The 57671-nt window shown below is 70.7% G+C and carries 51 protein-coding genes and 1 pseudogene (2 of these 52 only partly in view); 16 read left to right on the forward strand and 36 right to left on the reverse strand.

Annotation, left to right across the window (positions count from 1 at the left end; all coding sequences use genetic code 11):
* The 5 genes from ACTOQ3_RS15925 to ACTOQ3_RS15945 all read left to right on the forward strand — a co-directional run.
* Positions 1–870 carry the 3' portion of a hypothetical protein gene (locus tag ACTOQ3_RS15925; protein WP_440084145.1) on the forward strand. Its footprint begins 588 nt before the window's first position, so only the last 870 of its 1458 coding nucleotides appear in the window; its start codon lies beyond the left edge, outside the window; it ends in the stop codon at positions 868–870.
* Positions 871–1027: 157 nt separating this feature from the next.
* Positions 1028–2647: an LCP family protein gene (locus tag ACTOQ3_RS15930; protein ID WP_440084146.1), complete on the forward strand. Its 1620-nt coding sequence runs from the start codon at positions 1028–1030 to the stop codon at positions 2645–2647.
* A gap of 465 nt (positions 2648–3112) precedes the next feature.
* On the forward strand, positions 3113–5182 hold the full coding sequence (locus tag ACTOQ3_RS15935) for an acyltransferase family protein (protein ID WP_440084147.1): 2070 nt from the start codon (positions 3113–3115) through the stop codon (positions 5180–5182).
* 100 nt (positions 5183–5282) lie between these two features.
* Positions 5283–6368 (forward strand): glycosyltransferase, encoded by a 1086-nt coding sequence (locus tag ACTOQ3_RS15940; protein WP_440084148.1) that lies wholly within the window; start codon positions 5283–5285, stop codon positions 6366–6368.
* A complete protein-coding gene (locus ACTOQ3_RS15945) occupies positions 6353–7090 on the forward strand; it encodes an acetoacetate decarboxylase family protein (RefSeq protein WP_440084149.1) in 738 nt (245 codons plus the stop codon). Before ACTOQ3_RS15940 ends, ACTOQ3_RS15945 begins: the two co-directional genes overlap by 16 nt.
* Positions 7091–7126: 36 nt before the next feature.
* Here ACTOQ3_RS15945 and ACTOQ3_RS15950 read toward each other — a convergent pair whose 3' ends face one another.
* The 7 genes from ACTOQ3_RS15950 to ACTOQ3_RS15980 all read right to left on the reverse strand — a co-directional run bounded on the left by ACTOQ3_RS15950 (position 7127) and on the right by ACTOQ3_RS15980 (position 14044).
* Complete coding sequence (locus tag ACTOQ3_RS15950) at positions 7127–8002, reverse strand: sugar kinase (RefSeq protein ID WP_362839252.1); 876 nt, start codon at positions 8000–8002, stop codon at positions 7127–7129.
* 13 nt (positions 8003–8015) lie between these two features.
* Entirely contained in the window at positions 8016–8897 is an 882-nt protein-coding gene (locus ACTOQ3_RS15955) for a glycosyltransferase family 2 protein (protein WP_440084212.1), read from the reverse strand.
* Positions 8898–9092: 195 nt separating this feature from the next.
* Entirely contained in the window at positions 9093–9860 is a 768-nt protein-coding gene (locus ACTOQ3_RS15960; protein ID WP_440067511.1) for a CDP-alcohol phosphatidyltransferase family protein, read from the reverse strand.
* On the reverse strand, positions 9838–10878 hold the full coding sequence (locus tag ACTOQ3_RS15965; protein WP_440084150.1) for an iron-containing alcohol dehydrogenase family protein: 1041 nt from the start codon (positions 10876–10878) through the stop codon (positions 9838–9840). The genes ACTOQ3_RS15960 and ACTOQ3_RS15965 overlap by 23 nt, the downstream gene beginning before the upstream one ends.
* A 5-nt stretch (positions 10879–10883) precedes the next feature.
* Positions 10884–11618 (reverse strand): sugar phosphate nucleotidyltransferase, encoded by a 735-nt coding sequence (locus ACTOQ3_RS15970; protein WP_440084151.1) that lies wholly within the window; start codon positions 11616–11618, stop codon positions 10884–10886.
* A 106-nt stretch (positions 11619–11724) separates the two neighbouring features.
* A complete protein-coding gene (locus ACTOQ3_RS15975; RefSeq protein WP_440084152.1) occupies positions 11725–12372 on the reverse strand; it encodes a DUF5941 domain-containing protein in 648 nt (215 codons plus the stop codon).
* 70 nt (positions 12373–12442) lie between these two features.
* Positions 12443–14044: a CDP-alcohol phosphatidyltransferase family protein gene (locus tag ACTOQ3_RS15980; RefSeq protein ID WP_440084153.1), complete on the reverse strand. Its 1602-nt coding sequence runs from the start codon at positions 14042–14044 to the stop codon at positions 12443–12445.
* 155 nt (positions 14045–14199) lie between these two features.
* On the opposite strand from ACTOQ3_RS15980, the gene ACTOQ3_RS15985 reads away from it, so the two are divergent.
* A complete protein-coding gene (locus ACTOQ3_RS15985; RefSeq protein ID WP_440084154.1) occupies positions 14200–15588 on the forward strand; it encodes an SDR family NAD(P)-dependent oxidoreductase in 1389 nt (462 codons plus the stop codon).
* Between the two features lie 20 nt (positions 15589–15608).
* On the opposite strand, the gene ACTOQ3_RS15990 is transcribed toward ACTOQ3_RS15985, so the two are convergent.
* Positions 15609–16640: an ExoA family glycosyltransferase gene (locus ACTOQ3_RS15990; RefSeq protein ID WP_440084213.1), complete on the reverse strand. Its 1032-nt coding sequence runs from the start codon at positions 16638–16640 to the stop codon at positions 15609–15611.
* Positions 16641–16733: 93 nt separating this feature from the next.
* Here ACTOQ3_RS15990 and ACTOQ3_RS15995 point away from each other — a divergent pair, with 93 nt between their 5' ends.
* From ACTOQ3_RS15995 to ACTOQ3_RS16005, 3 genes are all read left to right on the forward strand, one after another.
* Positions 16734–18203, forward strand: coding sequence for an LCP family protein (locus ACTOQ3_RS15995; RefSeq protein WP_440084155.1), 1470 nt, complete (start codon positions 16734–16736; stop codon positions 18201–18203).
* Between the two features lie 57 nt (positions 18204–18260).
* Positions 18261–18629, forward strand: coding sequence for an STAS domain-containing protein (locus tag ACTOQ3_RS16000; RefSeq protein WP_440084156.1), 369 nt, complete (start codon positions 18261–18263; stop codon positions 18627–18629).
* Positions 18630–18972: 343 nt separating this feature from the next.
* Complete coding sequence (locus tag ACTOQ3_RS16005; protein WP_440084157.1) at positions 18973–19368, forward strand: STAS domain-containing protein; 396 nt, start codon at positions 18973–18975, stop codon at positions 19366–19368.
* A gap of 249 nt (positions 19369–19617) precedes the next feature.
* Here ACTOQ3_RS16005 and ACTOQ3_RS16010 read toward each other — a convergent pair whose 3' ends face one another.
* From ACTOQ3_RS16010 to ACTOQ3_RS16020, 3 genes are all read right to left on the reverse strand, one after another.
* Positions 19618–20667 (reverse strand): LacI family DNA-binding transcriptional regulator, encoded by a 1050-nt coding sequence (locus tag ACTOQ3_RS16010; RefSeq protein WP_440084158.1) that lies wholly within the window; start codon positions 20665–20667, stop codon positions 19618–19620.
* A gap of 7 nt (positions 20668–20674) precedes the next feature.
* On the reverse strand, positions 20675–23182 hold the full coding sequence (locus ACTOQ3_RS16015; RefSeq protein ID WP_440084159.1) for a glycoside hydrolase family 3 C-terminal domain-containing protein: 2508 nt from the start codon (positions 23180–23182) through the stop codon (positions 20675–20677).
* Between the two features lie 232 nt (positions 23183–23414).
* On the reverse strand, positions 23415–24764 hold the full coding sequence (locus ACTOQ3_RS16020) for a DUF1996 domain-containing protein (RefSeq protein ID WP_440084160.1): 1350 nt from the start codon (positions 24762–24764) through the stop codon (positions 23415–23417).
* Positions 24765–25130: 366 nt separating this feature from the next.
* Here ACTOQ3_RS16020 and ACTOQ3_RS16025 point away from each other — a divergent pair, with 366 nt between their 5' ends.
* Positions 25131–28130, forward strand: coding sequence for a discoidin domain-containing protein (locus ACTOQ3_RS16025; protein WP_440084161.1), 3000 nt, complete (start codon positions 25131–25133; stop codon positions 28128–28130).
* A 218-nt stretch (positions 28131–28348) separates the two neighbouring features.
* Here the strand turns inward: ACTOQ3_RS16025 and ACTOQ3_RS16030 are convergent, their stop codons facing one another.
* From ACTOQ3_RS16030 to ACTOQ3_RS16050, 5 genes are all read right to left on the reverse strand, one after another.
* A complete protein-coding gene (locus tag ACTOQ3_RS16030; protein ID WP_440084162.1) occupies positions 28349–29575 on the reverse strand; it encodes a glycosyltransferase in 1227 nt (408 codons plus the stop codon).
* A 330-nt stretch (positions 29576–29905) separates the two neighbouring features.
* Positions 29906–30319, reverse strand: a complete 414-nt coding sequence (locus ACTOQ3_RS16035) for a YchJ family protein (protein WP_440084163.1) — start codon at positions 30317–30319, stop codon at positions 29906–29908.
* Positions 30320–30511: 192 nt separating this feature from the next.
* On the reverse strand, positions 30512–31075 hold the full coding sequence (locus ACTOQ3_RS16040) for a hypothetical protein (protein WP_440084164.1): 564 nt from the start codon (positions 31073–31075) through the stop codon (positions 30512–30514).
* 369 nt (positions 31076–31444) lie between these two features.
* Positions 31445–31924, reverse strand: coding sequence for a TIGR00725 family protein (locus ACTOQ3_RS16045; protein ID WP_440084165.1), 480 nt, complete (start codon positions 31922–31924; stop codon positions 31445–31447).
* A gap of 145 nt (positions 31925–32069) precedes the next feature.
* Positions 32070–32414, reverse strand: a complete 345-nt coding sequence (locus ACTOQ3_RS16050) for a hypothetical protein (protein WP_440084166.1) — start codon at positions 32412–32414, stop codon at positions 32070–32072.
* A 530-nt stretch (positions 32415–32944) separates the two neighbouring features.
* On the opposite strand from ACTOQ3_RS16050, the gene ACTOQ3_RS16055 reads away from it, so the two are divergent.
* Entirely contained in the window at positions 32945–33424 is a 480-nt protein-coding gene (locus ACTOQ3_RS16055) for a hypothetical protein (protein WP_440084167.1), read from the forward strand.
* 1 nt (position 33425) lies between these two features.
* On the forward strand, positions 33426–34904 hold the full coding sequence (locus tag ACTOQ3_RS16060; protein WP_440084168.1) for a multicopper oxidase family protein: 1479 nt from the start codon (positions 33426–33428) through the stop codon (positions 34902–34904).
* A 406-nt stretch (positions 34905–35310) separates the two neighbouring features.
* Here ACTOQ3_RS16060 and ACTOQ3_RS16065 read toward each other — a convergent pair whose 3' ends face one another.
* Positions 35311–35832: an ATP-binding protein gene (locus ACTOQ3_RS16065; RefSeq protein ID WP_440084169.1), complete on the reverse strand. Its 522-nt coding sequence runs from the start codon at positions 35830–35832 to the stop codon at positions 35311–35313.
* A gap of 163 nt (positions 35833–35995) precedes the next feature.
* Here ACTOQ3_RS16065 and ACTOQ3_RS16070 point away from each other — a divergent pair, with 163 nt between their 5' ends.
* Entirely contained in the window at positions 35996–36286 is a 291-nt protein-coding gene (locus ACTOQ3_RS16070) for a hypothetical protein (protein ID WP_440084170.1), read from the forward strand.
* Here ACTOQ3_RS16070 and ACTOQ3_RS16075 read toward each other — a convergent pair.
* The gene (locus ACTOQ3_RS16075; protein WP_440084171.1) at positions 36229–37392 is read right to left on the reverse strand and encodes an acyl-CoA dehydrogenase family protein; all 1164 of its coding nucleotides are present in this window, start codon (positions 37390–37392) and stop codon (positions 36229–36231) included. The two genes, ACTOQ3_RS16070 and ACTOQ3_RS16075, sit on opposite strands and share 58 nt — an antisense overlap.
* Positions 37393–37555: 163 nt before the next feature.
* Between ACTOQ3_RS16075 and ACTOQ3_RS16080 the strand changes: the two genes are divergently transcribed.
* Entirely contained in the window at positions 37556–38857 is a 1302-nt protein-coding gene (locus ACTOQ3_RS16080) for a UDP-glucose dehydrogenase family protein (protein ID WP_440084214.1), read from the forward strand.
* Positions 38858–39523: 666 nt separating this feature from the next.
* On the opposite strand, the gene ACTOQ3_RS16085 is transcribed toward ACTOQ3_RS16080, so the two are convergent.
* From ACTOQ3_RS16085 to ACTOQ3_RS16105, 5 genes are all read right to left on the reverse strand, one after another.
* Positions 39524–39760, reverse strand: coding sequence for a DUF397 domain-containing protein (locus ACTOQ3_RS16085; RefSeq protein WP_440067540.1), 237 nt, complete (start codon positions 39758–39760; stop codon positions 39524–39526).
* 421 nt (positions 39761–40181) lie between these two features.
* Positions 40182–40307, reverse strand: a complete 126-nt coding sequence (locus ACTOQ3_RS16090) for a hypothetical protein (RefSeq protein WP_440084172.1) — start codon at positions 40305–40307, stop codon at positions 40182–40184.
* 96 nt (positions 40308–40403) lie between these two features.
* Positions 40404–40907, reverse strand: a complete 504-nt coding sequence (gene purE, locus ACTOQ3_RS16095) for a 5-(carboxyamino)imidazole ribonucleotide mutase (protein WP_440084173.1) — start codon at positions 40905–40907, stop codon at positions 40404–40406.
* A 131-nt stretch (positions 40908–41038) separates the two neighbouring features.
* The gene (locus tag ACTOQ3_RS16100; protein WP_440084215.1) at positions 41039–42124 is read right to left on the reverse strand and encodes a 5-(carboxyamino)imidazole ribonucleotide synthase; all 1086 of its coding nucleotides are present in this window, start codon (positions 42122–42124) and stop codon (positions 41039–41041) included.
* A 286-nt stretch (positions 42125–42410) separates the two neighbouring features.
* A complete protein-coding gene (locus ACTOQ3_RS16105; RefSeq protein WP_440084174.1) occupies positions 42411–43355 on the reverse strand; it encodes a hypothetical protein in 945 nt (314 codons plus the stop codon).
* 295 nt (positions 43356–43650) lie between these two features.
* On the opposite strand from ACTOQ3_RS16105, the gene ACTOQ3_RS16110 reads away from it, so the two are divergent.
* Positions 43651–44220 (forward strand): GtrA family protein, encoded by a 570-nt coding sequence (locus ACTOQ3_RS16110; RefSeq protein WP_440084175.1) that lies wholly within the window; start codon positions 43651–43653, stop codon positions 44218–44220.
* Between the two features lie 119 nt (positions 44221–44339).
* On the opposite strand, the gene ACTOQ3_RS16115 is transcribed toward ACTOQ3_RS16110, so the two are convergent.
* The 10 genes and pseudogenes from ACTOQ3_RS16115 to ACTOQ3_RS16160 all read right to left on the reverse strand — a co-directional run.
* On the reverse strand, positions 44340–45617 hold the full coding sequence (locus tag ACTOQ3_RS16115) for an ATP-binding protein (RefSeq protein ID WP_440084176.1): 1278 nt from the start codon (positions 45615–45617) through the stop codon (positions 44340–44342).
* A 3-nt stretch (positions 45618–45620) separates the two neighbouring features.
* Positions 45621–46289, reverse strand: coding sequence for a response regulator transcription factor (locus ACTOQ3_RS16120; RefSeq protein ID WP_012888073.1), 669 nt, complete (start codon positions 46287–46289; stop codon positions 45621–45623).
* Positions 46290–46540: 251 nt separating this feature from the next.
* Positions 46541–47023, reverse strand: a complete 483-nt coding sequence (gene bfr / locus ACTOQ3_RS16125; protein ID WP_362679010.1) for a bacterioferritin — start codon at positions 47021–47023, stop codon at positions 46541–46543.
* A gap of 15 nt (positions 47024–47038) precedes the next feature.
* Positions 47039–47260, reverse strand: coding sequence for a (2Fe-2S)-binding protein (locus ACTOQ3_RS16130; RefSeq protein ID WP_440084177.1), 222 nt, complete (start codon positions 47258–47260; stop codon positions 47039–47041).
* 268 nt (positions 47261–47528) lie between these two features.
* Entirely contained in the window at positions 47529–48146 is a 618-nt protein-coding gene (locus ACTOQ3_RS16135) for an MBL fold metallo-hydrolase (RefSeq protein ID WP_440084178.1), read from the reverse strand.
* A complete protein-coding gene (locus ACTOQ3_RS16140) occupies positions 48143–49228 on the reverse strand; it encodes an S-(hydroxymethyl)mycothiol dehydrogenase (RefSeq protein ID WP_440084216.1) in 1086 nt (361 codons plus the stop codon). Before ACTOQ3_RS16140 ends, ACTOQ3_RS16135 begins: the two co-directional genes overlap by 4 nt.
* 76 nt (positions 49229–49304) lie before the next feature.
* Complete coding sequence (locus ACTOQ3_RS16145) at positions 49305–50342, reverse strand: adenylate/guanylate cyclase domain-containing protein (RefSeq protein ID WP_440084179.1); 1038 nt, start codon at positions 50340–50342, stop codon at positions 49305–49307.
* 3 nt (positions 50343–50345) lie between these two features.
* On the reverse strand, positions 50346–50864 hold the full coding sequence (locus ACTOQ3_RS16150; RefSeq protein WP_440084180.1) for a PH domain-containing protein: 519 nt from the start codon (positions 50862–50864) through the stop codon (positions 50346–50348).
* A 33-nt stretch (positions 50865–50897) separates the two neighbouring features.
* Positions 50898–51722 carry a biotin--[acetyl-CoA-carboxylase] ligase gene (locus ACTOQ3_RS16155; RefSeq protein ID WP_440084181.1) on the reverse strand — a complete coding sequence of 275 codons (825 nt, stop codon included), beginning with the start codon at positions 51720–51722 and terminating at the stop codon, positions 50898–50900.
* Between the two features lie 183 nt (positions 51723–51905).
* Positions 51906–53098, reverse strand: a pseudogene (locus ACTOQ3_RS16160) (RNA-guided endonuclease InsQ/TnpB family protein); the annotation flags it as partial.
* A gap of 148 nt (positions 53099–53246) precedes the next feature.
* Between ACTOQ3_RS16160 and fdhD the strand changes: the two are divergent.
* A complete protein-coding gene (gene fdhD, locus ACTOQ3_RS16165; protein WP_440084182.1) occupies positions 53247–54179 on the forward strand; it encodes a formate dehydrogenase accessory sulfurtransferase FdhD in 933 nt (310 codons plus the stop codon).
* Between the two features lie 164 nt (positions 54180–54343).
* Here fdhD and ACTOQ3_RS16170 read toward each other — a convergent pair whose 3' ends face one another.
* From ACTOQ3_RS16170 to ACTOQ3_RS16180, 3 genes are all read right to left on the reverse strand, one after another.
* Positions 54344–54817: a GNAT family N-acetyltransferase gene (locus ACTOQ3_RS16170; RefSeq protein WP_440084183.1), complete on the reverse strand. Its 474-nt coding sequence runs from the start codon at positions 54815–54817 to the stop codon at positions 54344–54346.
* Positions 54814–57450, reverse strand: a complete 2637-nt coding sequence (locus ACTOQ3_RS16175) for a phosphoenolpyruvate carboxylase (protein WP_440084184.1) — start codon at positions 57448–57450, stop codon at positions 54814–54816. The genes ACTOQ3_RS16170 and ACTOQ3_RS16175 overlap by 4 nt, the downstream gene beginning before the upstream one ends.
* Before the next feature lie 134 nt (positions 57451–57584).
* On the reverse strand, positions 57585–57671 hold the 3' portion of the coding sequence (locus ACTOQ3_RS16180) for a hypothetical protein (RefSeq protein ID WP_440084185.1). The gene runs 1533 nt beyond the window's last position; 87 of the gene's 1620 nt are visible here — the last part of the coding sequence; its start codon lies beyond the right edge, outside the window; it ends in the stop codon at positions 57585–57587.

Genomic DNA, 57671 nt, shown 5'->3' on the forward strand with positions numbered 1-57671 from the left:
CTCTTCGCGGCGTGGTTGATCTTCAGGGAGCGGGGCCGGGTGCTCGCGGCGGGGGTGATGCTCGCCGCCGCGACGGTGCCCGTCCTCGGGTACGGGGCCTGGTTCTACGCGACGTACCAGCGGATCGGCATCGTGGGCGCGAACGGCGTCTTCCTGTACGGCAAGACGATGACCTTCGCCGACTGCGGCGTGATGCGCCCGCCGCCCGACCTGGCGGTGCTCTGCGACCCCCGCCCGGCGGCGCGGCGGCCTCCCGCGCAGGAGTACGTCTGGGCGCAGGACTCGCCGCTGGTCAGGCTGCCCGGCATCACCTTCACCCGGACGAACGACACGCTGGCCGGGCGGTTCGCGTCGCTGGCGATCCTGAGCCAGCCGCTGGACTATCTCGGCTCGGTCGCCTCGGAGCTGGCCCGCTCGTTCACGGTGGGCCGCCCGGTCTACCCGGACCAGGAGATCTACGACTACTACCAATTCCCGGCGACCCCGCCCGCGCCGCCGGGGCGCTATCCGGCGACGGTGGGCGCCGAGGCCGCGAAGCGCTACGAGCGGGGCCCGATCTCCACCCGGATCGTCGAACCGTACGCGGGCTGGATCCGTACCTATCAGGGAATCGCCGGACTGCCTGGCGCGGCGGTCCTGGTGATCCTGCTGCTACCGCCCGCGGCGGCGTGCGTCCGGCGCTTCCGCCCGGACTCCACGGCGTGGGCGCTGCCCTGGTCGGTGGCGGTGGTGCTGCTGGTGATGCCGGCGGCGGTGGCGGAGTTCGACTACCGGTACGTCCTGCCGGCCGTGCCCGCCGCCTGCCTGGCGGCCGCACTTGTCGTACGTAAACCTAATTTCAGTAACATTCCTACTAATGTCCGCATTTGAGTATGCTGGCCGCCGGATCCATCATGGCGGTGTCAGGGGGCGGTCTTGGCCAAGTTCGCATCATCACGACTCCTGGCGCGCACCTCGTGATCTACCCTTTGGGCTCGATGATCGAGCACGAGCACCGGACGACGCCGCCGCCCAGCGGGAGGCTCGTATGAGCGACCACCGGCAGACGGCCGTCAGGGACCGCCGGAGCGAACCCGCCTCCCACGGCCGCCGCGGCGCGCGGCGCGCGGGAGGGGACGGGCCCCCTCAGGAAAGCCCGCCGAGAGACCTCCCGACGCAGCCGGGGGAGGCGACGCCGGGGGGCAGGGGCCGCAAGCAGCGGCGGCTCACCGTCGGCGCCTGGGCCGGCATCGCGGCGACCGGCCTGCTGGTGCTCGGCACCCTGGGCGGCTACGGGGTCTACCGCAACACGGTCGGCAACTTCAGCGGTGTCGCGATCACCGGCAAGCTCGGCAACAACCGCCCGGCGGCCGTCAAGGGCGCGCTCAACGTACTGATCGTGGGCTCCGACACCCGCGAGGGCGACAACCTCAAGTACGGCCAGAAGATGGCCAACGCGGGCAAGCGCACCGACACGATCATCCTCATGCACATCGCCCCCGACCGCGACAAGGCGACGTTCGTCAGCTTCCCCCGCGACTCGGTGGTCGACATGCCCGCCTGCCAGTCCGAGACGGGCGCACCGGTGGCGGCCCGCACCGAGATGATCAACGCCGCCTACAACGAGGGCGGCATCACCTGCACGATCACCACGATCGAGGCGCTCACCGACATCCGCATCGACCACTTCGTCGAGGTCGACTTCACCGGTTTCAAGAACATCGTGGACGCCCTCGGCGGCGTCAGGGTCTGCCTCACCAAGCCGGTCGACGACAAGAAGGCCAAGCTCACCCTTCCCGCGGGCTGGCATCTCCTGGCGGGCGAGAAGGCCCTGGGCTACGTCCGGCTGCGCGGCTACGGCGACGGCAGCGACATCGGCCGCATCAAGCGCCAGCAGGTCTTCCTCAGCCAGGTGGTGAAGAAGGCCACCAGCAGCGAGCTGCTGACCGACCCCGGCAAGATGCTGAACTTCATCAACACCGCCGCCAAGTCCGTCCGGATGGACGAGGAGCTGGCCAAGGACACCGGCACCCTGCTCGAGATCGGGAAGAGCGCCCAGAAGCTGACCGCGGGCGGCGTCAAGCTGATCACCGTCCCGTGGGGCCCCCATCCCGACGACCCCAACCGGGTCGCCTGGGTGCAGCCGTACGCGAACCAGCTGTTCGCCGCGATCAAGAACGACACCGAGGTCACCCCGCCCCCGGACCCCAAGGCCAAACCGGCCGTCAAGCGCGAGCAGGTCAGGATCCAGGTGTTCAACGGCACGGACACCCCGAACAGGGCCAGGGAGGTCGCCGCCGAGCTGGCCGACCAGGGCTTCGTGGTCACCCACGTCGGCAACGCCCGCCCGGCGACCGGCAACGTGCCCACCACCACGGTGCGCTACGCCAAGAAGGACGCCGCCGACGGCGTCTCGTACGGCGACGCGCTGGCCGCCAGGCTCTCCGGCGACAAGCGCGCCCCGGTCGCGGGCAAGGTCAGGCCGGTCACCACCGAGAAGTACGTCCCGTCCGTGGCGCCCCCGCCCACCCCGGGGGGCAAGGCCCCGACCGGGCCGGTCATCCAGCTGATCATCGGCGCCGACTGGCCGGGCGTCCGCGCCCTCCCGAAGATCCCCGACGCCCTCACGGACAAGGTCGTCGACAGCAAGACCAACCCCTGCACCTGACGCCCCTTTTCGCGGCGGCCCGGCCGAACCACCGGCAGGACGGCCGGACCGGTGAGACGGCCGGACCGGCCGCCGTGGCCGGACGTGGCCGTGCGATCGGGCGGAGCCGGACGGTCGTTCGGCCGGCCGCCGTGGCCGGACACGGCCGGGTGGCCGGGCGGAACCGGACCGCGCGGACGGAGGCGGCGGCTGAGCCCGGCGAACCGGACATCATGCTCGGGCGGCGGGGAGTCACCGCCCGGGGAAGCGTCGGGAACCGGCCGTTCACCGCGCCGTGGACAGTCACGATTACCCGAGAACCGCCCGAATCAGAGTGCGTGCATGCGACAGAGGGCGCACAGTCGGTTTAGGGTTGGTCAAGGCCGCGAGGCGAACGCCTGCCCGCACCTCCGGCCCGCCCCCGGGCACCCCGCCAGTCTGCCCGACTACTCCCCGGTCTCCGACAGATAGCTGAGCCTTCCCCTCGTGAGCGACATCCGATCCTTCCAGGTGCCGGCCCCCCAGGACGACGGCGGTTCCGAACCCGGCTCCGGCGGGTCCACCGGCGGGCAGGGCCGGAGATCCGCCCCGTGGCCCGGCCACGCGCAGGCGTCCGGCGGATCCCAGCCCTCATGGCCGGAGCCGCCGTCCCCGGGTCCGGCCGCCTCCGGCCGGGCGTCCCGGCGCGACGCCGGGGACGACCGTGAGGAGAGCCCCGGCGAGGTCACCGAGTGGGGGGCCTACCCGGCGTACCGCGAGCCGCACGCCGGTGGCCCCCACGACTCCCACGACCCGCTCGACCTGTCCAAGCCGCTGAACGCCGAGCCGGTCCCCCAGGAGCCCTCGTGGATCCGCGAGGAGCCCGCGTGGTCCCAGGAAGGGCCGGCGTGGGCGCAGGATTCGTCGTGGGCGCAGGCGTCGTGGGCACAGGAGGACTCCCCTGCCCCGGTCCCGCCGCGGGAGGACTCCTCCCCGCCGGTCCCGTCGCGAGGGCGTGAGGGTTCCGCCCCGCCGGTCCCGCCGCGGGCGCGTGAGGATTTCCCCCCGTCATGGGCGCAGGACGGCCCCACTCCCCCGCAGGGCGCCCCCCAGGTGCCGGCCCCCCGGCCCGACTGGGCTCCGCCGCCCACGCCGCCGCGCGTCCCCCCGCCCGGGGGAGCCGCGCCCCCTCGGGCTCCCGGCCGGGAACCCGCCCCCGGATATCCCGGGGTCCCCGGGGATTCCCAGCTTCCCGGACGGCCACGGCTGCCCGGAGAGCCGCAGGCTCCCGTGCGCTTCCCGGACACGGGACGACCGCCTTCCGCCCCGCGGCCCCGTCAGGAGCCGCGGCCGGCCGGCGAGCGCCCCTTCTCCTACTGGGAGAACACCAGCAGGGAGAGCGAGCCCTCGTTCTGGAACCAGGGCCCGCAGGCCGAGCAGGAGCTGCGGGCCGAGCGCGAGCGCGAGCCGATCGCCGAGGAGGAGGCCCCGGCCCCCGCGGCCAGGAAGAAGCGCGAGCCCTACCTCGACAACGTGAAGTTCGTCCTGATCGCCCTGGTGGTGACGGGCCACTCGCTGGTCCCCACCCTGAAGGCGCACTCGGCGGAGGCCGCGTACCTGTTCATCTACATGTTCCACATGCCGGCGTTCGTGCTGATCAGCGGCTACCTGGGCCGCAACTTCTGGAACTCCAACGCGAAGATCAACAAGCTGGTCGACACCCTGCTGATCCCGTACGTGGTCGTGGAGATCGGTTACGCGCTGCTCCGCTACGGGCTTGGCCAGAAGTGGACGCTGACGATAATTGATCCGGCCTGGCTGAACTGGTATCTGCTGGCCCTGGTCCTCTGGCGGATCTCCACGCCCATCTGGACGCGGATGCGGCAGCCGCTGCTGGTCGCGGTGGTCATCTACATGGCCGCGGGCTTCTCGGAGATCTCCGGCGACTTCAGCATCGACCGCTTCTTCGGCCTGCTGCCGTTCTACGTGCTCGGCCTGCTGCTCAAGCCGGAGCACTTCGACCTGCTCAAGCCCCTCTGGGTCAAGATCACCTCAGCGGTCGTCCTCGTCGGCGCCGCCGGGGTGGCGATCGTCATCGCGCCCCACGTCCCGCTCGACCCGATCTACTTCCGCTACAGCTTCAAGGCCATGGACATGACCTGGTGGCTGGGCTTCGGCGTGCGCGGCGCCGTGCTGGTCGCCGCGCTGGTCATGACGGTCGCGGTGCTCGCGCTGGTGCCCCGGGGCGAGACCTGGTTCTCCGACCTCGGCACCCGCACCCTGTACGCCTACCTGCTCCACGGCGTCGTGGTGGTCATCGCCAAGGACCAGGGCTGGCTGAGCTTCCCCTGGCTGTACGGCCCGCTGGGCGTGGCGGCGATCGCGTGCAGCTCGCTCGCCCTCGCCATCGTGCTGTGCCTGCCGGAGACCCGCAAACTCTTCAAGTGGATGCTCGAGCCCCGCCTGGTATGGCTCTACCGCCGCCCGTCCCCGCCCGCCGACACCACTGCCGCTACCACCGCACCGGCCGACGCCGCCCCCGCCGCCAAGGAGAGTTCAGCGTCAGTTACCCGGTAATTCACCCCACACATCCGGTGATGACGGAACGAACGCTCAGCATCGGGATATGCGGGTATGCGTCGCGACAATCGCTCATCACCCAGAGGACGCCCGGATCATGCATCGGCAGATCCGGTCGCTCCTCGACGCCGGGCATGAGATCACCTACGTCGCCCCCTTCACCGACTGCAACGTCACCCCGGATCCCGGGATCCGGGCGATCGACGTGCCCCGGGCGATCGCCGGGCGCCGCAGGCGGGCGCTGAAGGCCGCCCGGAGGGCACTCGAACGCGGGGTGGAAGGCGCCGACCTGCTGGTCGTGCACGACACGGAACTGCTGTTCCGCCTGCCCAGGCGCCGCCCCGTCACCGTCTGGGACGTGCGCGACGACGTCGGGACCACCCTGGGCGCCTGGAGCACGGCCACCGGCCTCCCCGGACACCTGCGCCGGGCCCTGCCCGCGCTGGTACGCCGGGTCGAGGCCCGCGCGGAGCACCGCCTGCACCTGATCCTGGCCGAGGACTCCTACCGGGAGCGGTTCTCCGGCCCCCACCCGGTCGTGCCCAACGCCGCCTACGTGCCCTCGGCGCCGCCCGCGCCGCCCGGCCGGAACCGGGTGGTCCACGTGGGCCACCTCTCCGAGGCCGGGGGCGTGGCCGAGCTGATCGAATCGGCCCGGCTGCTGCTCCCGTACGGGATCAGGCTCGACCTGATCGGCTCGGCCGACGTCCGGATCAGGCCGCTGCTGCGGGACGCGCAGCGGGAGGGCCTGCTCGACTGGTACGGCTACGTGCCCAACCGGCACGCGCTGCGGATGGCCGAGGGGGCGATCGCCGGCCTGTCGCTCCCGCACGACGCTCCCGGCCCCCGGCCCGTACCGGCCAAGATCATCGATTACATGTCCCGGGGAGTCCCGGTGGTCACCACCCCCCTGCCCGCCGCGGCGTCCATGGTCGAGAGGACCGGGTGCGGTGTCGTCGTCCCCTTCGGGGACGCACGGGCGGTGGTACGCGCGGTGCTGGCGTTGCGGGACGACCCCGAAGGGGCGGCCGCGACGGGCGCGCGCGGCCACGCCGAGGCCCTGGCCCACCACAACTGGCCGGACCACGCGGGCGCGTTCGTCGGGCGGCTGGAGGAATGGGCGGGCAAACCAGTGACGTCCGGCCTGGAGATTGGTGTACTGGAGGCATGGCACGCCATCTGATTCAGGGGCGCGAGGTCACCATGCCGGTCCGCGTCCGCGACGTCATGGTCTGCAGCGCGTCCTACCTGGTCAGGGCGGACGCCGCGCGGGCGGTGATCGCCTACTCGCACCTGGACGTCGCCGAGGTGCTGCCCCGCAAGGCTCTGTGCACGCTGGTGTTCGCCGACTATCTCGACAGTGACCTGGGCTGCTACCACGAGTTCGGCGTCGCCTTCCTGGCCAGGCCTCCCGGCTCCGGCCACGTTCCCGGCGGGGGGCTGCGCGCGAACCTGGCCGAGCTGCACCGCACCGGCGCCGGGGCGTTCGTCCACTGGCTCCCTGTCGACCAGGGCTTCACCCTGGAGGCGGGTCGCGCCATCTGGGGCTTCCCCAAGGAACTCGCCGACATCGACCTGCGCATGTCCTCCCCCTACAAACGGTGCATCGTGCGCAAGGACGGCCGCCTGGTGCTGGACCTGCTGATCAAACCGGGCGTCCCGGTGCCGGGCACCGGCATGATGACCCCCCTCGACGCCTACAGCCACCTGGACGGCGTCACCCGCCGCATCCCCTGGTCGCTGTCCCCCCGGGGGATCCGCACGCGTCCCGGCGGCGCTCTCATCCGCCTGGGCAACCATCCGATCGCCAAGGAGCTGAGCGAGCTCGGCCTGCCCAAGCGCGCCCTGGTGACGAGCACGGTCTCGCACCTGGCCATGACGCTCGGCGAGGCGAAGGAACCCTGACGGCCCTGATAGCCCGGGCAGGAGCCGCGTGCGGGATCAGGCGTCGAGCTCCAGCAGGGGCAGCTCGGCCCTCGTCGGCAGGCCCTGCCAGTCGCTGGGCCCCGACGAGGCGAAGGCCGCGAGCAGGCCGCCCCGGCGCAACCGGTCGGCCGGGTGCAGACCTTCCAGCAGCGCGCTGAGATAACCCGCGACGAAGGCGTCCCCGGAGCCGTTGGGGTCGACCACGGGCGTGGAGAGGCTCGCGGCGTCGTGGCGGACGCCGTCGACCCGCACGCTCGCCCCCCGGGCGCCGCGGGTCACGATGACCTCGCGATCCCCGGTGAGCGCGGGCTTGACCAGGTCGAGCTCGGTCTGCCGGACGAACAGCACGTCGGCCGAGCAGGCCAGCACGCTGAGGATCTCCTCGGCCTCGCGCAGGTCGGGCCAGAGCTGGTCGTGGTAGTCGATCGCCACCGAGACCGCGACCCCGGCGGTCCGCGCGGCGCGTACGGCGGCGTGCATGGCGTCGCGCGCGCTCAGCGCGGCGGTGATCCCGCTGACGTGCAGGACGCGGGAGGCCGCGATCCGGTCCACCGGAACGTTCCCCTGGGCGAGCCTGACGCCGGTGCGGTAGTACGTGACCCTGGACGCCTGGCCGAGCCGCGACTCCTTCAGGAGGATCCCGGTCGGGGACCCCTCGTCCACCCGTGCGTCGGAGACGTCCACGCCCTCGCCGCGCAGCGCGGTGAGGATCCTGGCCCCCAGCTCGTCGCCGCCGACCTTGCCCAGCCAGCCCACCCGGTGGCCGAGCCGGGACAGCCCGACCGCGACGGTGAACTCGGCCCCGGCGACGTCCAGCCTGGCCTCGTGCTCGTGGCGGATCCGGCCGCTGGTGACGACGCCGAACGCCTCGCCGAGGGTGTAAACGTCCACTGCGGATCGGGGATCAGACGATCGGCGGGCGACCGAGGCGGAGCATGCGCCAGGCGGTGTTCCAGCCCATGGGACGGCGCTCGCCCGCGGGCTCGCGGAGCCCCTCGGTGAAGCCCTTGAACCAGGCGCGCAGGGCCGGCCCGGAGCGCTCGCGGACCAGGGTCAGCACGATCCAGTTGAGGAGGTAGAGCCCGGCCAGCGCCCAGGGAAGGTTACGGCGGGCCAGCCAGACCCGGTTGCGGGCGTTGAGGCGGTAGAAGTCGGTGTGCCGGGTCGGGGGGACCTGCGGGTGGTACATGACCGTCTGGGCGTCGTACTCGATGCGGTAGCCCTCACCGAGGAGCCGCCAGGCCAGGTCGGTCTCCTCGTGGGCGTAGAAGAAACGCTCGGGGAGACCGCCGACCTGGAGGAAGGCCGAGCGGCGGATGGCGCACGCGCCGCCCAGGAAGGTGGTGACCGGGGAGGACCGCTCGGGGTCGCCCGCGCGCAGGCGGGGGACGTGGCGGCGCTGGCCGATGCCGCCGTCGGGGTCCTTCACCCTGAAGGAGACGACCGCGAGGTCGTGCTCGGTGGAGAAGCGCTCCCGCAGGTGGGAGACGAGCCCCATGTCGGCGTACCAGCCGTCGTCGTCGAGGAAGAGGACGACGTCGCCCGAGCACTCCTCGACGCCGCGGTTGCGGCCCGCGGGAATGCCCGCGTTGTGGTTCAGCCGCACGCTCCTGATCGAGGCCGAGGATCCCGGGGGCACGGTGGCCGACAGCTCGGGAACGTCCGTGCCGTTGCCGACGATGACCACCTCGACGTCACCGTCGACCTGGTTCAGCGCGGACTCGACCGCCCGGTCCAGCTCGGGGACCCGGTTGCCCATGGTGAGGATGACGCACGAGATCTTCAACGGGTCATCGTCCTGACGCGTCGAGAGCACGTACGGAGCATACTTTCATGATCACCGAGTCTGCTGGGTCGGGAATTCTGGCGGGGCTGGAGTTTCCTGGTATATCGGGGGACAAGCGTATCGGAACCGCTGGCGAACACCCACCAAACAGCGGGGTGTTCGCACTTACGACGCGCCCGGACGCCATCCGGTTCCTCATGAAAGCCGCCTGGACGCCAGAATGCTGATCAGATGCAGGATCATCTGCAGCACGGCGACGACCACGCAGGCCACCACGAGGATCCTCGTCGCCGCCAGCCCCCCGTTGAGCGCGTCCCAGATCGCGGCGACCACGATGAGGAGGGACAGCTCGACCGCCTGCACGATCCGGTGGAATTTCAGCGCGGCGGCCGCCCTGCGCGCCATGCCCAGCCCGCGCGACCGGAAGTGCTCGGCCGAGGCCTCGCTCGCCGCGACCAGCCCGGAGCGGGCTCGGGCCACGTCGACCAGGTCGGTCTCCGCCTTGATCAGGATGGCGCCGAGCGCGGCGGCGAACCCGATCACGGTGTACCAGTCGGGCAGGATCTCCGACGCCCGGAAACCCAGCCCGATGAGGATGGCCGCCTCGGCGAAGTAGTGGCCGACCCGGTCGAGGTAGACGCCGGTGATGGAGGTGCGGCCGGTCCAGCGGGCCAGCTCGCCGTCGGAGCAGTCGAGCAGCAGGTAGAGCTGGACCAGCAGGGCCGCGAGGACGGCCGCCCAGAGCCCGGGCAGCGCGAGCACGGCTCCGGCCAGCAGGCCGGTGAGGATCATCAGCCAGGTGGTCTGGTTGGGGGTGATCGGCGTCTTGGCGAGGAACCAGGTGACGTAGATCGACAGCTTGCGCATGTAGAGCGCGCCGGCCCAGTGCTCGCCGCTGTTGCGGTCCATGGTCGAGTGCGGCTGGGCCACCGCACGGAGCTCAGCGACCGACGGCCCGGACATAATCCTCCACCCGATCGTGAATCTCCGGCTCCGACAGGCGCAGGTGCTCAAGGATCGTGTAACGGCCGGGGCGCGTGGCCGGGGCCAGCATGACCGCCTCGGTGAACTGGGCCGCGGACAGCCCCACGTCGATGGGGGTGACCGGCAGCTCGTGCCCGCGTAGGCAGTCGACGACCTGGTTGAGCCTCCGCGAGTCCTCGCGGAGGAAGAAACAGAATGCGGCACCTATCCCGGCGAGCTCGCCGTGGTTGGAGGTGCCGGGAAAGAGCTGATCCACGGCATGCAGGATCTCATGGTCTCCGCCACTCGAAGGACGTGAGGATCCGGCGACCACCATCGACATGCCCGACAGGATGAGCGCCTCGGCCAGCACGGTGAGGAACGCGTCGGACTCGATCGAGTCGGATCTGCCGATCACCGCCTCCGCCGAGGTCCTGGACATCGCGCAGGCCAGGCCGTCGATCGGCTCCCCGCGCTCGCTCGCGCCGAGCTGCCAGTCCTCGATCGCCGAGAGGTTGCTGACCACGTCGCCGACCCCGGACCGGACCAGCGAGGCGGGCGCGTCGTGTACGAAATCGAGATCCACCATGATGGCCAGCGGCATGGGCACGCCGAAGGAGCCCTTGCCGCCGTCGTGCGTGAGCGAGGCCACCGGCGAGCAGATCCCGTCGTGCGACAGGTTGGTGGCCACCGCCACCATCGGGATCCCGGCCAGCGACGCGGCGTACTTGGTCACGTCGATGGTCTTGCCGCCGCCGATGCCCACGACCGCCTCGTACGCGCCCTTGCGCAGGTCGGCACCGAGCGAGATCGCCGCGTCGACCGAGCCGTCGGGCACCCGGAAGACCTGGGCCTCGCCGAGCGAGGGGGTGATCACCGAGGCGATCCGGTCTCCCTGGCCCGCGCCCACGGCCACCGCCACCCGCCCCGAGGTCGCCACCCTGCTGTCGGCCAGCAACGAGCCCAACTGGGCGACGGCGCCCCGGCGCACCTCCATGGACAGGGGGGCCGGGAGCATCCTGGCTAGTATCGGCACGCGATCTCCCGCGCCTTGGCGAGGTCGTCGTGGTTGTCTACCTCGACCCACGGGACGTCACCGATCGGAGCGACGGCGATCTTCTCGCCGCGGGCGACGAGCTCCTGGTAGCCGTCCTCGTAGTAGAGCTGCGGGTCGCGCTCGAAGGTGGCCTGGAGGGCGTCGGCGAGGCGGTCGCCGATGCCGGGCCGGATGAGCGTGGCACCGATGTACTCACCGGCGGCGGCGGCCGGGTCCATCAGCTTGGTGATCAGCCGCAGGTGGCGGTCGCCGTCCAGGGTGACCTTCATCTCCTCGTCGGCGAGCTTCTTGGCGTCGTCGACCGCGAGCAGGATGTCGGTGGTCGCCGGCGCGGAGAGCAGCGTCTCCTCCACCGAGACGGGGTGCACCGTGTCGCCGTTGACCAGGAGCACACCCTGGTCGAAGTAGTCGCGCGCGCACCACAGGGAGTAGGCGTTGTTCCACTCCTCGGCCTTGTCGTTGTGCACGAGGGTGAGCTTCACGCCGTGCCGCCGTTCCAGCTCGGCCTTGCGCTCGTGTACCGCCTGCGCCTGGTAGCCGACGATGACCACGACGTCACGGAGATCGGCCGCCGCGAGGTTGCGCAGCGAGATGTCCATGATCGTGGTGTCGCCGTCGACCGGCACGAGCGCCTTGGGCAGCGTGTCCGTGTACGGCCGCAGGCGTCGTCCGGCCCCGGCGGCCAGCACCATTCCCAGCAACGTGCACTCCTCATTCGGGTGAGAGCCTCCCGGCGGGCACTCCTAGGCCCCAAAGATTAGTTGCCTTCGGGCCCTGATCGTGTAATTGAGGGTTCGCCGGGCGTTCTCAATCGTGTGCGCCGAGGTCGGCCGCGTCTACCCCGGTGTCCACCCCGGTGTCCACCCCGACCCGCGGGGCGGCCAGCCAGCAGGTGACGCTCTCCCAGGAGAAAAGGCACCACAGGTAGAGCGCGAGCAGGGCGAACACCAGCGTGACCTGCCCGGCGAGCCCGCCGAGGGCGATCAGCAGCATCCGGCCGTCCCAGCCGAGGCCGGACGTGGCCAGCCAGGACGGGGGGTAGACCCGCTGCCTCAGCCGGTAGACGACGTCGTAGTGGTGGAAGGCCATCGCGCCGAGCAGCATGAAGATCAGCCAAGGCGGCACGTCGTGCGCGAAGCCCACCGAGGCCACGAAGCCGTACTCGGTGAGGCGCAGGATCGGCGGCACCAGCCAGTCGAGCCTGCCGTCGTGCGGGTGGGAGCTTCCGAGACCGGCCAGCAGCAGCGCCACCGCGGGGGCGAACACCGCCGGCCCGTCGGTGCCGGCCACCCCGACCAGCAGCAGCACCCCGGTCACGAACATCCCGACGATCGCGGGCGGCAGCGGCGGGAGCTGCCCGGCCACCAGGGCGCCCATGCCCCTCGACAGCACCCCGTCGTCCCGGTAGGCGACCACGGCACTCCGCGGTACCGGCGCCATATGCACAGAAATCATGATCGCACCTGTTTTCCCACTCGCCTGGCGGAAGATCCGTCCCGCCGGTCACGGATCCCGCCGCCCCGGGTCATCGGCTGAGCGACCTGCCCATCCGGCCGAAGAGGATGTAGAGGGCGGCGATCCCGCCCCAGACCAGCAGCGCGATGAAGGTCACCCGGGCGTTGAAGAGGGCGGCGGTCACCGCGATCAGGGCCATCCTCTCCCCGATGGGCAACACGATGATCTTCTTGAACCAGCGGGTGGGCGACGCCTTCTCCATCGCCCGCGAGAGCCGCACGACCGCGTTGCCCGTGCCCGGTGCCCGTCCCGCGTCGGCCCCCGCGAACGCGGCCCGCCGATCCGGCCGGTGCGGCGCCGCCGTCCGCCTCGCGTCACCGGCCGGGTCGGCCAGCGAACCCGCCCTGGCCCAGGCCGCGCCCACCCGGCTCGTGTCGGCGCGCGCCCCCGAGTACGAGAAGTCGATCGTGTGGCGGAGCATCTGCAGGATCATCGCGGACACCGCCAGCGCCCAGATGCCGTCCGGGCCGCCGCCCGCGACGTCCAGCCCGGCCGCGTACCCGATGGCGAGGCCCAGGTAGACGGCGTACTCCTTGACGCGGTCGAAGGTGGCGTCCAGCCACGCCCCGAGCGGCGAGAAGGTCCGGGTGTAGCGGGCGAGCTGGCCGTCGACGCAGTCGAGCACGAACGACAGGTAGAGCAGCACCGCCCCGGCGACCAGGCCGGGCCGGGTGCCCACGGAGAACCAGATCGCGGCGAGCGCGGCGAAGCCGACGGAGATGCCGGTGACCGCGTTCGGCGTCAGACCGAGCCTGGCGACCGCCTTCACGAGGTGCCTGGACCAGGAGCTCACCCCGTACGTGGCGAAGAAGCCGTCGTTGGTCTTGACCGCGGCGTCCAGCCGGGCCTCGCCCTCGTCGACCTCGGCCAGCCGGGACACGGCCGTGTCGGCGTCCGCCTGCCCGGCCATCCGGTCGGCGTGCAGGCGGCCGAGCCTGGCCGCGCGCACCTGGACGCCGGAGCGGACCAGGCCGACCAGGAGCAGGCCGGGGGCCTCGCCGGCGTCCATCGGGCCGAAGGCGCCCGTCTCGGCGAGCTCGGCGAGCGTCTCGGCGGTCTCGGCGAAGCCCGCGAGGTCGGACACGCCGACCTGGAAGGCGCCCCTGAAGGTGCCGTTGGCCTCGCCGGCCTCGTGGAAGGAGGTGCCCGCGGCCACCACCGACCTGCCGTCGGTCCTGACCGGCGGGCGCGCCGGTCCCGGGGCCCGGCCCACCTGGTCCGCCTGGCCCGTCTCGCCCACCAGCGCGCCGGTGTCGCGGGCCGGGTGCTCCACGAGCATGGCCAGCGCCTCGGTGTGCGCCACCAGGTCGCCGGCGACCACCAGCACCGGGCCGATGGACGAGCGGGCCACCTTCGCGATCCTGCGCAGGTCGTCGGCGAGCCCCCTCGACCCCTCTGCCCCGATCATGTGGGTACCGCCGGGCGCGTGGATGATGTCGCTGGAACGGGCCACCACGTGCACGTCCCGTACGGGAAGGGTGGCGAGCTGGCCGGTCAGCCTGTCGAGCAGGGTCCCGCCGGAACACCGGAGGCCGGACGTCTCGGTGGTGGCGAGCACGACCGCGACCGCCTGCGAGGCGTCGGACGAGGCGATGGCGTGAGGGTCGGGCAATCCGGGCTCCTTCGTATCCGACGGGATCACCGTACGAATCGGGGAGTGCGCACTCAGCGTAGCTAGATCTTGACGGGATAGCACGGGAGCACGCCGGACGATCGGGTACGCACCCATTACGCTCGCCATATCCGAACTGTCAAAGGAAGCTGATCGTGGCCGAACGTGAACCGCGTCCCCGAACCGTCGGTGTGGTCCTGGCAGGCGGCGTCGGCCGGCGCGTCGGCCACGACACCCCCAAGCAGCTGCTGGAGATAGCCGGCAGGACGATCCTCGAACACACCCTCACCCTGTTCGAGGGGTCACCGGAGATCGACGAGATCATGGTCCTGATGGCGCCCGGCTTCACCGGCGAGGTGGAGCGGATCGTCGAGCGCAACGGCTTCACGAAGGTCGGCAGGATCCTGGAGGGCGGCGCGAGCCGCCCGGAGACCACCTGGCGGGCGCTGCGGGCCCTGGGCACGCGGGAGTGCCTCGTGCTGCTGCACGACGCCGTACGCCCGCTGGCGGAGCCCAGGATCATCGCCGACTGCGTCGAGGCGCTGAGGACCTTCTCGGCGGTCGAGGTGGCGATCCCGAGTTCCGACACGATCGTGGTGACCTCGCAGGGGCCGCACGGGGAGATCGTCAGCGACGTCCCCGACCGTGCCGGCCTGCGCCGCGTCCAGACCCCGCAGTGCTTCCGGCTCTCGGTGATCCGCGAGGCGTACGAGCGCGCCTTCGCCGACCCCGGCTTCGGCGACCGGCCGCCCACCGACGACTGCGGGGTGGTGCTGCGCTACCTTCCCGACGTGCCGATCCACGTGGTGCCGGGCAGCGAGCGGAACATGAAGGTCACCCACCCGGTGGACCTCTTCATCGCCGACAAGCTCCTCCGGCTCGCCGCGAGCGACGTCCCCGCCCGCTCCGGCACCGCCCTGCGCGAGGCGCTGGAGGGCAGGACCGTGGTGGTCTTCGGCGCGGACGACGGCGCCGGCGCCGAGGTGGCGGAACTGGCCGGGCGCCACGGCGCCCGCGTGTTCCCCCTCCCCGGTGCGGCGAGCCTTCCCGGTGCGCCGGACGGGGTCCGCGTCGACGACTTCCGGGCGGTGGCCGACGCGCTCGCCCGGGTCGTCAAGGAGACGGGCGGGATCGACTACGTGGTCGGCGCGGCGGGCGCGCCCGCGGGCAGGATCGACGCGGCGGACGACACCGCGATCGCCGAGACCGTGAGCCTGCACCATCTGGGCCCCGTCACCGTCGCCAGGGCGGCTCTCCCCCATCTCCGCGAGACGCGGGGACAGCTGCTGTTCCACGTTCCCTCCCGCGCCCGGGACGCGGCGGGAGACGGCCTGCGCTCCTTCGCGGGAGCCGCCGTGGCCGGCCTGACCCGGGCGCTCGCGGAGGAATGGGCCGGGTACGGGGTGCGGGTCAACTGCGTGGATCCCGGGCGGGCCGGAGCCACGGCGCCGCCGGGCCCGCCCGCCCCGCACGCCGTCGCCCGCACCTCGCTGGACGTGCTCGCCTCCGGCGTCACCGGTCAGGTGGTCGACGCCCGTCCCTGAGCGGCACGCGCCCCGCGGGGTCAGCCGCCCGCGCGGCCGGGCTTGCCGAGCCTTCTCGGGCTCGTCAGGAAACCCCAGCCCCACGACATGTGCATGGCGACGTAGACCAGCGGCAACCGGGCGAGCGCCGAGGCGGGCAGGCCGCTGCCGGTGACCGCGGAGCCGGCCAGGATCGCCGCCAGGTAGCCGCCCGGGATCAGCAGTCCCGGCCAGAAGAAGGGGGAGACCACCAGGCCCGCGAGGATGGCCAGCACGGCCAGGGGCGGCGCCAGGTAGCGCAGGTTGATCGTGCCCTCGTGGGTGCGGGCGACCACTCTGCGCCAGCGGCCGTAGTGGAAGTACTGCTTGGCGAGCGCCTTGAGGTCGGGCCTGGGCCGGTAGGAGACGCGCATCCGGGGCTGGAACCAGACCAGGCCGCCCGTCTCGCGGATGCGGTGGTTCATCTCCCAGTCCTGGGCCCGCTGGAAGTGCTCGTCATAGCCGCCGACCCGTTCCAGCGCGGAGCGGCGGAACACGCCGAGGTAGACCGTGTCGGCCGGGCCCGCGGTGCCGCCGGTGTGGAACCGGGCGCCGCCGACACCGATCTTGGACGTCATCGCGCGGGCCACCGCCTGCTCGAACGGCGTGACGCCCTCGGCCGCCATGACGCCGCCCACGTTGTCGGCGCCGGTCTCCTCGAGGGTCTCCACCGCGATCTGGAGGTAGTCGTCGGGGAGCATCGCGTGGCCGTCCACCCTGGCGATGATCGCGTTGCCGGAGGCGGCGATGGCGGCGTTGAGCGCGTTGGGGGTGCGGCCGGTCGGATTGGGCACGACGACCACGCGGGGGTCGTCGGCGGCGATTTCGTCGGCGACCTCCTGGGTACGGTCGCGAGAGGGGCCGATCGCGAGAACGACCTCGATCGGTCCCGCGTACCGCTGCGAGAGCACCTGACGCACCGCCTCCCGCAGATGGCGCTCCTCGTTCAGCACCGGGATGACGATGGAGATGGGGGGCCAGACACGTGTCTCGGAAGACGACGCCGGCGCGGGCGAGTCGGGGAACTGCTTCATGGCGTCGCTCACGCTACTGTACGAACGGGTACCTCATCGACCCAGCTGGAGCCTAGGGGGCCATGCATGCGCGACCCGGAGGAGGATTCGGGTGTGCACGTAGGCGGCGACGCCTACGGCAGCGTTCGGGTGAACCCGAGGCGTGATCGCAGGTCGGCGAGGGGTGCCCGCACCAGGCGGCGCGGTCTCGTGATCGCCGGCGCGCTCTCGTGCCTGGTTCTGGGCAGCTCCGGGGTGACGTGGGCGCTGACCAACTACGCCACGACGAAGATCGAGGCGGTCGACGCGGGGGTCCCCGGCTCGCGGTCGAGCACCGGCGCCATGAACATCCTGGTGGTCGGCGTCGACAAGCGCGACGACCTCACCCGCAGGCAGCAGAACCAGCTCAAGCTGGGCCGCGAGACCGGCGAGCGCACCGACACCATGATGGTGATCCACGTGTCGGAGGACCACAGCAAGGTCACCGTGGTCAGCCTCCCCCGCGACACCTGGGCGACGGTCCCCGGCAAGGGCATGCACAAGATCAACGCCGCCTACCAGCTCGGCGGCCCGAAACTCGCGACGCGCACGGTGCAGACCGCCACGGGCCTGACCCTGCACCACTACGTCGAGGTCAACGTGCTGGGCTTCATCGAGGTGGTCGACGCCCTCGGCGGCATCTCGGTCTGCACCCCGGTCCCGATCAACGACCCGAAGACCGCGCTCGACCTGCAGCCGGGCACCTACTCCTTCGACGGCGTCAAGGCCCTCTCCTACGCCCGCACCCGCGCCACCGCCCGCTCCGACCTCGACCGCATCGACCGCCAGCAGCAGGTGATCTCCGCGCTGCTGAACCAGGCGCTCAGCGGCGAGACGCTGACCAACCCGGTCAGGCTCGCCTCGTTCGTCGACACCGCCCTCGACACGATCCGGGTGGACGACGCGCTGCGCGGGGACCTGCTCGGCCTGGCCGACCAGCTCAAGGACGTCTCCACCGACGACGTGGCCTTCGCCACGGTCCCGCTCGCGGACGTCGACTACAAGACGCCGACCGGCGAGTCCGCCGTGCTCTGGGACAAGGAGGCGGCCAAGGAGCTGTTCCGCAGGATCGCCGCCGACGAGACGCTGGTCAAGCCCGCCAGACCCGGCAAGTCCACGCCCACCCCGGCGGCCTCCCCCTCGGCTCCCGCGCTGACCGTCGCGCCCTCGCGGATCTCCCTCAGGGTGCTCAACGGCACCACGATCACCGGCCTGGGCGCGCAGACCAGGGCCGACCTGCAGAGAGTCGGCTTCCTGGTGCCCGAGACCCCGGGAAACACCCCGCAGAAGGACTTCGAGAAGACCGTCATCCGCTACGGCCCCGGCCGCGAGGATTCGGCACGCACGGTCGCCGCCGCGCTGCCCGGGGCGGAACTGCGCCCCCTGGAGAGCCTGGGCGACAGGATCGAGGTGGTCGTCGGCCGGAAACACGCCCCGGCGAAGAAGGTCACCGTGAAGGAGACGGCCGCCTCGCCCACCCCGAGCGCTACCCCTGCCGCGACTCCGACAGCAAGAACAGCAACGGACAATATCTGCAAAAAGTGAGCTAAGTGCATAACAACCTTCTGTCAGGGCAGCTAGGAAGGCACGGAGGTGATGATCGTGATCTCAACATTCGATGTTCAGACATGGCGCAGTGGCACCTGTGTGGTCGTGCAGGCGACGGGCGAGCTCGACATGGCCGTGGCTCCCCGGTTGCGCGCGGAGATCGACCACGTCCTGCGCGAAGCGGGCACCCCGAACCTGGTGATGGACCTGACGGGAGTGCCGTTCTGCGACTCGGTGGGATTGGGGGTCCTCGTGGGCACGCTCACCCGTCTCAAGGAGGCCCACGGCCGCCTCATGCTGGTGGTGAGCCCCGGCATGATCACCCACCTGTTGACGATCACCAATCTCGACCGGCACTTCGAGACGCGGGACAGCCTGCGCGAAGCGCTCGACACCATGGCACCGAGCCACTCCCCGGGCTGACCCCTCCCAGGTCGGACCGGCTTTCCCAGCCGGCTCACGCCTCTCTCCCGTCATTCGGGAACCGGCTTTCCCGCACCTCCGCACCCACGTGCGGGCGGGGTCACAAAGCTGTTTCCTCGAATAGCTGGCACATATGCAAGTTGGCATCTACACTTCGCTTCGAAGCTATACGATCACGGAAAGCGATGATTCGCACCGTTAGGGAGTATCGTGGCTTCAGATGGTCCACCCCCCTCCGCGCCCGCACGACGCGACCGGGGAGGCGACGATCTGAGGCCAGGCGTCCGAGCGACACCCCCTGGCCGGATACGTACATTCACGTGAGCCTGCAGGGAAGTGGGCGATGAACGCACTTCAACTCACGAGCGAGCACGCGAACGGCTTCGTGGTCATCACGGTGGCCGGTGAGCTCGACCTCGCCACCAGGCCGGACCTGTCGGCCTTCACCCAGGACGTCATCGACGCCCGCCCCGGCACGGTCATCATCGACCTGGCCGGTGTCACCTTCATCGACGCGTGCGGCCTGAGCGCGCTGATCGCCGTCAAACGGTACGCACGCGAGCACGACACACCTCTGCTCCTGGCCGGAGCCCCACCGGTCGTCCTGAAGCTTCTGAAGCTGACCAACCTCGACGCGTCCTTCACCGTGATCTCCCGCACGGTGGCGATGGGCCCCCCACCGGACTGCTCGGAGGTCGCCCCGCACGTCCAGGCGGCCAGCCCCCTCGCCGACCGCTAGAAGAGCCGGCCCGCACCCCGCGGAGCGGCCACGCCGGCCGCTCCCGCCCCGCCGCCCGGTCCCACGGAGGCCGAACGCGCCGGGAGCCGCACGCTCCAGTCCTCGTCCCCGCCCCGCCCCCGCTCCCGGCCCCGCAGGCGGCCGGTCACCGCGTCCCTCCGGTCGGCCCGCCGCCTCAACCCCGCGACCTCAGGACCGCGCCACTGCGCCGGCGAGGTTCCCGGCCCGGAACCGGCCGGCCCGCCCGGATCAGGCGGACTCCCTGATCACCAGCGTCGGTTCGAAGATCCGCGAGGTCACCGGATGATCCGGATGCTCGATGTGGGTGAGCAGCAGCCGTCCCATCTCGGCCGCCATGTCCTCGACGGGGTGGCGGACGGTGGTGAGCGGCGGGCGGCAGGCCAGCGCCGCGCTGCTGTCGTCGAAACCCACCATGGCCACGTCGCCGGGCACGCCGCGCCCGTGCTGGCGCAGCACCAGCAGGGCTCCCTGGGCCATCAGGTCGTTGGCCGCGAAGACGCCGTCGATGTCGGGATGCTCGGCGAGCAGCCGTTCCATCGCCACCTCGCCGCTGTGGAGGGTGAAGTTGCCCTCGGCGCAGGGGATGTAGGGATGGCCGTGCACGGCCATCGCCTCCTGGAAGCCCGCCAGGCGGTCCTGGCTGGCCGGGACGTCGAGCGGGCCGGAGATGGTCGCCAGCCTGCGACAGCCCCGGGCGACGAGATGGTCGGCGGCCAGCTTGCCCCCGGCCCGGTGCCCGACGTCGACGTAGCTGATCGGGATCGGCCTGGCCGGTCTGGCGAAGAGCACCGCGGGCAGCGAGGCGTCGGCGAGCAGCTTGGGCAACGTGTCCTCGGCGCTGATGGAGACCAGGATGGCCCCGTCGACGTTGCCCCGGCGCAGGTAGCTGATGACCTGGTCGCGGGTCTCCGGGGTGTCGGCGAACATCAGGATCGGATAGATGCCCAGCGGGCGCAGGAAACCGACGACACCCCCGGCCACCCGCCCGAAGAACGGATCGGCGAAGACGTGGCCGGGGAACGGGCTCTCCTCGCTGCTGCCCGCCCCGGAGACGATCAGGGCGATCGTCCCCGTACGCCGGGTGACCAGGGAGCGCGCGGCCTGGTTGGGCACGTAGCCGGTGAGGGCGATCGCCTGCTTGACCTTCTCCTGGATCGCGAGATCGACATTGCGGATCCCGTTGATCACGCGCGAGACCGTGGCACGGGAGACTCCCGCCGCCCGCGCCACATCCTCCAAGGTCGGCGGCGCCGAAACTCGCGGCAGGCCTTCGCTCATAGGGCTTTTATAGCACAGCGAGAGAGCGCTCTCCCGAGGGCTCCCCCGAGGTCGGCGGCTCCGTGCCGAGGAGCACCGCGGCGCTCAGCGGCAGGTCGGCGGCCGAGCGTCCGGCGAGCACCGTGAAGGCGCCCTCCTCGGCCCGCCAGGCGTGGTGCTCGGCCGACCAGTGCCGGAAGGCCCGCGCCGGGACGTCCACCGTGACCTCGACGACCTCGCCCGGCCCCGCGTCGGCGAGGGCGTAGCCGGCCAGCCAGCGCGCGGGACGGGTCACGCCCGTCTCCGGCCGGGACAGGTAGACCTGGACGACCTCACGACCGGCGCGCTCGCCGGTGTTACGCAGCCGTACCCGGACGGGCAGCGGGCTCCCCGGGGAGACGTCCCAGGGCACGGAGAGGTCCTCGTAGGACCAGGACGTGTATCCGAGGCCGTGCCCGAACCAGTACGCCGGCGGCTCGGACCGCCGCAGCCAGGCGCGGTAACCGATGTCGAGGCCCTCGGTGTAGGCGAGCGTCCCGTCCCGCGGGACGGTGGAGACGAGCGCCCTGTCGGCCCAGGTCGTGGGCAGCCGGCCCCCGGGTTCGGCCCGGCCGAACAGGACGTCGGCGAGGCCGTGCCCCGCCTCCTGCCCGGGGAACCAGCTCAGGAGCACGGCCGGCACCTCCTCGCGCCACGGCAGGACCATCGGGCCGCCGGAGTTGACGACCACGACGGTCGCCGGGTTGGCCGCGGCCACCGCCCGGACCAGCTCGTCCTGGCGTCCGGGCAGGTTCAGGTGGGTGCGGTCGGCGCCCTCGTTCTCGATCTCCTCCGTGGAGCCGACCACGACGACGACGGCGTCGCAGGTGCCGGCGAGCTCGACCGCGGCGGCCAGCTCCACCTCGTCGGCGCGCCGGGGCGGGTCCGCGGCCAGGACCGAGGCGATCCCGCTGCCGGGGTCGAGCCGCCGCCGGGAGACGAGTTCCACGTCCCGGCCCGCCGTCACGGGGAACCGGGCGCGCCGGTACGGCGGGGACAGGTGCACGGTGGCGGGGTCGTCGGTGTCGCGCTCCACCTCCTCGTCGACCAGGACGTGGCCGTCCGCCTCCAGCCGGACGTGCCCCCATCCGGCGACGGCCAGCTCCCACAGGCCGTCCACCTCCGGCCTCAGCAGGGCGCGGATCTCGACGGTGGCGGCGGCGTCGATCCGCGCGGGTTCCAGGATGCGGCCGGTCAGCCGGTGCTCGGCGTGGATCTCGGCTCCGGTGCCGTCCAGCAGCCGGACCAGGACGCCGGGTTCGCCGGTCAGGGGGTCGCGGGCGTTGTCCGTGCCCAGCGGGGTCGGCCGGTCGTTGAGGTGCGGGCCGGGGCGGTGGAGCACCTCCGCCGTACCGGCCAGCGCCTCGCGGATGCCGTCGAGGGGGGACACGACGGACACGGGGTACACGCCCGCGCTGCCGCCTCCCTGGATCCGGGCGGTGGCGGCGTTCGGCCCGAGCACGGCGACCCTGCGCAGCCGCGCGGGGTCCAGGGGGAGCAGCGAGTCCTCGTTGCGCAGGAGGACGGTGCTCGCGGCGACGGCCCGGCGCAACAGCGTGCGGGCGGTCCCGTACCCGCCCCGCTCGCCGGCGTGCTGCCGTTCGGCGGGGCCGGGGAGGGCGGGCGGGGCGTCGGCGGCGAGGTCCAGCGCGCCGACCCGGGAGGCCAGCCGGAGCAGGCGCCGGACCTTGTCGTCGATCGCGGCCTCCGGCACCTCGCCCGCGCGCACCGCGGCGACCAGCGCCTCCCCCCAGGTGCCCTCCGGCCCCGGCATCGCGAGGTCCTGCGCGGCGCGGGCGGCGGGGCCGGTGGAGCGGACGCCGCCCCAGTCCGACACGACAACCCCGTCGAACCCCCACGCTCCCTTGAGCGGGTCGGCCAGGAGAGGGCTCTCCGACATCGTGGTCCCGTTCACCCCGTTGTAGGCGGACATGACGACCCAGACGCCCGCCTCCACCGCGGCCTCGAACGGCGCCAGGTACAGCTCGCGCAGGACCTGTTCGTCGACGCGGGCGTCGAGGGTGAGCCGTTCGGTCTCGGAGTCGTTGGCGACGTAGTGCTTGGCGGTGGCCGCCACCCCGCCCGCCTGGACGCCCCGGACGCAGGCGGCGCCGATCCTGCCGGTCAGCAGGGGGTCCTCGGAGTAGCACTCGAAGTGGCGCCCGCCGAGCGGCGAGCGGTGCAGGTTGAGCGTCGGGGCGAGCAGGACGTCCACGCCCTTGCGCCGAGCCTCGTCGGCGAGCAGCCCGCCCAGCAGTTCCACCAGGTCGTCGTCCCAGGTGGCGGCCAGTGCGGTCGCGGAGGGCAGGGTCAGGGAGGTGCTCCGCTCGTCCCATCCCTCCCCGCGCACGCCGACCGGGCCGTCGGAGGTGACCATGGCCCGCAGCCCGATGCCCGGCTCCGCCTGGGTGGACCACACGGTCGCCCCGGTGAGCAGCCGCACCTTGCCTTCCAGGTCCAGCTTCTCCACCAGCCGGTCGAGCTCGTCGATGCCCACGTGTGTTTCCCTTCGCTGTCGGAGAGCGCTCTCCAGTACGTCACGGCGATCCCGCGCTGTCAATGTCCGGCAGCGGACACGCCGCGGCTCACGTCGGGAAAGGCCCTGTCGAGAAAGCCCTTGCCGGGAGAGCCCCTGCAGGCAAGGTCCTCGCCGGGAAAAGCACGTGCCCGGCCCCGGCCCGCGGGTGCCGGAGTCCGGGGCACCCGGGGCCGGAGCCGGGCACATGCGGTCAGGGAAGCTCGAAGTTCTCCGTGAGGGCGGCGCCGCGGTGCGGCTTGTACAGGTCGTAGCCGCGCGGGTTGCACTGGAGGCCACCGTTGATGCAGTGGGTCACCAGGGCGTCGAGGATGGCGGGGTCGTCCCAGGCGTTGAAGAAGTCGTAGTGCCAGGTGTAACCGCGCCCGCTGGCCAGCCGCGCCTGCGACAGGTCACCGCTGGCGGGGAAGGCGATCTTGAACTCCAGCATCGGCACCGCCACCGGGTGGCTGGGCGGGCAGTAACCGCCGGCCGGGTAGGACATGTGGCTCTTGTGGTTGGCGCTGTCGAGGTTGACGCCGTCCCAGCAGCTCGGTGCCTGGTAGCGGACGTTCACCTGGCTGCCCGCCACGCAGGACGTCGGGATGTCCCAGCTCTTGGAGATGTCGCCGCACTCGAAGCCCTCGACGGCGCCCGGGGAGTCGCGGAACTCGGCCAGCGTCGCGGTCGGGCTGCCGACGACGAAGCGCAGGCCCTGCGGGAAGGGCTGCACCTCCCAGTAGTTGAGGATGCCGGACTTGTAGTAGATGACCTGGTTGCCGGTCGGCTCGATCAACTGGGTGCCCTTGTAGAAGCTCGGGAACCAGTAGGCCGACCTGTCGTGCGGGTTGGTGCACGAGGTGCCGCCGCCGAGGAGCGAGGACGACGTGCTGTGCGCGTTGGTCGTCCTGTTGCCGACGAAGGTGTGCATGTGCGAGGCGCCGGGCAGGCCGGGGTAGATGATCGGGTCGTCCGGCCGGTTCGCCGTCGGGGAGCAGTTGGCCTGGAACTCGTGGTGCGTCACCTCGTCGGTGAACGTCGGCTTCGGCCTCGGGGTGACCGGGGAGCCGCCGGTGCCGTACACCTTGAACTCCCACAGCGAGTAGCCGTAGCCGGTGCCCCGGGCGGTGCCGTGCATCCGCACGTACCGGCCCGAGCCCGAGACGTTGAGGGTCTGGGTGCCGCCGGTGCCGGTGGTGGTGGAGTAGACGTCGGTCCAGGAGGAGCCGTCGGTCGAGGTCTGGATCTTGAACGACCTGCCGTACGCGCCCTCCCAGCTGAGGACTACCCGGGAGATCGTCGCGGTGGCGCCCAGATCGACCTGGAGCCACTGCGGGTCGGCGGCGGCGCTGGACCACCGGGTCCCGTTGTCGCCGTCGAAGGCGGCTCCGGCGCCGTAACCGCCCCCTTCCGAGGAGGAGGCGGTCGCGGGCCGGCTCTGGGAGATCAGGCCGTCCGCCGCGCCGGCGGGGGAGATGATCGCCAGACCGGCCGCGACCAGCGCGGCGAGGGTGGCGGCGACCAGTCCCAGGCGGAACCTGACTGGACTTCGGGATGGGCGCATTGCCTCTCCTTCAGTGGGGGGTGGCCGTTGGGAACGGCACAGGGAGAGCGCTCTCCTACGAGGTTGATCCTCCCTGTTGCAAATTGTCAAGGCGACAGCCAACCCAATCTGAAACCCGCCGTTCATGTCGCCGACACGGGGACGCGCCCGCCTTCTCGCCGCGGACGCGTCGACGGACGTGCGAGAAGGTGGGCTTTGAAGGGATATGTCCGTTGAGGCGAGGTTTCGGGCGCGTGAGCAGCGCGTTTCGATCTCGCGAGAAGAAGGGCCTTGACACCGCTCGATCCACGGGAGCACCCTCGGTTACGGAGAGCGCTCTCCCCCCTCGCCGTCCCCTGGCGGGCATCCCCCTTTCGAGGAGAGATCGTGTATCCAGCTCGTAGTTCGGGCCGTTTCCGGTTGGGCCTGGTCATCGCCGCTCTGGCGGCACTGGTCCTTTCCGGGCCGGCATTCACCGGCCCTGCGGCGGCGGCCGACGGCCTGCTGTCGCAGGGCAAGACGGCGACGGCCTCGTCATCCGAGGGCGCCGGCTACGTCGCGTCGCTGGCGGTCGACGGGAACCCGGCGGGAACCCGGTGGGCCAGCGCGTTCAGCGACCCGCAGTGGCTCCAGGTCGACCTCGGCGAGACGGCCACGATCAGCCGGGTGGTGCTGACCTGGGAGGCCGCGTACGGCAAAGCCTTCAAGATCCAGGCCTCGGCCGACGGCTCCTCCTGGACCGACGTCTACTCCACCACCACCGGCACCGGCGGCACCCAGACCCTGGACGTGACCGGGTCGGGCCGGTACGTGCGGATGCACGGCACCGCCCGGGGCACCGGCTACGGCTACTCGCTGTGGGAGTTCCAGGTCTACGGCAGCACGGGCGACCCCCAGGAGCCGGAGGAGCCCGGCACCTGGACCGAGGTGTGGAAGGACGACTTCAACGGAGCGGCCGGCACCTCCCCCTCGGCCACCGACTGGATCCTGCGCACCGGCACCTCCTACCCCGGCGGCGCCGCGAACTGGGGCACCGGCGAGGTCGAGACCATGAGCGCCTCGACGGCCAACGTCTCCCTCGACGGCACCGGCAACCTGAACATCAAGGCGATCAAGGACGGCGCGGGCAACTGGACCTCCGGCCGGATCGAGACCCAGCGCACCGACTTCGCGCCGCAGCCGGGCGAGCTGCTCAGGTTCAGCGCCCGGCTCAAGCAGCCCGACGTCGCGAACGCCCTGGGTTACTGGCCCGGCTTCCGCGCGACGGGCGCCGCCTACCGGGGCAACTACACCAACTGGCCGTCCGTCGGCGAGACCGACATCATGACCGGCGTCAACGGCCGCGGCCAGCTGGCCAACACCCTGCACTGCGGCACCGCGCCCGAGGGCGTGTGCAACGAGTACAACGGCCGCACCAGCGGTTTCGCCACCTGCGACGGCTGCCAGACCGGCTACCACGAGTACGCGCAGGTCATCGACCGCACCAAGACCGACGAGGAGATCCGCTTCTACCTCGACGGCAGGCAGACCTGGGTCGTGCGCCAGAGCCAGGTCGGCGTCACCGCGTGGCGGGCGGCCCTGCACCACGGCTTCTACCTCCGCCTCGACCTCGCCATCGGCGGCTCGCTGCCCAACGCGCTCGCGGGAACCACGACGCCGACCGCCGCCACCACCTCCGGCGGCGTGCTCAGCGTGGACCGGATCTCGGTCGCCAGGCAGGCCGGCACCGTCCCCGCCGCGATGACCGACCCGGCGACCCCCGCCGGGCCGAGCACGGTCAGGGTGACCGGTTCGCAGGGCAACTGGCAGCTCCAGGTGAACGGCGCCCCGTACGTGGTCAAGGGCCTGACCTACGGCCCGCCGCAGGCCGCGGCCGACGGCTACATGCGCGACCTCAAGAACATGGGCGTCAACACGATCCGCACCTGGGGCGTCGACGACACCCACACCCCCGCGCTGCTCGACAGGGCCGCCCAGCAGGGCATCAAGGTCATCGTCGGGCACTGGCTCAACCAGGGCGCCGACTACGTCAACGACACCGCGTACAAGAACAGCGTGAAGAACGAGATCGTCGCCAGGGTGAACGCCCTCAAGGGCCGCCAGGGCGTGCTCATGTGGGACGTCGGCAACGAGGTCATCCTCACCATGCAGGACCACGGCCTGCCGGCCGACGTGGTCGAGCAGCGGCGGGTGGCGTACGCGAAGTTCGTCAACGAGGTGGCGCAGGCGATCCACGCCGCCGACCCCGACCACCCGGTCACCTCCACCGACGCCTACACCCACGCCTGGACCTACTACAAGGCCCACTCCCCCGCCCTCGACCTGCTCGCGGTCAACTCCTACGGCGCCATCCACACCGTCAAGCCGGACTGGATCAGCGGCGGGTACACCAAGCCGTACATCGTCACCGAGGCCGGGCCCGACGGCGAGTGGGAGGTGCCCGACGACGTCAACGGCGTCCCCGACGAGCCGACCGACCTGCAGAAGCGGGACCAGTACACCGCCAGCTGGAACGCGATCAAGGGCCACCCCGGCGTCGCGCTCGGCGCGACCGAGTTCCACTACGGCCTGGAGAACGACTTCGGCGGGGTGTGGCTCAACACCACCACCGGCGGCTGGCGCAGGCACGGCTACCACGCGCTCAAGGCGGCCTACACCGGGCAGCCCTCGGCGAACACTCCCCCGGAGATCACCTCGATGACGGTCGGCTCGCAGACCGCAGTCCAGGCCGGGAAGACCTTCACCGTCGAGGTCGCCGCGACCGACCCGAACAGCGACCTGATCCGCTACAACCTGATGTTCAGCAACAAGCACATCAACGGCAACCGCGGCTTCGACAACGTCAGGTTCGTCCAGACCGGCCCCGGCAGGTTCACCGTGACCGCGCCGGAGCAGATGGGCGTGTGGAAGGTGTACGTGTACGCCTTCGACGGGCACGGCAACGCGGGCATCGAGCAGCGGTCGTTCCGCGTCGTCCCGCCGACGGTCGCCGGGACCAACGTGGCCCTCGGCAAGCCGACCACCGCCTCCTCCTACCAGGCGACCGGCGACGGCGGCCCGTTCACCGCGAACCGGGCCACCGACGGCAGCTTCACCTCCCGGTGGGCCAGCGAGTGGGCCGACCCGCAGTGGATCCAGGTGGACCTCGGCGCGACCACCGCGATCAGGCATGTCCAGCTCGGCTGGGAGGGCGCGTACGGCAGGGCGTACCAGATCCAGACCTCCACCAACGGCTCGACCTGGACCACCGTCCACTCGACCACGACCGGCGACGGCGGGTTCGACTCCGTCGACCTCAACGCGTCGGCCAGGTACGTCCGGGTGAACCTCACCCAGCGCGGCACGGCGTACGGCTACTCGCTCTGGGAGTTCGGCGTCTACAGCTAGGCGCCGTGCCCGGTACGTCTTCGAACACGGCGGCGCGTCAGCCAAGCGTGTTTCGAGCACGGCGGCGCCTTCGCAGGCAGCAGGCGGGGGCCTCCTGCCCGCGGAGGCACGGCCCTTCCGAGATGCACGGGGACCCGGCCGGGAAGCACCCTTCCTGGCCGGGTCTCCGGGCTTTTACCGGGTCGGCATCCACCCCGGAGAACCTCCCGGAACCTTTTTCAGGATGAGCTGTGCGCGTCCGCTGCCACCAGCAGCCGCGCGGCGACGTCCGCGCCGTCGGTGCGCACCGCGCCGGAGAGGGACCGGGCACGGGCCGCCACGTCCGGCCGGAGGGTGTGACCGAGAGCCTCGGTCAGTGAATCCGTGGCCGGCGCGCCGGGCGCGTGCGCGGTCCCGGCTCCGAGGTCGTCGATTCGCCGTGCCCAGTAGTGCTGGTCGAACTGCTGGGGGATGACGACCTGGGGTGCCCCGGCTCGCGCGGCCGCGGTCGTGGTGCCCGCGCCGCCGTGGTGCACGACGGCGGCGACCCGCCGGAAGAGCAGCTGCTGGTTCACCTCCCCGATGGACAGGCAGTCGGGTTCGTCGTCCAGCGGCGCCAGGTCCGCCCACCCTCGGAGCACGACCGCGCGGCGGCCGAGCGCGCGGGCCGCCTCGATCATCGTTTTGACGAGGTCCTGCGGAGCGCGGATGCTGCCGAAGCCGAAATAGACGGGTGGCTCACCGGCGTCGAGGAAGGCCTCCAGCTCCGCGGAGAGCGGGCGCTCGTCCGGCAGGATCCAGGCGCCCGTCTGGACCACGTCCGGGTCCCCGGACTCGGGCCAGGGTCCCAGCGTCGGGTCGGCGGCCAGCCAGGGCCGGTCGGTGAACATGTGGCCTCGCACGTCGTCGACCGGGGCCAGGCCGACAGAGGCCCGATGGGAGTCGAGAGCGGCGCCGAAGACGCCGTTCCAGCGTTGTGCGTCCTGTTCCCAGAGCGCGCGGTTGTCGGCCGTGCCGTCCGCCGGTACGGCTCCCGGCATCGGCAGGGGCGGCGGCGCGTGATGCGGGGAGGGCAGGGCTGTCGGACAGTAGCCGGCGAAGACGTAGCGGATCCCCATCCGTTCAGCCACCGAGCGGGCGGCCACCACCAGGTATCCGCCCGCCAGGATGGCGTCGCAGCCTTCGGCCGCCGCCGACAGCGTCTCGAACTGGTCGGCGATCGAGGCCTCCACCATCCGGCGCCGCTGCTCGGGCGAGGGCGGGGCCGCCGCCGGGTCGGCCTTCCCTGTCGAGCGCAACTCGGGGCCGAGGGGGGTGAACGGGATCCCGAGACCGTCGATCCAGTCGCGGAAGTCGGGGGGTGCGCACACCCGGACCTCCTCGCCAAGCTCCCTCAACCGCACCGCCAGCGCCACCACAGGCTGGACGTCACCGCGCGACCCGATCGTCGACAGCAGAACACGCATCGAAACTCCCCCTCTTCGCTTCTCGCTCCTCGCGAGAGCCGCGGCCACGATCGGCCGGGGCATGGTCGACGTGAGCCGCACACGCGTCCATCCCCGTCCGCCGTGTGCCGGTTCGGCTCACGGCCCCGAATTCTGGACCGTCACCGGGGTCTTGCCGCAAGCCCCCCTGTCCGCTATACGTTGAAAGTGGCGAGGAGACCGGGTGTTTCCGTGGGCCTGACGCAGGGGTTCCTCTCACGAGGGTCCGGCGTGACCAGTACGGCCTTGACGTGGTGAAACATCGCTTTCAAAGCGGTTTTCAGAGCGCCCCGACGTTGTGAGACGCGGTTCCTAGAGCGCTCCGACGTACACCCAGTCGCCCGCGTGCCTGGCGAAGCGGCTGTGCTCCTCCATGTGACCCGCCTCGCCGCGCTCGACGTAGTGGGCGCGGAAGCGGACGGTGCCCTCGGTGTGGAAGGAACTGCCGCCGGTCGTCTCCAGCACCTCCAGGCGGGTCCACCGGACCGAGCCGTCGAGCTCGACAGCCGGTGGACGCGTCGACGGATGCCAGGTGCGGAGAAGATACCCGGCGTCCCCGACGCCGAAGGCGCTGAACCGCGACCGCATCAGCGCCTCGGCCGTCGTCGCGGACACCTCGCCGCGGTGCAGCCGCCCGCAGCAGTCCCCGTACTTCGCGGGCAGCCCGCACGGGCATGAGGTGTCGGGCGCGGAACGGGCTCGGGACCGTGGATCACGTCGTGGCACGTCCCCAGTATGCCCGCGCACTCCACCGGGCCCGTTCGCGGCGCCTCAGGCCCGGCCCGGTGACCTGATCGGGCCCGTTCTCGGGACTCACCTGACACAGGTGGGAGCGCCGATCGCCGTACTCGCCTTCGGCCCGGCGACTCGCGAGACATGCCCCACGACACACCTGGCGGGACCCGCGAACATCCGTGGTCAATCGTTGATTTTGAGGGTGGCGGCCACATGGTCGCAGGCCTGCCGGATTCTCACGTCATGCTCGTGCAGGAAGCAGTTCAGACTGACCCTGTCGCCGCCGCGCGTGTAGCCGTAGAGCGAGATGCTGCCGTCGGTACCGCCGAGGTCTTCGAATCTGAGCGCAGGCAGACCATCGATCTTCGTCTGCCGCCATGACATGCGCATCTCCTCGGGAAGGCCAGGGGGTTTCCGCCTGAGGTAGAGGTCGGTCGGCATGCCTTCTATCGGAGTGCTGATGCCGACCATGATCGGTGCGTTGTATTCGGCCAGGCTGGAATGGTTCAAATCGACACAATCGGCGGGTTGGTGCCGGCAGCGTTTCCAGGTCCACCCGGCGGGAGGTTCGAAGCTCGCCCGCCCGCCTCTCAACACGACCGGCGGCGCCGTGCCGGCCGCGACGGGTGTGGTCGCTGCCGTGGCAGTGGCGGAGGACGGGGCCGACGGCGTGACACAACCGGAAACCAGGGCGAGTAATGTCAGCCCGATCACTCCGGTCGCCACTGATGGTGCTTTTCCACGCATGAGGCCTCCCTTTTGCGGCATCACTCATCCACTTGGATGCACCGGAAACAGAAAAGGCCGTCTCCGTGACCCGGGAGATTTGGCATCGTGGCTTTCTCGTAACGCGAGGCGGGATGTCGGCGGTCAGATTTGCATGAGTCCTGGACCCGTCGCCCACCTGCCAGCCGAGGGACCGTTTCCCCTTTCCGTCTTACTCCTGTCGCGCCGTCAAGAAATTCCGGACCGCATCCGGCCCCATTCAGGAGTTCGCCTCTTGACGGAACAGCGGCCGAACAGGGAAAAACCCAAGATCATGACCCGGTCACCCCGCCCCCGGCGGTCGACGGCCCTTGCCCCACCTCCCGTTGTCCAGATCCCGATCCGGAGAGGTCAGTGGTCAGGCCAGAGCCCGGTAGCCGCCAGCGCCTCCTCCGGAGACGAGACGTGCCTGACGCCGGAGACCGGATGTCCCTCGTGGTCGAGGATCCGCCAGCCGCCGAGCTGGACCACGGGGACACGGCCGTGCCGCATCGCGAACGCCAGCTCGGAGAGGGTGCCCCACGACCCGCCCACGACGATCACGGCATCACCCGAGTTGACGATGACGGTGTTCCGCGCCTCCCCGAGACCTGTCGGGAGCACGATGGAGAGATCCGGATTGGCCTCCTCCATGTCCGCCCGGGACAGGATGCCGACCACCGTCCCGCCCGCCGACCGGGCACCGGCCGCCACGGCGGCCATGACTCCGCTGTAGCCACCACAGATCACCACCGCACCGCGCTCCGCCAGCAACCGGCCGACCTCGCGGGCGTTGGACGCGTCCTCACCCGTGCAGTCGCGCGGGCCGCACACCGACACCTGAATCGTCACGAGGGGATCCTGCCCGTGGGCGGCGACCACCGACCGGGAATCCCCGAGATGCCCGCAACGCTTGGCTGCGATCTCGAACAGGTGCACATGGCTGCGACGAACCCCTAAGGGCTGATCACGATGTAGATGCGGGCAAAGTACCAGGTCAGCTGCTTGAGCAGGAACCACGGCGCCTGGAGAACCCGGAAGAGGTCTTGGCGAGCGTATGACGGACGAAGCGGTCGGTGTTGGCCTGCAGATCGGCGTCGCGAACCGCGGCGCGGCCTTGGACGAGCACGGCCGCCGCCTCACCGGTGTAGGGCAGGGCGACGCGCGGGTCGCGGCGGGCGCGCTCTGCCTTGTCCGGGTACGTCAGGCCGGCGGTGATGCCCAGGGTGCCGTTCGCGCCGGCATGCAGGAGACGGGCCCGCTCGTCCTTGGTGAGCCCGATGCAGGAGCACACCAGCGCGTCTTGGAACGTGCTGGTGAGGGCGTCGGGCAGCGAATGCACGAGGAAGTGCTCCTGGGAGGCAGGGGAGAGGACACGCGGCGCCCCTGGGTCCGCAGATCTTCACAATGCGGATCGAGAGCATAGAGCAGATCCTCGCGGCCGATGCAGGGGTGAGCACGCCCCGCGCACCCTGGCCAGCCTGGCCAAAAGGGGCGACCTGGCCGACGTCCAAGGCAGGCGTACCGGGCGGAAGTAAAGGATTTATGAAACGGATCACACTCCAGTGTTGTGTGGAATTTTGCGTAGAACGCTTATATGCACCCGCGCTGCTGACGGGCCAATCAGCTGACCTTGACCCCTCTGACCAGCGCCTTACCAAAAAAGTACGGCAGTTGCACGCCGCCCAAGCCGCAGCCGCGGCTGCGGCTGCCGGGAGTTCTGGTACGACATATTGCTAAGCTCCCCTATAGGGGGATTAGCGGCGTTTCGCACGGAAATCGAACTTTCAGCGCGATCGATGCATTTTGCATGCCCGGGAAAGATCGGGACTACTCCCCCGGTGAGGCGAAAAGCGCACCCATATCAGCGGTATGGAAAGGGAACGTGTGAAACACGTCTACAAGGTTCTGGCCTATCTGATCGCCGTCGAAGTGGCCGTGCAGGCGGCGGCGGCGGTGTGGTTCGAGGCCGGGCTCAGCGTATTCATCGGGCAGGGCGGGGTGCTCGACAAGACGCTCGCGGAGAGCGGTGAGGTGCCCTTCATCGAGGTCTTCGGTTTGGTCGTGCACGGGCTCAACGGGATGTTCGCCATCCCGGCCCTCGCGCTGATCCTGCTGATCTGCTCCTTCTGGGCGAAGGTCCCCGGCGCGGTGAAGGCGGCCGGGCTGGTGCTCCTGCTCGTCGTGCTCCAGGTCACCTTCGGCATCATGGGCGGCAACATCCCGCTCATGGGCGCCGTCCACGGGATCAACGCGCTGCTCCTGTTCGCCGCGGCGCTGCACGCGGCGCGGCTCAAGGCGGCCGCACAGGTACCGGCCACGCGGGAAGCACAGCCCGCGGCCCACAGCTGACATGCGCAGGAGTCGTCTGGCCTTCGCGAGTGCCGCCACCGTGGCCGTGCTCGGGCCGCTGCTCTGGCTCTGGCAGGACAGCCTGATGCCGGACGCGTACTCGCTCACGGACATGGGGTACGCCGACTACGGCGGCGGGCCGGGCGGCTCCTCGGCCCACGGCGGGCACGCCGCCCATAGCGGGACCGCGCGTGACGTCACCCAGCTGGCCGCCGACGCCAAGCATCCGGCGGACGTCGCCGTGACCATGGTCGCCCGCAAGCAGCGGTTCCGCCTGCCGTCCGGCCGTGACTTCGACGGGTACACCCTCAATGGCGCCTCCCCCGGCCCGACCGTCAGCGCGGTCGAGGGGCAACTGGTCGAGGTCCGGCTGGTCAACGAGTCGGTGCCAGGCGGCATCACCCTGCACTGGCACGGCGTGGACGTGCCCAACGCCGCCGACGGCGTGGCCGGGGTCACCCAGGACGCGGTCGGCGTCGGCGAGCAGTTCACCTACCGGTTCGTCGCCGACCAGGCGGGCACCTTCTGGTACCACTCCCACCAGATGTCGCACGAGCAGGTGCGCGGCGGCCTGCTGGGGGCGCTCGTGGTCACGCCGGCCTCCGGTGCGGGCAAGAGGGTCGACGTCGTGGCGCTGTCCCACCTGTATCGCGGGGTGCGCACGATCAACGGGTACGAGGGTGACGTCCGCGTCGAGGCGCCGCCCGGCGCGCGGGCCCGGGTGCGGGTGATCAACACCGAGTACGGCGTCATGCAGGCCTGGGTGAGCGGCGCCCCCTTCCGGCTCGCCGCCGTGGACGGCACGGAGCTCAACGGGCCCGCGCCGGTGCGGGACACCGCCGTGGCGGTGGCCGCCGGCGGGCGGACCGACCTGGAGGTGACCATGCCGGCGGACGGCTCGCCGGTGCGGGTCCACCTCGGCGGGCCGGCCGGCGTCGTGCTCGGCTCGAAGTCGTACGACCTGCCTCCGCTTCCCCGCCCGGCGGCGACGCTGGACCCGCTCACCTACGGCACCCCGGCGCGGCTCGCCTTCGACCCCGCCGCGCCGAACCGGCGCTTCAACTACGACATCGGACGCCGCCCCGGCTTCCTGGACGGCGTCCCCGGACTGTGGTGGACCATCAACGGCGGGCTCTACCCCGACGTGCCGATGTTCCACGTGAGGGAGGGCGACGTGGTGCGGATGCGTGTCTCCAACCACAGCGGCGAGGCCCATCCCATGCACCTGCACGGCCATCACGCGGTGGTGCTCAGCCGCGACGGCGTGCCCGCCACCGGAAGCCCCTGGTGGGTGGACTCCCTGGAGGTCGGCTCGGGCGAGACGTACGAGATCGCCTTCGTCGCCGACAACCCGGGTCTGTGGATGGACCACTGCCACAACCTGCCGCACGCCTCCGAAGGACTCACCGCCCACCTGATGTACGAGGGCGTCACCACCCCGTTCACCGTGGGCGGCCCGGCGGGGAACGTGCCGGAGTGAGCTGTCATGGCCTTCAACGGTGCCCGCCACGGCGATGACCGCCGTGGCGGGTCCCGGCCGGCCCCGACCAATGGCCCTGGACAAGCAGATCACCAGCGCCCTGACGCGGCTACACGCCCTGCCCGGGTCGGCCTGACCGGCATCAACCGCTGCGACGACCTGGAGAGGCGACCCGCGGCCCGCGGAATCCCGCCCACCCGGCGTGACAGCCCGTGGTGATCACAGCAGGAAAACAACCTTCAGGCCGGACCTCCTCAACGACCAGATCAAGATCGAGTAGCGTCAGGGGCTGGCCCGGTGGCTTCTCCTGGCGATAGGGCCTGGGGCCTTTTCCATCTCGGCTAGCTGCTGGTGCTGTGACCGGAAACGTTCATCGGGGTGCACGGTTTTCACATGGGGGCGGGCCTCAACTTTTGACGGCCTCTGCGATCTGTAAGGCGACCTGGGCGGGCGTGAGGTGCGTGGTGTCGACGACTTCGGCCTCGCCGTGAAGCCACGTGCGGGCCGCCTCGGCGTAGGGCTCAAGGTATTTGAGACGGAAGGGGGAGGGGCCAAGAAGAGCGTCCCCCTCGATGCGCCCGCGGAGGGTGTCCTGGTCGGCGTGGAGGACGAAGTGCCGTACCGGAATGGCATGCTGGGCGAGGCCCGTGCTGATCTCGCGCCAGTACTGCTCTACCAGGACGGTCATGGGCATCACCAGAGTGCCGCCGGTGTAGTCGAGTACGCGGCGGGCGGTCTCGACCACGAGTGGCCGCCACGGCGGCCAGTGCTGGAAGTTGTCCGTCGCGGGCAGCCCCGGCGTGATGTCCATGAGTGTCTCGCCGACCTTCTCGGCGTCGAACACCCGTGAATCCGGGATCAGTTGCTGCACGAGCGCACTGGTCGTCGTCTTGCCCGCGCCGTGGGTGCCGTTGAGCCATACGATCACGGGACTCGATGCTAGTGGCGGGAAGGGAGCCGAGAAACAGGTCCTGGTGCCGTGGCGGATGGCATGGGCCACCTCCGGTGAACGTTTTCGGTCACAGCACTAGCGAACCTCAAAGACCATCCGCACCGCGCGCTGGCGCACTTCCTGCGGGATCCCGCCGGCGGTGGCCTGGCTCGGGCGTACCTCCACCGACGATCAGCAAGATCCCACCCTGTCCCTGCCCCGGCAGCTGCGCGGCTGCCGGGACGCGTTGCCGAACGGCGCCCCGATCGTCGCCCATTTCTACGACGTCGAGTCCGGGCGGACGAATCCGGCCGCCCGGGGCCGCGACAACGCACACGAGGCGTTCGACGGTCCGGGAGCTTTCTCCGGACCGGGTTCTTGCTGTTCAGGCGCCTACTTCAGGAGCTGGCGGGCCATCACCATGCGCTGGATCTGGTTCGTCCCCTCGTAGATCTGAGTGATCTTCGCGTCGCGCATCATGCGCTCGACCGGGTAGTCGCTGGTGTAGCCGTACCCGCCCAGGAGCTGGACGGCGTCGGTGGTGATCTCCATGGCGGCGTCGGAGGCGGCGCACTTGGCGGCGCTGGAGAGGAAGGTGAGGTCCTTCTGCGGCTCGCCGTGCATGGCCAGCTCGGACCTGGCCGCGGCGGCGTAGGTGAGCTGGCGGGCGGCCTCCAGCTTCATGGCCATGTCGGCGACCATGAACTGGACACCCTGGAACTCGGCGACGGCCTTGCCGAACTGCTTGCGCTCCTTGACGTAGCCGATCGCGTAGTCCAGCGCGCCCTGGGCGATGCCGAGCGCCTGGGCGGCGATGGTGATGCGGGTGTGGTCCAGGGTGGCCAGGGCGGTCTTGAAACCGGTGCCGGGCTCGCCGATCATCCGGGACGCGGGGATCCGCACGTTCTCCAGGATGACCTGGCGGGTCGGGGAGCCCTTGATGCCGAGCTTGCGCTCCTTGGCCCCGAAGCTGACGCCCTCGTCGCCCTTCTCCACGACGAACGCGGAGATGCCCCTCGCCCCGGCGCCCGGCTCGGTGACGGCCATCACCGTGTAGTACTCCGACACCCCGGCGTTGGTGATCCACATCTTGGCGCCGTCGAGCACGTAGTGATCGCCGTCGAGGACCGCGCGGGTCTTCATGGCGGCGGCGTCGCTGCCCGCCTCGGCCTCCGAGAGCGCGTACGAGAACATCGCGTCGCCCCGCGCGACCGGCGTGAGATAGCGCTGCTTGAGCTCCTCGGAGGCCGAGAGCAGCAGCGGGACGGTGCCGAGCTTGTTGACGGCGGGAATCAGCGAGGACGAGGCGCAGGCCCGCGCCACCTCCTCGATGACGATCACCGTCGCGAGGGCGTCGGCTCCGGCACCGCCGTACTCCTCGGGGATGTGCACGGCGTGCAGATCCGCCGCGACGAGCGCCTTGTAGCTGTCCGCCGGGAACTCCGCCGTCTCGTCGGCCTCGGCGGCGCGAGGGGCGATTTTCTCGTCGGCGAGGGCCCGGACCGTCTCGCGGAGCATCTCGTGCTCCTCGGGCAGTGCGTAGAGAGGGTAGCTCATGGGCAAATACTAGGACGTCCAACAAAACCTGGAGCGCTCCACCCCATGTGATATGTACTCCGGCGTTTGCGCAGGTGGCAAAGTGGAAGCGCCAGATGCCGGTACCCTGTCGGCAAAGAATTGGGCAGAACCGAAAGGAGCACCAGTGGCCTACCGCCTGACAATGGTGGGAACCGGATACCTCGGTGCGACGACGTCCGCATGCATGGCCGAGCTGGGCTTCGAAGTCCTCAGCCTCGACGTGGACGCGGAGAAGATCGACCGCCTGCGGGCCGGCGATCTGCCCATCTACGAGCCGGGTCTGCAGGAGATCCTGCGGCGCAACCTGGCCAACGGCCGGTTGCGCTTCACCACCTCGTACGAGGAGGCCGCGGCCTTCGGTGACGTGCACTTCCTGTGCCTGGGCACCCCCCAGAAGCCGGGAGAGTACGCGGCCGACGTGTCCTACCTGGACGCCGCGATCGAGTCGCTCGCCCCCCACCTGGACCGCGAGTGCCTGATCGTCGGCAAGTCGACCGTCCCGGTCGGCACCGCGCAGCGCCTCGCCGACAAGCTGGCCCGGCTGGCACCCATCGGCGTGGGCGCCGAGCTGGCCTGGAACCCGGAGTTCCTCCGGGAGGGCTTCGCGGTGAAGGACACCCTGCACCCCGACCGGATCGTGCTCGGTGTCGCCTCCGACAGGGCCGAGAAGATCATGCGGGAGGTGTACGCCTCCATGCTGGAGATGGGCACCCCGATGGTCATCACCGACTACCCCACGGCCGAGCTGGTCAAGGTGGCCGCCAACGCCTTCCTCGCCACGAAGATCTCCTTCATCAACGCGATGGCCGAGGTCTGCGAGGCCGCGCACGCCGACGTCAAGCAGCTGTCCCTGGCGCTGTCCTTCGACGACCGCATCGGCGGCAAGTTCCTGAACCCCGGCCTCGGCTTCGGCGGCGGCTGCCTGCCCAAGGACATCCGGGCCTTCATGGCCAGGGCCGGCGAGCTCGGCGCCGACCAGGCGCTGACCTTCCTGCGGGAGGTCGACGCGATCAACATGCGCCGCCGTGCCCGCATGGTCGACCTGGCCCGCGAGCTGGCCGGGGGCTCCTTCCGGGGCTGCACGGTCGCGGTGCTCGGCGCCGCGTTCAAGCCCAACTCCGACGACATCCGCGACTCGCCCGCCCTGGACGTCGCCGTCAAGATCAGCGAACAGGGTGGCCGGGTCACCGTCTACGACCCCGTCGCCCAGGAGAACGCCCGCAAGGCCCATCCCGGGCTCTCCTACGGTGCCTCCGCCCTGGACGCGGCCAAGGACGCCCACGTCGTGCTGCTGCTGACCGAGTGGCAGGAGTTCATCGCCATGGATCCCGAGGAGCTGGGTTCCGTGGTGGCCTCCCGCAAGATCGTCGATGGTCGCAACGCCCTCGACGCCGAGACCTGGCGGGCCTCCGGCTGGCACTACCGCGCCCTGGGCCGCCCCTGAGCCGGCCCGCCCTCGCGCACCGAGCCGTTCGTTCGCGCACCGCGCCTTTCGCGCGTCCCTGGACATGACAACGGGTTCCCGGTCGATACCGGGAACCCGTCGGGTAAGCGTCGACTTCTCAGGGACACATCGGTCACCGTGACCTTCTCACGTCACCGACTCCAGACCTCACCGGACCTCACCAGTGGTCCCAGCGATACCAGCGACGCCAGCGGCGACGACGGCGACGGCGATGGCGCCAGTACGGATCGTGGGCGGGCCAGCCCCCTCCCGGGAACATCGAGATACCCATGAGGACGCCCCCTTTCGCAGTAATCTCGCGGATATGACAATTACTACGATATGGGACATACCGCCACAAAAAGGCCTAATCGCTTCTAAGTTAGCTATAGAACGTTTTTGAGGGTTATTACGGTAAGACCGATCCCGTTGTGACGAATGCGAGTCACCTCGCGAAACCACTTCTTCCTGTGCGTTCGACAAAAGGACCTTTACCCTGGCGAGAAACCGGCGGCCGGGAGGGTGAACCCCGTGGGCGCCGCGTCTTTCGCCAGGTCGGCCCGGTACGCGACCCGATCGCGGCCATCGGGGAAAGTCCCCGGAGACGCCCGGTGAGAAGGCCCCCGTACCCTAGGGAGGCCTTCTGCCCGTCCCGGTCCCGCCCGGTCAGTTGTCGAACTCGCCGAGCTTCACGCCCCCGACGAAGGCGTCCCACTCCGAGCGGGTGAAGAACAGCTTCGGCCCGTCGGGATTCCTGGAATCGCGCAATACGTAAAGAGAGCCCGAACCGGCCTTGTGACCCTCCGCGGGAGCGTCGACCACGGCCACCTCGACGCAGTTGCCGCCGTCGTCCCCCTCTGGAGTCGCCCTGCGCCAGACGGCCTTGCTGAGGTCTGCTTCCACGTCGTCTCACCTTCGCTGTGTCGGCGGTCGCCCGGTGGGCGGAGTCTTCGAGCGGATCGCCCCGTGACGCCGGCATGCCCTCGCACGGCCCGGGGGTGACCCGTGAGATGCCCTCCGGCGACGGCTCCGCGAACGGCATCGGGCCCCACGGATGGCACCGGGGCTTCACGAACGGCACCGGCTCCATGGACGGCGGCGGCTCCATGGACGGCGGCGGCTCCACGAAGACAGTATCCGGACCGCCCGCGACGTCCGCAACGACAAAAGCGCCGGGCGCGTGCCCAGCGCGGCGACCCGTCCGGCAGACCGCGCGGCGTCAGCGGCGACCGAGCCTCACGACGCCGGAGGCGGCCACGGAACTCGTCCGGGCGTACGAGGCCGGAGGCGCAGGGGCCGGCGCCGAGGTCAAAGGTCCCAGGGGCTAGCGCGCCGACACGGAACTCACCGCGGAGTCGACGGGCTTGCCGCCCTCACCCGCGCCCAGACTTCCCCACACCGCCAGCACCGCCATCGTGAGTCCGAGGACGGCGCGGATAGCGTTCCTCATGATTCTCAACCTCCAAGATATTCGAAGATTTTCCCCTTCCCCTCGCGCCCTCATCTATCCGCGATGCCGTCAAGCCATCGGTCAAAAGTGGTGATATCAGGCGCCGAGCTGGGCGGCCTCGGCCCGAAGTCTCGCGCCCTTGGCGTGGGCCTGCTCCTTGAGAGCGAGCTGGAACGCCTCCATCTTCCCCCGCAGCCCCTCGTCGGCGGCGGCGAGGATCCGCACGGCCAGCAGGCCCGCGTTGCGGGCGCCCCCGACGGCGACGGTCGCGACAGGGACCCCCGCTGGCATCTGGACGATCGACAGGAGAGAGTCGAGGCCGTCGAGATACTTCAGCGGGACGGGGACACCGATCACCGGCAGCGGGGTCACCGACGCGAGCATGCCCGGCAGGTGAGCGGCTCCCCCGGCACCCGCGATGATCACCTTCAGTCCACGCCCTGCCGCCTCCGCGCCGTACGCGATCATCTCCTCGGGCATGCGGTGCGCGGAGACCACGTCGGCCTCGAACGCCACCCCGAACTCGGCCAGCGCCTCGGCGGCGAGTTTCATCACCGGCCAGTCGGAGTCGCTGCCCATGACGATGCCGACGGTGGTCATCACTTCTCCTTGCCTCGCGGCCCCGGGGCCGCGCGCGTTCGCGGTGGTGCCGTGGTCCACGCCGGTGCGGGGATTCTCGGCGGTCCGGTGCCTTCGAGGCGCCGGAAGAACGGACCGGCCGGTCCGCAGGCTCAGGTGTATCTTCCCTCGGTGAGGTAGACGGCGGCGTGCCGGGCACGCGCGCGGACCTCGTCCAGGTCGGTGCCCATCGCGGTGACGTGACCGATCTTGCGCCCCGGCCGCACCTCCTTGCCGTAGAAGTGGACCTTGATTCCCGGATCGTGGGCCATCACGTGCTCGTACCGGGAGAAGATCTCCGGGTCGTCACCACCCAGGAGGTTGGCCATCACCACCACGGGGGCGGTCGGCGCGGGCGACCCGAGCGGGAGGTCGAGGACCGCGCGCAGGTGCTGCTCGTACTGGGAGGTGCGGGCCCCGTCGATCGTCCAGTGGCCGCTGTTGTGCGGGCGCATGGCCAGCTCGTTCACCACCAGCCCCGAGGAGGTGGCGAACATCTCCACGGCCAGCAGCCCGGTCACGCCCAGTTCCTTGGCGATGGTCAGGGCGATCCGCTGGGCCACCGCGGCCCACTCGGGGTCGAGGCCGGGAGCGGGGGCGAGCACCTCGACGCAGATGCCGTCGCGCTGGACGGTCTCCACCACCGGGTAGCTGACGCCCTGCCCGTGCGGCGACCTGGCGACCAGCACGGCGAGCTCCCGCTCGAACGGCACGAACCCCTCGGCCATCAGCGGCACGCCGGAGGCCAGGACCTCGGTCGCGTCGTCCGCGGAGCGGCAGACCCAGACGCCGCGCCCGTCGTAGCCGCCCCGGACCGCCTTGAGCACGACCGGCCAGCCGTTCTCCGCGGCGAACTCCTCGACGTCGGCGGCCGTCTCGACCCGCCGCCAGGGCGGGCAGGGCACGCCGATCGCGGTCAGCCGCTCGCGCATCACGGCCTTGTCCTGGGCGTGGACGAGCGCGCCGGCCCCGGGGTGCACGGCGAAGCCGTCCTCGGCCAGGGCCCGGACGTGCTCGGTGGGCACGTGCTCGTGGTCGAAGGTGACCGCGTCACATCCCTTGGCGAGATCGCGCAGGTCGGCCAGGGACCGGTAGTCGCCCAGACGCACGTCGGCGATCACTCGGGCGGCGCTCTCGTCGGGCGAGTTTGCCAGCACCCGCAACTCGATGCCGAGGGCGATGGCCGCCTGCTGTGTCATCCGGGCCAGCTGGCCCGCTCCGATCACGCCGACGACGGGTCCGATGGGACTGGCCAAAGAAGGGCTGCTCACAGCGGTTAAGTTTACTGTCACGCGGTACGGGACCAGGCGGCGGGCGGATGGCAGGCGGCCGGCGGGCGACCTGCCGGGGCGCGCGGAGGGACCCGCCCGGACTCGAGGGCGACCTGCCAGGACACCCGTGGAGGGACCCGCCCGGACCCGAGAGCGACCTGCCGGGACCCGCGAAGGGGCCTGCCGGCGACCGGGAGCGGCCGTCCGGAGGCGCTCAGTCCGCCGTGAGGGTGGCGAGGCCGCGGCGCAGGGCGGTCGTGGCGAGCGTGGAGCCGCTGCCGCCGATCGCGGTGGCGACGAGCACGACCTCGGTCCCGGTCAGCTTCGCGGTTCTGGTCCTGCCGGTGAAACCGCGCAGGTCGGCCCTGCCGTAGAGGGGGCGGGCCAGGGAGGAACGGCCCGGACGGGCTCTCTGCCGGTATTCGATCTCCAGGGCGTGGATGACCAGGGCGCCCCCGGTGGGCAGCAGCAGCGCGCGCTGAGGGCCGACGAGCAGGCGGACGTCGGCGGTGAGGCGGTCGGGCCGCACGCTCAGCGGCCGCCTGACCAGATCGTCGAAGAGATCCCGGACCGGGTCGCCCTTGGGAAAGGTCACCCCGCTCACCCCCACCGGGTCGGTCAGGTAGGTCAGGTAGCGCTGCGGCACGAGACGGGCCTTGACCCCCGCGTCGGGGTCGTCGGCGGGTACCGCGCCCTCGGTCGGCTCGCGGATCTCGCCCAGGATCGGGATGGGACCGGCGCCGAGCCGCCACTCGCCGTCCTCCTGGAGGAACAGGAAGTAGGCCGGGTCGGGCTCGCGGGCCAGGGCGACGAACCAGCGGTCCTGGCCGGCGACGCCGGGCAGGTACAACTCCACGTCGGCGTAGGACTTCCTGGCGGGGGCTGGGCGGCCGTTCCGGGTCGCCTCGCAGGCACGACCGCCCAGCGCTCTCTCCGCCCAGGTGGTGAGCCTCTCGACGGTCGCGCAGTCCCGGTCGCGCCAGGCCTTGTCGAGCCTTCCCAGCAACGCGAAGGCCTTGGACGCCTCGGCGAGCTCCACCCCGGCGGACGCCTCGCGCGACGGGCCGGTCTCGGGGGTGGTACCCGGCGTGTCGCTCCGCGCGCCGCAGCCGGTCATCATCGACAGACCGAGGATCAAGGCGAGGAGTCGGCGGCGCAAGGGTTGATCCCCGGGGTAGTGGCCGTCGCGTACGGCAGTCCGTCTGGACCGATCACGGGAGGTGAAAGTTTCAGGGACTTCCCGTGGTCAGAGAGATCAGCGTAACGCCAATACCCCCTATTTATCCGGTGTTATGCGACATTTGCCGAAAACGCCCCCGCTGGTGGCTATGGACATCAACGGGTCAACCTCGCGCGGATCACGCCTCCTCACCGGTAGCCTGGCCCGAAGAGTGTTCGAGGTCATCCGACGCGGCGGATCAGCAGCCGACCCCCGAAAGGACCGTGCAGGAAACGTGGAGTTTCTCCGACACGCCTACCAGCGGCTCGCCGAGCTGGCGCGAGAGCTGGCGAAGTTCGGGACGATCGGCGCGGTCGCCTTCGTGATCGACACCGGTGGCACCAACCTGCTGAGGTTCGGCGTCGGCTTGGGACCGCTCAGCTCCAAGGTCTTCGCCACGATCGTCGCGGCCACCTTCGCCTACCTCGGCAACCGCTACTGGACGTTCAGGCACCGGGAGCAGAGCGGCCTGGCCCGCGAGTACTTCCTGTTCTTCGTCCTCAACGGCATCGGCCTGCTGATCTCGCTGCTGGTGATCGGTTTCGTGACCTACACCCTGGGTCTGCAGGACGCGCTGAGTTACAACATCGCCCTGCTCACCGGCACCGCCCTCGGCACCCTGTTCAGGTTCTGGTCGTACAAGAAGTGGGTCTTCCTGCCCGGCACGCCGCCGGACGGGCCGGTCGAAGCCGTCCCCGGCATGCCACCGAGCCGGCCGGCGACACCGAACAGCCAGGTCAACGGCCACATGTATCTCCTGAACAAGACCTCGGAGGAGAACGCGCCGCCCCACGGCCCGCGTTAGCCCCACACGCCCCCGGCCGACGTCGGTACGTCGCCCCCGGCCCCGGTCGGCGCATCCCCCGCACGCGGCCGAAGACCACCGCGCCCGGAGCCCCGGCGGGAACGCTCAGGCGGGAGCGCTCAGGCGGGCCCGCGTACGACGCGGTTCCTGCCCGGCTCGCCCACCTGGCGCAGGAAGAACGCGAACGTCGCCGGGCGCGCCCGTACGAGCTCCAGGCGTCCACCGTCGGCGGCGGCCAGCGCCCTGGCGAGGGGCAGGCCGAGACCCGTGCTGCCGCGCCCGCTCACGTTCCGTTCGAAGACCCTGGGAGCCAGGTCGTCGGGAATGCCGCTCCCCTGGTCGGCGACCTCGATCACGATGGACCTGTCCCTGGCGCTGGTGGTCACCGTCACCGTGCCGCCACCGTGCTCCAGCGAGTTCTCCAGCAGGGTGGAGATCACCTGGCCGATGCCGCCGCCGGTGCCCAGCGCCTGGAGGCCGCGCGTGCCGGCCAGGCTCAGCCGCCGCCCGGCCCTGCGGAACGCCGGACCCCACTCGATGAACTGCTGATCGAGCAGCACGTCGAGCTCGACGACCTCGGACTGCGCCTGACGCTGCCGTCTGGCGGTGGCCAGCAGCTCGTCGATCACAGCGGTGAGCCGCTCGGCCTGCACGATGGCGGCCTCGCCCTCCTCCTTCACGATCCCCGGCTCGTCGGCGGCGGCGACGATCTCCTCAAGTCTCATGGTCAGGCCAGTGAGCGGGGTACGGAGCTGATGGGAGGCGTCGGTCGCGAACTCCCGCTCCCTGGCCAGGAGGTCGGAGATGCGGGTCGCGCTGCGGTCGAGCACCTCGGCCACCCGGTCGAGTTCCTGGATGCCGTAACGGTGCTTGCTCGGTCTGGCGTCACCGGACCCGAGCCGCTCAGCGATCATCGCAAGGTCGCTGAGCGGTAACGTCAGGCGGCGCGACTGCACGATGGCGAGCCCGACCGCGACCGCGAGGGCAGCGGCGGCTAGTCCCAGGATGAGGAACAACCACGCGCGGACCTCACGCTCCACTCCCGTCTTGTCCCGGCTGACCGCGACGTACACGCCGTTCTCCGACTGCGCGTCCTCGGTCATCTTCTGGCTCTCGGGGGGCTCGGTGCCCACCGTTATCACCTGGGGAGGAGTCCCCTTCGCGTAAATCTGGATGTAGAGATCGGAATACTTGCGTTCCAGCTGTTGCTCGTCGACGGGCTGGTCCTGGATCCGGGCGTACTCGACCTCCCCGAGCAGGCTTTTGGCATGGGAGGAGAGTTCCTGGGTCGCCTCCTCCTCGATGAGCCGGTTGACCGCCACACCGAGGGGAATGCCGAGCAGCAACACCCCGATGACCGCGACGAGGAGAGTTGAGGAGAGCAGACGGCGGCGCATCTCCTACTCGCGCTCGAACCTGAAGCCGACTCCTCGAACGGTGGTGATGTATCGGGGCTTGGCGGCGTCGTCACCGAGTTTCCGGCGTAGCCACGAGATGTGCATGTCCAGGGTCTTGGTCGACCCCCACCAGTTGGTGTCCCACACCTCGCGCATGATCTGCTCTCGGGTAACCACCTTTCCGGCGTCGCGGACCAGGACCCTCAGCAGGTCGAACTCCTTTGTGGTCAGATGCAGCTCCTTGTCTCCCATCCACGCGCGACGGGAGTCGGCGTCGATGCGCACGCCCTGGACAACGGGCGTCTCGGATGTGCCGCGCCGCAGCAGCGCGCGGACGCGCGCCAGCAGCTCGGCGAGGCGGAACGGCTTGGTGACATAGTCGTCGGCCCCGGCGTCGAGGCCCACCACCGTGTCGACCTCGTCGACACGGGCGGTGAGGATCAGCACGGGAGTTCCGTGGCCTTCGGCGCGGATGCGCCGGGCCACCTCCAGGCCGTCCATCTCGGGCAGGCCCAGGTCGAGAACGATCAGGTCGATGCCACCTGACAGCGCCCGCTCCAGAGCCTGCGGGCCATCAGGGCTCACCTCTACTTGATAACCCTCGCGGCGCAGAGCTCGCGCCAGTGGCTCGGAAATCGAGGTGTCATCCTCGGCGAGTAGTACACAGGTCATGTTGCGATCGTAGGACCTTAGGGGATCGTTTCCCGGGTACAGCGCGCGGTTTGACTCGTCGTTGACCTATCCATTGACCTGGGCAAACACTGATAAATCCCGGATAGTCATCCCGCAACGGCCGAGGGCCGCGGAGTAGGTCTCCCGCATTGGAAGTCCCTGGAAAGCACAGGCTCACCAAAGGATCGACCGACAAAACAGAACACGCCCTACCAGAAGGGATCTGGCGGGCGTGTTCTGCTCGATTCACGTCAGGAGGCCGACGGCGGCTCGGCGTAGCGAGCGAGGTAGAGCTGCTCTCCCAGACTCCCGATGAGACCGAGCTCGGTCTCCAGGTAGTCGATGTGGCGCTCCTCGTCCTCGAGGATCTCCTCGAACAGGCGGGCCGAGGTGGCGTCGCCCTTCTCCCGCATCAGGATGATGGCCGGCTTCAGCCGGGTGACCACCTCGAGCTCGACGTCCATGTCGGCGCGAAGCTGCTCGGCGACGGTCTGGCCGATGTGCAGGGTGCCCAGCTTCTGGTAGTTGGGCAGTCCTTCGAGGAAGAGGATGCGATCGGTCAGCTTCTCCGCGTGGCGCATCTCGTCGATGGACTCTTCGCGGGTGTATTTGGCCAGCCTGGTGTATCCCCAGTTCTCCTGCATCTTGGCGTGCAGGAAGTACTGGTTGATCGCGGTCAGCTCTGCGGTCAGCTGCTCGTTGAGCAGTTCGATGATTTTCTTGTCGCCCTGCATGGCGAGCTCCTCGTGCTATGCGGTCGGCATTAAATCTTCGGACCGCTTTAGGATCGCACAGATTTTGCGCACGCAAGAAGCGCAGTCGCCACCGGCACCCGTGGCATCGCGGATCTGGCGCGCGCTCTTGGCCCCTGCCGAGATGCAGTCGTGCACCTCGTTCTCGGTGACCGCGCGGCAGACGCATACGTACACGGGGGTGCGACCTTTCTGAAGACTATCATAGGTTAGGCACACCTAAACTAACTCATTTGGTTAGGCTTGCCTATGTGAACTAGGACACAAAGCCTTAATACCTCCGTCCCAAACACGAATCTCCCGTCTGGGAAACCCCATCCCGGCGTGCGGAGACACCCCGGGCGGCCCAGGCCGCGCCCCGCGGACACCTCGCCGGTACGGGGCCGATACGGACCCGCGCGAGTACGGGACACACCCGCCGAAACACGCGAACGCGCCCCGGCGAAGGCCGGGGCGCGTGATCGGGCCGAGCGCGGTGAACCGCGGGTCAGTGGCCTCTGGCCAGCCACTCCTCCAGGTGCCCCGCCTCCGCGCCGATGGAGGTCGAGGCGCCGTGACCGGTGTGCACGGCCGTCCCCGGCGGCAGGGCGAGCAGCCGCCCCTTGATCGACTCGATGATCGTGTCGAAGGAGGAGAAGGACCTCCCCGTCGCGCCGGGACCGCCTTTGAACAGGGTGTCGCCGGTGAAGACCGCGCCGATGTCCGCCCCGTACAGGCAGACCGCACCCGGAGCGTGACCCGGCGTGTGCAGCACGGTCAGCTCGATCCCCCCGGCCGAGAGCACCTGCCCGTCCTCGAGCGGGGTGTACGGCAGGTCGGTGTAGACCATCTCCCACAGCACCCGGTCGGCCGGGTGGAGCAGGATCGGCGCGCCCGTCCGCTCGGCGAGATCGGCCGCCGCGTCGATGTGGTCGTTGTGCGCGTGGGTGCAGACGATGGCCTTGACCTCGCGGTCACCGACCCGCTCGGCGATCGCGGCGGCGTCGTGCGCGGCGTCGACGACGAGGACCTCGCTGGCCGAGCCGACGATCCAGACGTTGTTGTCGACGTCCCACGTCCCGCCGTCCAGCGAGAACGTACCGGAGGTGACGACCCTGTCGATCACAGGATCACCACCGAGCGCAGGACCTCGCCGCGGTGCATCTTGGCGAAGGCGTCCTCGACGTCGCCGAGGCCGATCGTCTCGGAGACGAAGCGGTCGAGGTCGAGCCGCCCCTGGAGGTAGAGGTCGATGAGCATGGGGAAGTCGCGGCTGGGCAGGCAGTCGCCGTACCAGGAGGACTTCAGCGCGCCGCCGCGGCCGAAGACGTCGAGCAGCGGCAGCTCCAGCGTCATGTCCGGGGTGGGCACCCCGACCAGGACCACGGTGCCGGCCAGGTCGCGGGCGTAGAAGGCCTGCCGGTAGGTCTCGGGGCGGCCGACCGCCTCGATGACCACGTCGGCGCCGTTGCCGCCGGTGAGCTCCTTGACCGTCTCGACCACGTCGGAGGTGCGGGAGTTGACCGTGTGGGTGGCGCCGAAGTCCTTGGCCCAGTCGAGCTTGCGGTCGTCCACGTCCACCGCGATGATCTTCGAGGCGCCCGCCAGCCTGGCCCCCAGGATGGCCGCGTCGCCGACGCCGCCGCACCCGATGACCGCCACGCTGTCGCCGCGGGTCACCCCGCCGGTGTTGATGGCGGCGCCGAGGCCCGCCATCACGCCGCAGCCCAGCAGCCCGGCCACCTGCGCCGGCGCCGCCGGGTCGACCTTGGTGCACTGCCCGGCCGCGACCAGGGTCTTCTCGATGAAGGCGCCGATGCCCAGGGCCGGGCTGAGCGGCGTGCCGTCGGCCAGGGTCATCTTCTGGGTGGCGTTGTGGGTGTTGAAGCAGTACCAGGGGCGGCCCCGCAGGCACGCCCGGCAGTCGCCGCACACGGCCCGCCAGTTCAGGATCACGAAGTCACCGGGGGCGACCTCGGTGACGCCCTCGCCGACCGCCTCGACCACCCCGGCCGCCTCGTGACCGAGCAGGAAGGGGAACTCGTCGTTGATGCCGCCCTCGCGGTAGTGCAGGTCCGTATGGCAGACGCCACAGGCCTGGACCGTCACCACGGCCTCGCCGGGGCCCGGATCGGGCACGATAACGGTCTCTAGCGAGACGGGCTCGCACTTGCCACGCGCGACCACGCCTTGCACGGTGTACGGCATGTCCTGCACCTCATCTGTCATGGTTTCGACCCTCGCGGGCCCGCTTACCGATTGAACGGTCCTGGGGCGCCCAGCCTCAATGATTACCAGCCCGGCGCAACACGTACGGCTGCACGACCCCCAGGCCGCGGGCCGGCCGCCGGCGGATCCGGCCGACCTCGACGCCGGGCGTGTCCTTCAGCGCCTCGGCCAGCCTGTCGTCGGCGATGACGCTGCCGGGGCGGGCGATGGCCGTGAGCCTGGCCGCCAGGTTCACCGTCGTGCCGAAGACGTCGCCCATGATCGGCAGCACCGGGCCGTACGCCAGCCCGATCCGCACGTCGGGTCCGTACTTGCGGATCGCGCCGACCAGGTCCAGGGCGATCACCGCGGCCGTCCGCGGGTCGGCGGCGGTGAAGAACACCTCGTCACCGAGTGTCTTGACCATCCGCCCGCCGTGCTCGGCGACGACGTCGGAGGCCCGCGACTCGAAGCCCTCGACCAGCTCGGCCAGGCCCCGCTCGTCCAGCTCGCGGGAGACCCGGGTGAAGGAGACCAGGTCGGCGAAGCCCACCGCGAGGGTGAGCCGGGCCGGCACGATCTCGTCGGTGATGTCGGCGAGCGTCAGCAGGCGGGTCCCGGCGGCGGCGAGCTGGGCGCGCCAGACGTGCACCAGCATCTGCTCGAAGTCGGGGAGCAGCCGACGCGAGGTCTCCATGACCGCCGTCAGGTCCTCGTCGGTGGGCCGGCGGCCGGGGTCGATCATGGCGCCGATCATGATCTCGGCCTGCCACTGGGCGAGCCTCGCCGTCGTCTGGCCGAGTGCCCTCGCCATCCGGATGACGGTCTGGTCGTCCAGCAGGCCGCCCTCCATCATCACCCGGACCCGTTCCAGCACGGCCACGTCCGCGTCGGTGAAGGCCACGGTGTCGTCGGGGAGCGTGGCGAACCCCAGCGCGCGCCAGATCCGCTCGGTGAGCTCCTGCGGCAACCGGGCCAGGCTCGCCACCTGGATCCGCGTGTGGCGCGGCGGGGCGCCGACGAAGAGGCGCTTGATCTGCTCGGCCGTCGGGCGTCCGGCGGGAACCTCCGTCTCGTCCCCGCCCTCCCCCAGGCCCAGGAGGTCAGGCCCCATGGGTCACCGCCCGCCGGGTTCCGAGGGCTCCCCGTCCGCCGCGTCGTCGATCGCGCGGAACAGCTCGGCCCGCACCTCCTGGATCCGGGGAATGTCCCGCAGCGTGATCCGGCCGTGGTCGCCCGCCGACTCGACGACCAGCGTGCCGCAGCCGAAGAGCCTCTCCAGGAGGGTCTGGTCGGCACTGACCGTGTTCACCTTGGTCATCGGGATGTCGTCGACGGACGTGTTCAGCACCCCCGTGCCGATGGTGAACCGGTGCGAGGTGAGGACGTACGAGGTGTTCTTCCAGCGCAGGTACGGGATGAACGACCACACGGTCAGCAGGCCGACGGCGACTACGGCCACCGCGACGAGCGCCTGAAACCGGTACTCGAAGTCGGGCATGAAGAAAAGAGCGGCGCCGGACCCCACGATGATCAGGATCAACGCGAGGAACGGGCCGATAAGTCGCTTCCAGTGAGGGTGGAACGACCTGATCCGTCGCTCCCCCTCCGTCATGTGATGATCGGGTAGACCCATGGGGCAAATCGTGGCACGCCTTCATGCCCCACGTCATGAGCTGTGAGGTCGAACATGCACGACGTCGCCCGCGCTGAGCGCGTGCTCCTCCCCCTTGGAGCCGACGAGCAGGCGCCCGGCGCGGTCGACACCGGTGGCGGTGCCGGTGAGCACCCGCTCGCCGGGCAGCTCCACCCTGACCTCCCGCCCGACCGTGGCACTGATCGCGAGGTAGGCGGCCCGCAGGCCGCAGGCCTCGACGTCGCCGTTCGCCTCCGACCACTCGCGGTAGTGGGTCTCGATCTCCCGCAGCATCGCGCGCAGGATCGGATCGCGGTCGACGCAGGCGGCCTCCTCGATGGCCAGGGAGGTGGCGGTCTCCACCGGCAGTTCCTCGGGGCGCACGCTCACGTTGAGCCCGACGCCCACGATCACCGCGCTGTCGATCCGCTCGGCGAGCACCCCGGCGAGCTTGCGCTCGCCGATCAGCAGGTCGTTGGGCCACTTGAGCCGTACGTCGACCTCGGCGACCTTCCGCACGGCCGACGCGACCGCCAGGCCGACGAGCAGGGGCAGCCACCCCTGCTCGGACATGGGCGGGTCGGGACGCAGGAGGATCGAGAACGTCAGGCCGGAACGTGGCGGGGCGCTCCAGACGCGGCCGAGCCTGCCACGTCCGGCGAACTGGGACTCGGCGACGACGACGGCGCCCTGCCGCGCGCCGTCGCGGACGGCGTGCGCGAGGTCGGCGTTGGTCGATCCGGTCCTTTCGACCACGGAGATGCCGGACCAGAGTCCACCGGGACGGACCAGCGCGCGGGTGAGCGCCGCCTGGGAGAGCGGCGGGCGGTCGAGATCAGTGAAGGGCGAGTCGAGCACTTAGCCATCTTGCCTCCACTAACGACCCCCTGTTACCGAATTAATCCAATGACCAGGGAATACTGTTGTCGAAGTCTGGGGCGGCGGGCAAGGTCCGGCTTTCGGTCGGGGTGAGAACCCGTTCAGGCGGCGGCGAAAAGAGATGTTGACATCCTCCCCCTCGTGCACGAGGGGGGTCCCCACGGTCGCCCGCGAGGGTTCCTGCTTCATTGCCGGTCGCCCGCCAAAGAGGACTCTCCTTGAGGTCTTACACCAGCTCCACAGGCGTTTCAGCTCTCCGCCAGCCCGGCGGCGAGCACGTTCTTCGCAGCGTTCACATCACGGTCGTGGACCGCGCCGCAGGCACATGTCCACTCCCGGACGTTCAGCGGCATCTTCTCCTGCAGCGTTCCGCAGGCCGAGCACAGCTTGCTCGACGGGAACCAGCGGTCCACGGCCACCACGGTGCGCCCGTACCACTGGGCCTTGTACTCCAGCATGGAGCGCATCTCCCGCCAGGAGGCGTCCGAGATTGCCCGTGCCAGACTCCGATTCTTTACCATGTTACGGACGGTCAGGTCTTCCACGGCGATCACTTGGTTCTCGCGAACAAGCCGTGTGGTGACCTTATGCAGATGATCGCGGCGGCGATCGGCGATGCGGGCGTGAACGCGGGCGACCGCGAGTTTGGCCTTCTGCCGGTTCGCCGAACCCTTCTCTTTGCGGGCGAGGTCGCGCTGAGTCTTGGCCAGCTTGCGCCGGTCGCGGCGTTCATGACGCGGGTTGACGATCTTCTCTCCGGTGGAGAGCGTGGCCAGCGCGGTGATGCCCACGTCCACGCCCACGTTCCGCGTCACGGGCGGGAGAGGGTTGATCTTCTCCTCCACCAGCATGGAGGCGAACCAGCGGCCCGCCGCGTCCTTCGACACGGTGACCGTGGACGGCTCCGCCCCCTCGGGCAGCGGGCGCGACCACACGATCGCAAGCGGCTGATCCATCTTCGCCAGCGTCAACCGGCCGTCGCGCCAGCGGAATGCCGACCGGGTGTACTCAGCGCTCAACCGCGACTTCTTGCGGGACTTGAACGTCGGGTACTTCGCACGCTTGGCGAAGAAGCTCGCGAACGCCGTCTGAAGGTGCCGCAGTGCCTGCTGCAACGGGACCGACGACACCTCGGACAGGAAGTCGTAGTCGCCGCCGCGCTTCCACTCGGTCAGCTTGGCCGACGACTCCACATAGGAAACGCGACGGCCTTGCAGGGTGTAGGCGCGGGTGCGCTCTTCGAGGGCCTTGTTGTAGACCAGGCGGACGCAGCCGAACGTCCGGGCAAGCTCTTCGGCCTGCTCGGGGGTCGGGTGGAAGCGGAACTTGTAGGCTCGCTTAACTGTCTGCGCCATTTCTTACATTCTACCGCATGATTGGCTAAGAATCGTGCGTATGTTCGATACGGCGGTTGCCTGGCGGCGAATCGCCTGCCCAGGTCCTGCTCCGCAGGGGTCCGGTTCCTCCCCGCCTAAAAGGCGGGGGTTTCCTTGGAGGTAACTGATGATGAGCAGACATATCCCCGCCCGGAACGACGCCGACGCGGAAGACGCTCCGGGCTCAGAGGTGAATCCGGGCTTCGAGGCGGTGGAGGTCGTGCGGAGGCCGGGGCCCACCACCCGGGCGCGGGTCGGGCAGATGCGGGCGGGGACGATCCATGAGCGCAGGGACGACCTGGCCACCGAGGAGCCGCTGGAGATCCGCGTCCAGGCGGGCGAGGAACGCCGCACGGTCGCGATCACCATGCGCACCCCCGGCCACGACTTCGAGCTGGCCGCCGGATTCCTGTACGGCGAGGGCGTCGCGGCACCGGCGGACATCGCCTCCATCGCCTACTGCACCGACGAGGACGTGCCGCCGGAGGCGCGCTACAACACGGTGACCGTGCGGCTGCGCGGCGGCGGGCTGCCCGACCTGCCCTCGCTCGACCGGCACTTCATGACGTCGAGCGCGTGCGGCGTCTGCGGTACCGCCAGCCTCGACGCCCTGCGCGGCCGCTGCTCTCCGCTGCCCGGCCAGGAGGACGTGCCCGTCTCCCCCGAGGTCCTGTACGGCCTTCCCAGCAGACTGAGAAGCGCCCAGGGGATCTTCGGCAAGACCGGCGGGCTGCACGCGGCCGGCCTGTTCACCGCCGGGGGTGAGACCCTCGCGGTCCGCGAGGACGTGGGGCGGCACAACGCGCTGGACAAGCTGGTCGGCTGGGCGATGATGACCGGGAGGCTGCCGCTGGGCGGGCACGTGCTCATGGTCAGCGGGCGGACCAGTTACGAGATCATGCAGAAGGCCCTCGCCGCGGGCCTGCCGGTCGTCTGCGCGGTCTCCGCGCCGTCGTCCCTCGCCGTCGACCTCGCCAGGGAGTTCGGGATGACGCTGGTCGGGTTCCTGCGCGAGGAGCGATTCAACGTCTACGCGGGGGCGCACCGCATCGGCCGCTGAGCCGGCCGCACCGCTTCTCGAACGACCCCGTCCCGGCCGCCCCGCCCGAGAGACCCCGTAGCGGCCCCTGAGCCGCCCGCTCCGGCCCTCGAACGTCCACCTCGGCACCCTTAGTCCACTTCCATCCAGAATCACCCATATTGGATCCTGGGGAGCCGTCTCCGTCAGCCGGGGAGCCGTTTGGCCATGAAGACGACATCGCGCGGGCCGGACTCCCGGCGCTCGGTGATCTCGTACCCGAGGCGCCGGTAGAGGGCGATGTTCGACTCCATGCGGGCGTGGGTGTACAGGCGCAGGGCGTCGAGGCCCGCGGCGCGGGCCCGTTCCTCGGCGAAGGAGAGCAGGCGCCTGCCGAACCCCCGGCCGTGCAGGCCGGGAGCCACCGCCACGTTGTCCACCAGCAGCACGCCCTCTTCGGGGACCAGCACGATCAGCCCGGCGATCCCGGCGTGCCCGCCCTCTCCGGGAAGCCCGCCCGGAAGGTCCAGCACGTGCAGGCGACCGGCCGCCACGTGGGCGGCGTAGTCGTCGTCCATCGGCCGCGGGCGGACCCCGATGAGGTCCGCCCACGGCCGGTAGGCCGCCTCGACCAGGCTCTCCACGGCCGGGAGGTCCCCGGGCCCCGTCTCGCGGATCATCCGGTGTTCTGCAGGCCCGCGGCGACGCCGTTGACCGACAGGAGCAGCAGCGTGGACAGCCGCTCGCGCTCGTCCTCCGACAGCCCCTCGTCCGCGCGGAGCCTGGACAGGGCGCGCAACTGCAGGTGGGAGAGCGCGTCCACGTACGGGTCGCGGAGCTGCACCGCGCGGGACAGGACCCTGCGGTCCTCCAACAGGCGGGTGTGGCCGGTGATCTCCAGGACCAGCCGGCGCGTGAGGTCGTACTCGGTCAGGACCTGCTCGACGAAGTCGTCCCTGGCGCCGAGCGCGAGGTAGCGGGCGGCGATGTCGCGGTCGGTCTTGGCCAGCGACATCTCCACGTTGTCCAGCAGCGAGGCGAACAGCGGCCACTCGCGGTAGGCGGCGCGCAGCTCGTCCAGGCCCGCCTCGGAGATCACCGCCTCCAGGCCGCTGCCCAGGCCGTACCAGCCCGGCAGGTTGACCCGGGTCTGGGCCCAGGCGAACACCCACGGGATGGCCCGCAGGTCGTCCAGGGACCGGGGCGCGCCGAGGCCGCGCCGGGCGGGGCGGGAGCCCAGGCGGAGCGAGCCGATCTCCTCCAGCGGGCTGACCAGGGAGAACCACTCGGGGAAGCCGGGCGCCTCGGTCAGCCGCCGGTAGGCCTTCTCCGAGGCGGAGGCGACCCGTCCGGCCACGCCGCGGAAGCGCCCCGCCGCGTCGGCCGTACGGGCCTCGATGGACGGGGTGGAGGCGAGCAGCACCGCCGAGGTGACCTGCTCCATATGGCGGCGGGCGATGGCGTCGTGACCGTAGCGGGCGAAGATGACCTCGCCCTGCTCGGTGACCTTGAACCTGCCGCCGACCGATCCGGGGGCCTGCGCGAGCACGGCCCGGTTGGCCGGGCCGCCGCCCCGGCCCAGGGCGCCGCCCCGGCCGTGGAACAGCGTCAGCGGCACATCGTGCTCGGCCGACCATGCGGCCAGCGCCTCCTGGGCCTCGTACAGCTTCAGGGTCGCGGCGGCCGGGCCGAGCTCCTTGGCGGAGTCGGAGTAGCCGAGCATGACCTCCAGGCGCCGGTCGGCGGCGAGCCTGGCCTGCACGGCCGGGATCTCCAGCATCCCCGACAGGACCGCGGGGGCGGCGGCCAGGTCGGCGCCCGACTCGAACAGCGGGACCACGTCGAGCAGCGGCGCCCGGTCGCCCATCGCGTGAGCGGCCAGCGCGTGGACGGCGGCGATGTCGTCGGCCGAGCGGGTGAAGGAGACGACGTAGCGGGAGCAGGCGGTCACCCCGAACCGCTCCTGGATCCAGGCGATCGTGCGGATCGTGGCCAGGACCTCCTCGGTCCGCTCAGAGGTGCGCCCGGCGGCGATCTCCTCCAGCGCGGCGGCGTGGACCTGCGAGTGCTGGCGGACCTCCAGCTCGGCCAGGTGGAAGCCGAACGTCTCCACCTGCCAGATGAGGTGCTGCAGCTCCCCGTACGCCTGCCGGTTCGCCCCGGCCTCGACCAGCGAGTCCTGGGCCGTCCGCAGGTCGGCCAGGAGCTGCTCCGGCGAGCGGTAGGCCAGGTCGAGGCCGCGCTGGCGGGTGGCCGCGATGCGGGCGGCGACGAACATCAGCCACTGCCGGTGCGGCTCCCTCGGGGAGCGGGTGGCCATCTCCGAGACCACGTCGGGGTGGTCGTTCACCGCGCTCGACAGCGCGGCCCGCAGCCCGGCGGAGGCGGGGGTGTAGTCGGCGGTGAGGGTGAGGGAGCGGCCGATCCTGAGCGTGGCGTTCTCCAGGGCGATCAGCACGTGCTCGGCCTGGATGAGCACGGCGTCCCTGGTCACCTTGGAGGTGACGTTCGGGTTGCCGTCGCGGTCGCCGCCGATCCAGCTGCCGTATCTGATGAAGGCGCGGGCCCGGGGCTTGCCGGTGCCGGCCCCTCCGCCGAGCGCGGCGTCCAGGGCGCGGTAGACCTGCGGGACCACCCGGAAGAGGGTCTCGTCGAAGGCCGCCATCGCGGTGCGCACCTCGTCCAGCGGGTCGAGCTTGGTGGACCTGAGCTGGGCGGTCCGCCACAGCAGGTCGATCTCCTCCAGCAGCCGCCGCCGGGTCTCCGCCCGCTCCGCCGCGCCCCTGTCGGAGCTGTTGTACGCGGCGAGCTGGCCGCTGATGCGCTGGATCGCGGTGACCACGGCGCGCCTGCGGGCCTCGGTGGGGTGCGCGGTCAGCACCGGGTGCAGGCGCAGTCCCTCGACCAGGTCGGCGACCTTCCCGTCGCCGAGTTCCTGGACGGCCTGGGCCAGGGACTCGGGCAGCGGCTCCTCGCCGGTGTCGCGGACCCGGAGGATGCGGATCCTGAAGTGTTCCTCGGCCAGGTTCGCCAGGTGGAAGTAGCAGGTGAACGCGCGGGCGATCTGCACCGCGCGGTCGATCGGCCACTCGGCCACCATCGCGGTGATCTCGTCGACCGACACCTGCTTTCTGCGGGCCCCGATGACGGCCTTGCGCAGCCGTTCGACATCGGCGAGCAGGTCATCGCCGCCATGCTCGGCGATGACCTGCCCCAGGAGCTCACCGAGCAGTCGCACGTCCGCGCGCAGCTCGTCGGGCATCTCGGTGACAGCGGAGGAACGCTCTGCCTGATGGGACACGGTGGCGGGCATGCCCGCCAGCGTACCCAGTCCGTTTTGTCGAACGGAGACCGGTCTCACCCATTGGACTAGACCATTCGGGGGACCGTTCGCGGGCCGTTCCCGCGGTCTCCGGCGGGCCGTCCCGACGGCCCACCGGGTGATCGTCAGGTGGCCGCGGAGGTCGCCTCCAGGAGGGCCGGATATCTGGAGAAGGCGATCTTCCCCGCGGTCCTGCGGCCGCCCCAGGAGAC

The sequence above is a fragment of the Streptosporangium sp. LJ11 genome, from assembly GCF_051918945.1.
In the GTDB taxonomy this organism is placed as follows: domain Bacteria; phylum Actinomycetota; class Actinomycetes; order Streptosporangiales; family Streptosporangiaceae; genus Streptosporangium.

Coding starts and splice junctions, on each gene's coding strand:
- ACTOQ3_RS16170 (WP_440084183.1), bottom strand. CDS start 54,817: ATGATCCGCGAGACGGGGCCCGGGGACCTCCCGGCCGTGGAGAGCCTG.
- ACTOQ3_RS16005 (WP_440084157.1), top strand. CDS start 18,973: ATGAACGCACTTCAACTCACGAGCGAGCACGCGAACGGCTTCGTGGTC.
- ACTOQ3_RS16055 (WP_440084167.1), top strand. CDS start 32,945: ATGGAAAGGGAACGTGTGAAACACGTCTACAAGGTTCTGGCCTATCTG.
- ACTOQ3_RS16140 (WP_440084216.1), bottom strand. CDS start 49,228: ATGCCGTACACCGTGCAAGGCGTGGTCGCGCGTGGCAAGTGCGAGCCC.
- ACTOQ3_RS16010 (WP_440084158.1), bottom strand. CDS start 20,667: ATGAGCGAAGGCCTGCCGCGAGTTTCGGCGCCGCCGACCTTGGAGGAT.
- bfr (WP_362679010.1), bottom strand. CDS start 47,023: ATGCAGGGCGACAAGAAAATCATCGAACTGCTCAACGAGCAGCTGACC.
- ACTOQ3_RS15930 (WP_440084146.1), top strand. CDS start 1,028: ATGAGCGACCACCGGCAGACGGCCGTCAGGGACCGCCGGAGCGAACCC.
- ACTOQ3_RS15960 (WP_440067511.1), bottom strand. CDS start 9,860: ATGTCCGGGCCGTCGGTCGCTGAGCTCCGTGCGGTGGCCCAGCCGCAC.
- ACTOQ3_RS16075 (WP_440084171.1), bottom strand. CDS start 37,392: ATGAGCTACCCTCTCTACGCACTGCCCGAGGAGCACGAGATGCTCCGC.
- ACTOQ3_RS15940 (WP_440084148.1), top strand. CDS start 5,283: ATGCATCGGCAGATCCGGTCGCTCCTCGACGCCGGGCATGAGATCACC.
- ACTOQ3_RS15975 (WP_440084152.1), bottom strand. CDS start 12,372: ATGATTTCTGTGCATATGGCGCCGGTACCGCGGAGTGCCGTGGTCGCC.
- ACTOQ3_RS15945 (WP_440084149.1), top strand. CDS start 6,353: ATGGCACGCCATCTGATTCAGGGGCGCGAGGTCACCATGCCGGTCCGC.
- ACTOQ3_RS16040 (WP_440084164.1), bottom strand. CDS start 31,075: ATGCGTGGAAAAGCACCATCAGTGGCGACCGGAGTGATCGGGCTGACA.
- ACTOQ3_RS16060 (WP_440084168.1), top strand. CDS start 33,426: ATGCGCAGGAGTCGTCTGGCCTTCGCGAGTGCCGCCACCGTGGCCGTG.
- ACTOQ3_RS16175 (WP_440084184.1), bottom strand. CDS start 57,450: ATGCCCGCCACCGTGTCCCATCAGGCAGAGCGTTCCTCCGCTGTCACC.
- ACTOQ3_RS16020 (WP_440084160.1), bottom strand. CDS start 24,764: ATGCGCCCATCCCGAAGTCCAGTCAGGTTCCGCCTGGGACTGGTCGCC.
- ACTOQ3_RS15965 (WP_440084150.1), bottom strand. CDS start 10,878: ATGCTCCCGGCCCCCCTGTCCATGGAGGTGCGCCGGGGCGCCGTCGCC.
- fdhD (WP_440084182.1), top strand. CDS start 53,247: ATGATGAGCAGACATATCCCCGCCCGGAACGACGCCGACGCGGAAGAC.
- ACTOQ3_RS16030 (WP_440084162.1), bottom strand. CDS start 29,575: ATGCGTGTTCTGCTGTCGACGATCGGGTCGCGCGGTGACGTCCAGCCT.
- purE (WP_440084173.1), bottom strand. CDS start 40,907: ATGACCACCGTCGGCATCGTCATGGGCAGCGACTCCGACTGGCCGGTG.
- ACTOQ3_RS16115 (WP_440084176.1), bottom strand. CDS start 45,617: ATGCGCCGCCGTCTGCTCTCCTCAACTCTCCTCGTCGCGGTCATCGGG.
- ACTOQ3_RS16120 (WP_012888073.1), bottom strand. CDS start 46,289: ATGACCTGTGTACTACTCGCCGAGGATGACACCTCGATTTCCGAGCCA.
- ACTOQ3_RS15990 (WP_440084213.1), bottom strand. CDS start 16,640: ATGAAGCAGTTCCCCGACTCGCCCGCGCCGGCGTCGTCTTCCGAGACA.
- ACTOQ3_RS16100 (WP_440084215.1), bottom strand. CDS start 42,124: ATGACACAGCAGGCGGCCATCGCCCTCGGCATCGAGTTGCGGGTGCTG.
- ACTOQ3_RS16080 (WP_440084214.1), top strand. CDS start 37,556: ATGGTGGGAACCGGATACCTCGGTGCGACGACGTCCGCATGCATGGCC.
- ACTOQ3_RS16090 (WP_440084172.1), bottom strand. CDS start 40,307: ATGAGGAACGCTATCCGCGCCGTCCTCGGACTCACGATGGCGGTGCTG.
- ACTOQ3_RS16145 (WP_440084179.1), bottom strand. CDS start 50,342: ATGGGGCCTGACCTCCTGGGCCTGGGGGAGGGCGGGGACGAGACGGAG.
- ACTOQ3_RS16150 (WP_440084180.1), bottom strand. CDS start 50,864: ATGGGTCTACCCGATCATCACATGACGGAGGGGGAGCGACGGATCAGG.